The organism is Neobacillus drentensis (genome assembly GCF_036965425.1).
GTDB lineage: Bacteria > Bacillota > Bacilli > Bacillales > Cytobacillaceae > Neobacillus > Neobacillus drentensis_F.
On sequence record NZ_JBALPP010000032.1, the window covers coordinates 1 to 49,206 of the forward strand.

Annotated in this window: 52 protein-coding genes; 19 read left to right on the forward strand and 33 right to left on the reverse strand. The window is 39.1% G+C overall.

Going from position 1 to position 49,206, the window contains the following annotated elements:
- Nucleotides 1–69: 69 nt before the first annotated feature.
- From V7161_RS08055 to V7161_RS08065, 3 genes are all read right to left on the reverse strand, one after another.
- Nucleotides 70–735 carry an aquaporin gene (locus tag V7161_RS08055; RefSeq protein ID WP_335443878.1) on the reverse strand — a complete coding sequence of 222 codons (666 nt, stop codon included), beginning with the start codon at nucleotides 733–735 and terminating at the stop codon, nucleotides 70–72.
- A gap of 209 nt (nucleotides 736–944) precedes the next feature.
- Nucleotides 945–1,991 (reverse strand): ADP-ribosylglycohydrolase family protein, encoded by a 1,047-nt coding sequence (locus V7161_RS08060; RefSeq protein ID WP_335443881.1) that lies wholly within the window; start codon nucleotides 1,989–1,991, stop codon nucleotides 945–947.
- A gap of 221 nt (nucleotides 1,992–2,212) precedes the next feature.
- Complete coding sequence (locus V7161_RS08065) at nucleotides 2,213–2,653, reverse strand: cell wall hydrolase (RefSeq protein WP_335443883.1); 441 nt, start codon at nucleotides 2,651–2,653, stop codon at nucleotides 2,213–2,215.
- A 158-nt stretch (nucleotides 2,654–2,811) separates the two neighbouring features.
- Here V7161_RS08065 and V7161_RS08070 point away from each other — a divergent pair, with 158 nt between their 5' ends.
- From V7161_RS08070 to infC, 5 genes are all read left to right on the forward strand, one after another.
- A complete protein-coding gene (locus V7161_RS08070) occupies nucleotides 2,812–3,438 on the forward strand; it encodes a fumarylacetoacetate hydrolase family protein (RefSeq protein ID WP_335443886.1) in 627 nt (208 codons plus the stop codon).
- Nucleotides 3,439–3,595: 157 nt separating this feature from the next.
- Complete coding sequence (locus tag V7161_RS08075) at nucleotides 3,596–4,747, forward strand: SLC13 family permease (protein ID WP_335443887.1); 1,152 nt, start codon at nucleotides 3,596–3,598, stop codon at nucleotides 4,745–4,747.
- 163 nt (nucleotides 4,748–4,910) lie between these two features.
- A complete protein-coding gene (locus tag V7161_RS08080) occupies nucleotides 4,911–5,771 on the forward strand; it encodes an SPFH domain-containing protein (RefSeq protein ID WP_335443888.1) in 861 nt (286 codons plus the stop codon).
- Between the two features lie 13 nt (nucleotides 5,772–5,784).
- Nucleotides 5,785–5,940 carry an Arc family DNA-binding protein gene (locus tag V7161_RS08085; RefSeq protein WP_098573206.1) on the forward strand — a complete coding sequence of 52 codons (156 nt, stop codon included), beginning with the start codon at nucleotides 5,785–5,787 and terminating at the stop codon, nucleotides 5,938–5,940.
- A 152-nt stretch (nucleotides 5,941–6,092) separates the two neighbouring features.
- A complete protein-coding gene (gene infC / locus V7161_RS08090; protein WP_335443890.1) occupies nucleotides 6,093–6,569 on the forward strand; it encodes a translation initiation factor IF-3 in 477 nt (158 codons plus the stop codon).
- A gap of 75 nt (nucleotides 6,570–6,644) precedes the next feature.
- Here the strand turns inward: infC and V7161_RS08095 are convergent, their stop codons facing one another.
- From V7161_RS08095 to V7161_RS08130, 8 genes are all read right to left on the reverse strand, one after another.
- Nucleotides 6,645–7,919 carry a glycosyl hydrolase family 18 protein gene (locus tag V7161_RS08095; RefSeq protein ID WP_335443892.1) on the reverse strand — a complete coding sequence of 425 codons (1,275 nt, stop codon included), beginning with the start codon at nucleotides 7,917–7,919 and terminating at the stop codon, nucleotides 6,645–6,647.
- A gap of 332 nt (nucleotides 7,920–8,251) precedes the next feature.
- The gene (locus tag V7161_RS08100) at nucleotides 8,252–8,977 is read right to left on the reverse strand and encodes an aspartate/glutamate racemase family protein (protein WP_335443895.1); all 726 of its coding nucleotides are present in this window, start codon (nucleotides 8,975–8,977) and stop codon (nucleotides 8,252–8,254) included.
- An 86-nt stretch (nucleotides 8,978–9,063) separates the two neighbouring features.
- Complete coding sequence (locus V7161_RS08105; protein WP_335443898.1) at nucleotides 9,064–10,644, reverse strand: hydantoinase/oxoprolinase family protein; 1,581 nt, start codon at nucleotides 10,642–10,644, stop codon at nucleotides 9,064–9,066.
- Nucleotides 10,644–11,738 (reverse strand): DUF917 domain-containing protein, encoded by a 1,095-nt coding sequence (locus V7161_RS08110; RefSeq protein WP_335443900.1) that lies wholly within the window; start codon nucleotides 11,736–11,738, stop codon nucleotides 10,644–10,646. Before V7161_RS08110 ends, V7161_RS08105 begins: the two co-directional genes overlap by 1 nt.
- 32 nt (nucleotides 11,739–11,770) lie before the next feature.
- On the reverse strand, nucleotides 11,771–13,087 hold the full coding sequence (locus V7161_RS08115; protein ID WP_289983453.1) for a purine-cytosine permease family protein: 1,317 nt from the start codon (nucleotides 13,085–13,087) through the stop codon (nucleotides 11,771–11,773).
- A gap of 16 nt (nucleotides 13,088–13,103) precedes the next feature.
- Complete coding sequence (locus V7161_RS08120) at nucleotides 13,104–14,684, reverse strand: hydantoinase/oxoprolinase family protein (RefSeq protein WP_335443903.1); 1,581 nt, start codon at nucleotides 14,682–14,684, stop codon at nucleotides 13,104–13,106.
- Nucleotides 14,665–15,771, reverse strand: a complete 1,107-nt coding sequence (locus tag V7161_RS08125) for a DUF917 domain-containing protein (RefSeq protein WP_335443905.1) — start codon at nucleotides 15,769–15,771, stop codon at nucleotides 14,665–14,667. The genes V7161_RS08120 and V7161_RS08125 overlap by 20 nt, the downstream gene beginning before the upstream one ends.
- A gap of 205 nt (nucleotides 15,772–15,976) precedes the next feature.
- On the reverse strand, nucleotides 15,977–17,674 hold the full coding sequence (locus tag V7161_RS08130; protein ID WP_335443908.1) for a sigma-54 interaction domain-containing protein: 1,698 nt from the start codon (nucleotides 17,672–17,674) through the stop codon (nucleotides 15,977–15,979).
- 213 nt (nucleotides 17,675–17,887) lie between these two features.
- Between V7161_RS08130 and V7161_RS08135 the strand changes: the two genes are divergently transcribed.
- Nucleotides 17,888–19,129 carry an LOG family protein gene (locus V7161_RS08135; protein ID WP_335443910.1) on the forward strand — a complete coding sequence of 414 codons (1,242 nt, stop codon included), beginning with the start codon at nucleotides 17,888–17,890 and terminating at the stop codon, nucleotides 19,127–19,129.
- A 73-nt stretch (nucleotides 19,130–19,202) separates the two neighbouring features.
- Here V7161_RS08135 and V7161_RS08140 read toward each other — a convergent pair whose 3' ends face one another.
- Nucleotides 19,203–20,393 (reverse strand): iron-containing alcohol dehydrogenase, encoded by a 1,191-nt coding sequence (locus V7161_RS08140; protein ID WP_335443912.1) that lies wholly within the window; start codon nucleotides 20,391–20,393, stop codon nucleotides 19,203–19,205.
- 200 nt (nucleotides 20,394–20,593) lie between these two features.
- Here V7161_RS08140 and V7161_RS08145 point away from each other — a divergent pair, with 200 nt between their 5' ends.
- On the forward strand, nucleotides 20,594–20,962 hold the full coding sequence (locus V7161_RS08145; protein ID WP_335443915.1) for a hypothetical protein: 369 nt from the start codon (nucleotides 20,594–20,596) through the stop codon (nucleotides 20,960–20,962).
- A 129-nt stretch (nucleotides 20,963–21,091) separates the two neighbouring features.
- On the opposite strand, the gene V7161_RS08150 is transcribed toward V7161_RS08145, so the two are convergent.
- From V7161_RS08150 to helD, 6 genes are all read right to left on the reverse strand, one after another.
- Entirely contained in the window at nucleotides 21,092–22,108 is a 1,017-nt protein-coding gene (locus V7161_RS08150; RefSeq protein ID WP_335443917.1) for a pirin family protein, read from the reverse strand.
- Between the two features lie 29 nt (nucleotides 22,109–22,137).
- Nucleotides 22,138–22,455 (reverse strand): IDEAL domain-containing protein, encoded by a 318-nt coding sequence (locus V7161_RS08155; protein ID WP_335443920.1) that lies wholly within the window; start codon nucleotides 22,453–22,455, stop codon nucleotides 22,138–22,140.
- Between the two features lie 75 nt (nucleotides 22,456–22,530).
- Complete coding sequence (locus V7161_RS08160) at nucleotides 22,531–22,944, reverse strand: RrF2 family transcriptional regulator (protein ID WP_335443922.1); 414 nt, start codon at nucleotides 22,942–22,944, stop codon at nucleotides 22,531–22,533.
- A 109-nt stretch (nucleotides 22,945–23,053) separates the two neighbouring features.
- Nucleotides 23,054–23,188, reverse strand: a complete 135-nt coding sequence (locus V7161_RS08165) for a BA3454 family stress response protein (protein ID WP_335443924.1) — start codon at nucleotides 23,186–23,188, stop codon at nucleotides 23,054–23,056.
- Nucleotides 23,189–23,216: 28 nt separating this feature from the next.
- On the reverse strand, nucleotides 23,217–23,612 hold the full coding sequence (spxA, locus tag V7161_RS08170; protein WP_335443926.1) for a transcriptional regulator SpxA: 396 nt from the start codon (nucleotides 23,610–23,612) through the stop codon (nucleotides 23,217–23,219).
- 266 nt (nucleotides 23,613–23,878) lie between these two features.
- Complete coding sequence (gene helD / locus V7161_RS08175; protein WP_335443928.1) at nucleotides 23,879–26,185, reverse strand: RNA polymerase recycling motor HelD; 2,307 nt, start codon at nucleotides 26,183–26,185, stop codon at nucleotides 23,879–23,881.
- A gap of 190 nt (nucleotides 26,186–26,375) precedes the next feature.
- On the opposite strand from helD, the gene V7161_RS08180 reads away from it, so the two are divergent.
- From V7161_RS08180 to V7161_RS08200, 5 genes are all read left to right on the forward strand, one after another.
- Nucleotides 26,376–26,876, forward strand: coding sequence for a CotY/CotZ family spore coat protein (locus V7161_RS08180; RefSeq protein WP_335443930.1), 501 nt, complete (start codon nucleotides 26,376–26,378; stop codon nucleotides 26,874–26,876).
- 270 nt (nucleotides 26,877–27,146) lie between these two features.
- Complete coding sequence (locus V7161_RS08185) at nucleotides 27,147–27,875, forward strand: amino acid ABC transporter ATP-binding protein (protein WP_335443932.1); 729 nt, start codon at nucleotides 27,147–27,149, stop codon at nucleotides 27,873–27,875.
- 15 nt (nucleotides 27,876–27,890) lie between these two features.
- Nucleotides 27,891–28,697, forward strand: a complete 807-nt coding sequence (locus V7161_RS08190; protein ID WP_335443934.1) for a transporter substrate-binding domain-containing protein — start codon at nucleotides 27,891–27,893, stop codon at nucleotides 28,695–28,697.
- Between the two features lie 256 nt (nucleotides 28,698–28,953).
- Nucleotides 28,954–29,592, forward strand: a complete 639-nt coding sequence (locus V7161_RS08195; RefSeq protein ID WP_335443937.1) for an amino acid ABC transporter permease — start codon at nucleotides 28,954–28,956, stop codon at nucleotides 29,590–29,592.
- Nucleotides 29,593–29,604: 12 nt separating this feature from the next.
- Complete coding sequence (locus V7161_RS08200) at nucleotides 29,605–30,267, forward strand: amino acid ABC transporter permease (RefSeq protein ID WP_335443940.1); 663 nt, start codon at nucleotides 29,605–29,607, stop codon at nucleotides 30,265–30,267.
- Nucleotides 30,268–30,409: 142 nt separating this feature from the next.
- Here the strand turns inward: V7161_RS08200 and V7161_RS08205 are convergent, their stop codons facing one another.
- A complete protein-coding gene (locus V7161_RS08205; RefSeq protein WP_335443943.1) occupies nucleotides 30,410–31,684 on the reverse strand; it encodes an RNA-guided endonuclease InsQ/TnpB family protein in 1,275 nt (424 codons plus the stop codon).
- Nucleotides 31,685–31,944: 260 nt separating this feature from the next.
- On the opposite strand from V7161_RS08205, the gene V7161_RS08210 reads away from it, so the two are divergent.
- Nucleotides 31,945–32,724 carry a DUF3891 family protein gene (locus V7161_RS08210; protein WP_335443945.1) on the forward strand — a complete coding sequence of 260 codons (780 nt, stop codon included), beginning with the start codon at nucleotides 31,945–31,947 and terminating at the stop codon, nucleotides 32,722–32,724.
- Here the strand turns inward: V7161_RS08210 and V7161_RS08215 are convergent.
- Nucleotides 32,721–33,371 carry a DNA-3-methyladenine glycosylase gene (locus V7161_RS08215; protein WP_335443948.1) on the reverse strand — a complete coding sequence of 217 codons (651 nt, stop codon included), beginning with the start codon at nucleotides 33,369–33,371 and terminating at the stop codon, nucleotides 32,721–32,723. The two genes, V7161_RS08210 and V7161_RS08215, sit on opposite strands and share 4 nt — an antisense overlap.
- 177 nt (nucleotides 33,372–33,548) lie before the next feature.
- Here V7161_RS08215 and V7161_RS08220 point away from each other — a divergent pair, with 177 nt between their 5' ends.
- Entirely contained in the window at nucleotides 33,549–34,421 is an 873-nt protein-coding gene (locus tag V7161_RS08220; RefSeq protein WP_335443950.1) for a nuclease-related domain-containing protein, read from the forward strand.
- A gap of 270 nt (nucleotides 34,422–34,691) precedes the next feature.
- Here the strand turns inward: V7161_RS08220 and V7161_RS08225 are convergent, their stop codons facing one another.
- From V7161_RS08225 to V7161_RS08235, 3 genes are all read right to left on the reverse strand, one after another.
- Nucleotides 34,692–35,618, reverse strand: a complete 927-nt coding sequence (locus V7161_RS08225; protein ID WP_335443952.1) for an AEC family transporter — start codon at nucleotides 35,616–35,618, stop codon at nucleotides 34,692–34,694.
- An 18-nt stretch (nucleotides 35,619–35,636) separates the two neighbouring features.
- Complete coding sequence (locus tag V7161_RS08230; protein WP_335443955.1) at nucleotides 35,637–35,954, reverse strand: hypothetical protein; 318 nt, start codon at nucleotides 35,952–35,954, stop codon at nucleotides 35,637–35,639.
- 148 nt (nucleotides 35,955–36,102) lie between these two features.
- Complete coding sequence (locus V7161_RS08235) at nucleotides 36,103–36,975, reverse strand: LysR family transcriptional regulator (RefSeq protein WP_335443957.1); 873 nt, start codon at nucleotides 36,973–36,975, stop codon at nucleotides 36,103–36,105.
- A 160-nt stretch (nucleotides 36,976–37,135) separates the two neighbouring features.
- Between V7161_RS08235 and acpP the strand changes: the two genes are divergently transcribed.
- The 3 genes from acpP to V7161_RS08250 all read left to right on the forward strand — a co-directional run bounded on the left by acpP (nucleotide 37,136) and on the right by V7161_RS08250 (nucleotide 39,381).
- Nucleotides 37,136–37,366 carry an acyl carrier protein gene (gene acpP, locus V7161_RS08240; RefSeq protein ID WP_223587605.1) on the forward strand — a complete coding sequence of 77 codons (231 nt, stop codon included), beginning with the start codon at nucleotides 37,136–37,138 and terminating at the stop codon, nucleotides 37,364–37,366.
- A 422-nt stretch (nucleotides 37,367–37,788) separates the two neighbouring features.
- On the forward strand, nucleotides 37,789–38,457 hold the full coding sequence (gene rpiA, locus V7161_RS08245) for a ribose-5-phosphate isomerase RpiA (protein WP_335443960.1): 669 nt from the start codon (nucleotides 37,789–37,791) through the stop codon (nucleotides 38,455–38,457).
- A gap of 105 nt (nucleotides 38,458–38,562) precedes the next feature.
- Entirely contained in the window at nucleotides 38,563–39,381 is an 819-nt protein-coding gene (locus V7161_RS08250) for an EcsC family protein (RefSeq protein WP_335443962.1), read from the forward strand.
- Nucleotides 39,382–39,427: 46 nt separating this feature from the next.
- Here the strand turns inward: V7161_RS08250 and V7161_RS08255 are convergent, their stop codons facing one another.
- Both V7161_RS08255 and V7161_RS08260 read right to left on the reverse strand, forming a co-directional pair.
- Nucleotides 39,428–39,604: a hypothetical protein gene (locus tag V7161_RS08255; RefSeq protein WP_335443965.1), complete on the reverse strand. Its 177-nt coding sequence runs from the start codon at nucleotides 39,602–39,604 to the stop codon at nucleotides 39,428–39,430.
- A gap of 213 nt (nucleotides 39,605–39,817) precedes the next feature.
- Nucleotides 39,818–40,453 (reverse strand): hypothetical protein, encoded by a 636-nt coding sequence (locus V7161_RS08260; protein ID WP_335443967.1) that lies wholly within the window; start codon nucleotides 40,451–40,453, stop codon nucleotides 39,818–39,820.
- 196 nt (nucleotides 40,454–40,649) lie between these two features.
- On the opposite strand from V7161_RS08260, the gene V7161_RS08265 reads away from it, so the two are divergent.
- Nucleotides 40,650–42,023, forward strand: coding sequence for a dipeptidase (locus tag V7161_RS08265; RefSeq protein WP_335443969.1), 1,374 nt, complete (start codon nucleotides 40,650–40,652; stop codon nucleotides 42,021–42,023).
- A 284-nt stretch (nucleotides 42,024–42,307) separates the two neighbouring features.
- On the opposite strand, the gene V7161_RS08270 is transcribed toward V7161_RS08265, so the two are convergent.
- From V7161_RS08270 to V7161_RS08280, 3 genes are all read right to left on the reverse strand, one after another.
- On the reverse strand, nucleotides 42,308–42,943 hold the full coding sequence (locus V7161_RS08270) for an FMN-dependent NADH-azoreductase (protein ID WP_335443971.1): 636 nt from the start codon (nucleotides 42,941–42,943) through the stop codon (nucleotides 42,308–42,310).
- Between the two features lie 88 nt (nucleotides 42,944–43,031).
- Complete coding sequence (locus V7161_RS08275; RefSeq protein ID WP_335443973.1) at nucleotides 43,032–43,478, reverse strand: MarR family winged helix-turn-helix transcriptional regulator; 447 nt, start codon at nucleotides 43,476–43,478, stop codon at nucleotides 43,032–43,034.
- 116 nt (nucleotides 43,479–43,594) lie between these two features.
- Nucleotides 43,595–44,539, reverse strand: coding sequence for a Gfo/Idh/MocA family protein (locus V7161_RS08280; RefSeq protein WP_335443974.1), 945 nt, complete (start codon nucleotides 44,537–44,539; stop codon nucleotides 43,595–43,597).
- Between the two features lie 287 nt (nucleotides 44,540–44,826).
- Here V7161_RS08280 and V7161_RS08285 point away from each other — a divergent pair, with 287 nt between their 5' ends.
- On the forward strand, nucleotides 44,827–45,777 hold the full coding sequence (locus V7161_RS08285) for an LCP family protein (RefSeq protein ID WP_420491595.1): 951 nt from the start codon (nucleotides 44,827–44,829) through the stop codon (nucleotides 45,775–45,777).
- A 57-nt stretch (nucleotides 45,778–45,834) separates the two neighbouring features.
- Here V7161_RS08285 and V7161_RS08290 read toward each other — a convergent pair whose 3' ends face one another.
- From V7161_RS08290 to glnA, 5 genes are all read right to left on the reverse strand, one after another.
- Nucleotides 45,835–46,389: a DUF4865 family protein gene (locus V7161_RS08290; RefSeq protein ID WP_335443976.1), complete on the reverse strand. Its 555-nt coding sequence runs from the start codon at nucleotides 46,387–46,389 to the stop codon at nucleotides 45,835–45,837.
- 119 nt (nucleotides 46,390–46,508) lie between these two features.
- Nucleotides 46,509–47,000, reverse strand: coding sequence for a CDP-diacylglycerol--serine O-phosphatidyltransferase (gene pssA / locus V7161_RS08295; protein WP_223587618.1), 492 nt, complete (start codon nucleotides 46,998–47,000; stop codon nucleotides 46,509–46,511).
- Nucleotides 47,001–47,097: 97 nt separating this feature from the next.
- On the reverse strand, nucleotides 47,098–47,229 hold the full coding sequence (locus V7161_RS08300) for a hypothetical protein (protein WP_335443977.1): 132 nt from the start codon (nucleotides 47,227–47,229) through the stop codon (nucleotides 47,098–47,100).
- A 95-nt stretch (nucleotides 47,230–47,324) separates the two neighbouring features.
- The gene (locus tag V7161_RS08305) at nucleotides 47,325–47,537 is read right to left on the reverse strand and encodes a DUF1540 domain-containing protein (protein WP_335443979.1); all 213 of its coding nucleotides are present in this window, start codon (nucleotides 47,535–47,537) and stop codon (nucleotides 47,325–47,327) included.
- A 126-nt stretch (nucleotides 47,538–47,663) separates the two neighbouring features.
- Entirely contained in the window at nucleotides 47,664–49,028 is a 1,365-nt protein-coding gene (gene glnA, locus V7161_RS08310; protein WP_335443981.1) for a type I glutamate--ammonia ligase, read from the reverse strand.
- Nucleotides 49,029–49,206 lie beyond the last annotated feature (178 nt).

Here is a 49,206-nt window from a genome sequence, read left to right on the forward strand (position 1 = left end):
TTTGTCGACAGTCTGAGAGTGTACCATAAATGGTACACTCTTACGTTTAGAAATAATTAAATTTCCATATTATTTTTCCGTGTCAAATATATATTTTCCTACCCAAGCTGCGATTACACCGCCGACAATTGGGGCGATGATATATACCCATAATTGAGAAACGGCATCACCGCCAGCAAATATTGCTGGTGCAAGGCTCCGCGCAGGGTTTACGGACGATCCAGTCAATGGAATGCCTAATAGGTGAACTAATAATAACGTTAAGCCCATGACAAGCCCAGCGAAAGATGCATTTCCTTTTTTTCCAGTTACGACCATAATCACTAAAATGAAGACAAAAGTTAAAACCGCTTCCACTAAAAAGGCTCCTGATGATTCAAGATTGGCAAAGCTATTTTGACCTAGATTGGCGGTAGTCATGTTCGATAATTTTAAAAAGGTTTGTAATAGTGCTGTTCCTAATAACGCACCAATGACTTGTGCCACGATATACCCTGCAAGTTCCTTGGAATTTATTCGCTTATTGACAAACATAGCGATGGAAACAGCCGGGTTCAAGTGGCAACCAGATATGGTACCAATGCTGTACGCCATTGCAACTAAGGACAATCCGAAGGCGAGGCCAATACCAAAAATGCCGATTCCATCCACTCCGCCGCCTAAAACAGCTGTTCCAGTTCCGAACAAAACCAGTACATATGTGCCAATCAATTCAGCAATCCCCTTTTTCAACATAAAAATTTCCCTCCTTACAATTGGTAAAAACGCAATTTTGCAAAGAATTGGGTTATTTTTGCAGGGTTTAGACATGGCTTATCGGTTCCTATGCAGTTTGACACATTAAGCTGCCAGCTATTGTTTTTTCCTTAGAGCTCTAAGTTACTATGAATATATGAAAAATATGGTTCGATTAAGACTTTCTCATCAAGATTTAATCATGATTTTTAATAGCCAGGGTAGCGCTTCCACCATTCCTCTGTTCTTTGATGCCCTGTAAGTAAATCATCGGCAACTTGGATGATGATATCATTCAATTCAACCTTCTCTACCCAGTCTGCTGGGATTTTATTAAGTCCCAAATATGCTCCAAGAATATTCCCTGTGATGGCACCGGTACTATCACTGTCCCCATTGTGGTTAACCGCAGCTACAATTGCTTTCTTAAAATCATTCTCGTATTTCAAAGCACAATATACAGAAACCGCTAAGGCTTCTTCCCCCACCCAGCCTTCTCCAAGTTGAGTAATGGCCTCATAATCAGTAAGGTCACTTTTTACTAAGTCCAGTGCTTTCTCTAGAATCCTTGTGCATTCCTCATGGTGTTCTTTGGTTTTCAGTTCCATAATGGTTTGTTTGACGGCAGTATGGAGATCTGCTCCTTCTATAATGGAAGCGATTATGAAGGCAAGTGCGCCTGCTGATAAATAACCTGATGGGTGTCCATGAGTTAAAGCGGCACAATCAGCTGCCATATCGAAAGCACTTTCTTTCAGACAAAACAATCCAATTGGAGCAACTCGCATGACACCTCCACAGCCTTTACTATTATTAATGGGTTCTTCAATCGACCCATGCTTTCTGCTGGATAGAGCTGATAAACATGAATTACCTGGTGCTCTCCTTGCATGAAGTTCTTTAACATCAAGCAGCCAGCCATCATAAATCCATTCGTATTCATCAACTCTTGGGTATCCTTGTGTCAACAGCCACCTTTGATATGCAAAGAAAACAACAGATGGCGGATGACTGATTCCTCTTCGATTGCCTCTGGTTTCTGCTCTTAAGATTCCTTCAGCAGTGAAAAGTGTCATTTGCGTGTCATCCGTGATTTCGGCTTGCCCAGACGATAATAGTTGCAAATCTTGAATCCCATTTGGTCCATATCTATGAACAATTTGGTCATGTTTATAAAATTCAACGCGCCAGCCCAAAGCGTCACCGATCGCTCCGCCGATCAGACAGCCTCTAAAAAATTCTTGCGTTCTTTTCATGAAAGTTCCTCGCTTTCAAACATTCATTTTGCACCGAGTAAAATTTTGGAGTTGAATTTTGTAAACTTGGGTAAAACTTATAACCTATTATAAACAAATAGGGTGTACTAAAAATAGCACACCCCCTCAAATATAAGCATTATTACATTAAATTTTTGACCGTTCTAGTAAAAAGCAGGAAGGATTTTTTCCTACCTGCTTTTTATATATTAGGGTTAGCTTTAACCACTATAAACACTATCACATGTTGCAGGTTTTGGTTCATAAAAACAATGTTCTTTAAATTGTCCAGATTTTGGTTGTCCATACCATGTTGCAGGACATGGAGCATGTGGATTGAAATACCATAATGCAAATTTCGCTGGGTGATCTCTCCAGTAGTCCAAATTCTGTTGTGCTAATCTTTTTTCAGCAGTTCTGGCTCTTTGATAGAAAACATTCCCTTTTTGAACCGCTTCAAAGGAAAAGTTTCCTCCTTGTACTTGAAAAATAACTTGGTTAACTGTTCTTAACCCTTTAAAGTCTAAACAATTTGCAACAAGACGATTAACAATGACATTACCAACATATAACATTCCTTGTTTTCCTTCACCTTCGGCCTCTGCTCTCATCATCCTTGCCATTAAGGCAACGTCCGAAGTCCGGTAATTAGCTCTTGGCATTTTATCACCCCAAAAATATTGTATGAAAAATAGCCTACAATGTTGTCATTGTTTAAAAAATATGAAATGCACAAAGACTTGCGCATTTTTTCAAGTAAAGATACACTTTCATTGTTTATGCAGTAATATCCATATAAATTTTGAAAGAGGGTTTGATCATGAGGCAGATTAGAAACATTTATTGTGTTGGCCGAAATTATGTGGCCCATGCAAAAGAATTAAACAATGAAGTTCCCACTTCCCCTTTTCTATTTTCAAAGCCCACTCATGCCTTTGTAGAAGCCATTGGCCAGGAGATTTATTTGCCTGGAAATCGCGGATCTATCCATTTTGAAACAGAACTTGTAATCTATATTGGAAGAAAACACGAGAAAGGCATAAAGGCAGATGAAGTGATCGACTTAATGGGGATTGGCATCGATTTTACCTTACGGGAGGTTCAATCTGAATTAAAGAAAAAAGGCTATCCTTGGCTGCTTGCAAAGGGATTCCCTCATTCAGCAGTTATGAGTAAATTCATTGAATTTCCTGGAATTAACGAATTAAAGGACAAGGACTTCACGCTGATTAAAAATGGAGAAATGGTTCAAGAAGGAAATATAAAAAATATGATTTTTGATATGCAAACGATAGTGGATTTCACCTCTGAACATTTTGGCTTAGACGAAGGTGACATCATCTTTACCGGAACACCAGAAGGAGTCGGACAAGTTTTCGACGGAGACCATTTGTCATTAAAATGGGATAACCAAATTCTTGGGGATTGTGTGATTAAATTAACGTAAAAGGGATGGGGGCGGTTCTCTTGGTCTTAAATCTAATAAAGACATGGGTACAGTCCCCGTTCCCCCTATTCATCCCACTACATTCATGGTAGAATCATAAAGTTGTGAAATAAGAGAATTCGTTCTCCCAATAAAGCTTTCCCGGCGGTGATTTACCATGAAAGAATCTGTTGTTATTAAACAAAAATATAAATTATCTCTATCATTTCGCTTTTTAAAAAAAGATCTGGTCTTTTCCATTTCTATTATCCTTGCAGCTGCAAGCTGTTTCATTCAGGCTCCAAAATTGGAGTATATTAATTTTCATGTTTTGGTTTGTCTATTCAACTTAATGCTGGTGATTAAGGCGTTGGAAGAGCTTAAGATATTAGACAAATTGGCGATTAGTCTTTTAAATAAATGTAAGAATAGTAAATCCGTTTCAGCGATCCTGATTTTGCTGTGTTTTTTTAGTTCGATGATTGTGACAAATGATGTAGCGTTACTGACTTTTGTGCCATTGACTCTTGTTATCAGCAAAAAGACAAATTTGCCTATGATGGAGACGGTAGTCCTCCAGACAGTCGCTGCCAATATCGGCAGCAGCCTGACTCCAATGGGAAACCCGCAAAATTTGTTTATCTATTCCTATTTTGGCATTACGCCAATGCCCTTTTTCTCAACCGTCCTATTCATGGCTATTCTAGGGGTCAGTTCTCTCTATTTTTTCATCCACAGGCTTCGGGGGAATGAACTAAAAGTAGTCCTTACTCCCCTTACGATAGAGGATTGGAAAAAAGCATTGGTTTGGGGAATGGTACTTGGCGTCATTATTGCCTCTATTTTTGGAATCATCCCTTATCAAATCGCATTCATAATCACATTGATGATTTCATTATTATTAAATGCAAAAGTATTACTTAAAATTGATTATTTGCTGCTAGTAACCTTTATTTGTTTTTTTATATTTATAGGAAATATTTCTCATTCAGAAGCCGTACAAAACTTTGCTGGCACAAGCTTAAAGAACCCTTCTTCTGTTTATTTCAGTTCAATATTTTTCAGCCAAATGATCAGTAATGTACCTGCCTCCATCCTGCTTGCAAACTTCACAACAGATTGGAAACCTTTGTTACTCGGAGTCAATATTGGCGGGCTGGGAACAATCATTGCTTCTCTCGCCAGTGTCATCTCTTACAAACTGTTTATTCAGTCAAATCCAAGTGAGGCCAAGCAATATTTAATCAAATTTAGTATTTATAACTTTTCCTTTCTGGCGTTTTTCGTCCTTATTCAGTATGTAATCTTGAGATTACTTAACATTATTTAAAAAACGGACCCGCGTAAAAATAAAGGGCCGCTATTCCTGATTTAGGATAGCGGCCCTTCTTCATTATTGAATATCAGATAAATAAATTTACTTTTTTTAGCAATTGGAATATGATATAAATGTGATATCACTTTCATATCACTTTACTTTGGGAGGGAATCGTATGAGAGAAAAATCCGTTTTTAAAATGAATGGTTTTGCCGCACTAATCCTGGCGCTATTGTGTATTATTTTCGGAGTTTATCTACTGGTAACTGGAACAGATATTCCTGGAAAAGTTGGTGGAGTATTTGTCGTTCTTTTAGGTCTCATTATTGCGACAAGTTTAACAGTTGTTCAGCCAAACGAAGCCAAGGTATTAACGTTCTTTGGAACCTATCTGGGTGTCATCAGAGACCAAGGGTTATGGGCAACCATTCCATTCACCTTTAAACGAAGTGTTTCTTTACGTGTTACCAATTTTAACAGTGAGAAGCTAAAGGTAAATGATTTAGAAGGAAATCCAATTGAAATTGCTGCTGTTGTGGTTTATAAAGTGAGAGATGCCGCAAAAGCCCTGTTTGATGTGGAAAACTATAAAAATTTCATTCAAATCCAAAGCGAAACCGGTATTCGTCATATTGCCAGCACCTATGCCTATGATTCGTTCGGAACTACAGAGAACACGCTGACCCTTCGACAAAATAGTGATGAAGTCGCAGATGTTCTCGTATCGGATTTACAAAAAAGACTAGAGGTTGCGGGTGTCGATGTGATCGAGGCACGGATCATGCATCTTGCGTATTCTTCGGAAATCGCCTCTGCCATGCTTCAAAGACAGCAGGCACAAGCTGTTTTATCAGCACGAAAAGTCATTGTGGACGGTGCCGTCGGTCTTGTCAAGGCTGCTATTGACCAGCTCGCGGAACAGGAAATTGTGGAGTTGGATGAGGAGAAAAAAGCCCAGATGGTGAATAACCTAATGGTCGCCATCGTTTCTGAGAAAGGAACACAGCCCATCATTAATACAGGAAGCATTTATTAAGGTTGTGTAATAAATGAGTAAAAGAAAATCATTTCCGCTCCGGATTGATCCAAAATTATATGAAGTGCTTGAGAAATGGGCGGAAGATGAAATCAGGAGTGTTAACGCCCAAATCGAAGTCATTTTAAAAGAGGCAGCCAAAAAAGCAGGAAGATTAAAAAAAGAATAAAGTCGAAAGCCTGGGGGGCGGTTCTTGTGGTCTACATTAGTTTAATTTAACCACGAGAACCGTCCCCTTGGCACTTCCCCGTGATTTTTACATAATATGTAATAATCGTATTTTTTCCTAAATGGAGGGATTGTTTTATTAAAAAAATTATTATGAACGAAGCGATTCAATCAAAAGAAGTGAGACTCGTATCAGAAAGCGGTCAACAAGTTTTACCTACCGTTCAAGCGCTTAACATGGCGAGTGAATTGGGATTGGACCTTATCCAAATCAGTGCGTCCGACCCGCCAGTTTGTAAGATTTTAGATAGCGGTAAATACAAATTTGAGTTACAGAAAAAAGAAAAGCAGAGCAAACAGAATCAGCAAACAATTGAAACTAAAGAAATTCGGATGTCCATCACGATTGGTGAAAATGACTTTCAAACAAAGGTAAAAAGCGCGATTTCCTTCTTAACAAAAGGGTATCATGTAAAGGTAAGTGTCCGTTTTCGCGGAAGGGAAATCACACATATAGAAATTGGCGAAGAACTTCTCGCTAATTTTTGCCAACAGGTCAATCACTTAGTAAATTCTAAAACAAATGCTTCCTTACAAGGCCGAATATTATCGATATTGTTAAAACCATAAAACAAGTATAAAAAAAAATGCGAGAGTCGATTGACCCCTCGCATTTTCTTTTGCGTTATTTTTGTTTTCCAATCACTAGTTATTTCTATTCTTTACCACTCTTATATTATTCCTTACATACTCCCAATTCTGAGGTGCCGGCAGACTGATTTGCCAGTAAGTTGTGCCCGCTAAATGATAAATATCCATAAGTTTATACTTCTCAATATAGCTGCGAATGTCTTCAAACCAAACTATATGCTCGTTTGTTCCACTCCAATAACGATACCATGGTGATTTAGCCGAAGCATCAAATTGAATAGATGTTCCATTTACGATTGCCTGATTTTGTGCTGCAAGCACAGATAATCCCTTCGTTTCCTTTGAAGTGACCACTTTATCATACCCATATAACGCCATGGCGATTAGCATTTTCCCTGGACCTATTTTGGTAAGTGCGTAGTTAATCACTTGTTCAACCCATCCAATTGGAGAGATCGGGTCTGGCGGGCCGCCCGGATAGCCATAATCGAGCGTCATAACCGCCATAAGATCAACCGCATTTCCAATGGCTGCATAATCATAAGCTCCAACAATCCGATTGGTCGGCAAATCCGCTGTTTTTGCGTGAACGTTGACTTGTAACATTAGTCTGCCCAATTGTTTCTTTAATTCTATTAAGAACAAATTAAAATCTTTCCGATTGGCCGGAGGAATAAATTCAAGGTCAAGACTTACACCGCCAAACCCTCTGTTGGTTGTTAGATTGACGATGCTTGTCACTAAGTTCTGTCGATAAGTTGAATTTCCCAGTACCTTCCCTGCCAGCTCCGCACTAAACCCCGTGGCCGTAAAGTTTCGAATCATCAATAATGGTGTAATGTTTACTTGGTTACATTTAGTAATAATGGCAGAATCATCAGTTTCCATAAAAGCAAAACCCTTATCTGTAAAGGAATAATTAACTACCGCTAAAAAGGTCAACTGACTAGATAATGAATCCAATATAGAAAGTGTTGCCTGCTCTGCTGAAGGTACCAAAAACCCTAGTGTAGTAATTTCCAAAAATATATTTGCGGGTATATTGATGATCTGGCCAACTCGAAGGTGATTGAGATCTATTCCCGGATTAGCAGCACTCATCAACGTAAGATTAGAGTTAAATGCCTGGGCTAATTTCCAAGGGTAATCACCAGCCTTTATACGATAAGCACGGAGTGGCAGAATATTGTCTGGAATATAAAGAGCAAGACCAGGAACAAGAGCTGTCGATGTTAACCCATTAACACTAATAATTGATTGAATGGAAACATTATACTGCTTGGAAATTGCCCACAGATTTTCTCTGGTACCAACAACATGAACGGACATCTTTTCACCCCTTCCATATTGGCTATTACATGGATTATTTGCCACGCACCATTATGATCGTTACTGCTATATTAAAGAATTTATGCCATTTAATCGTAATTCAGAATTTAGTATTCTAATATTTCTAAGGATGATAGTTCTCTCAACTAACCACAATGCCCGTTATCCTCTTTTTGGAACCTTCATGGGCACCCTGAACCCGCCACAGTGAACGGCACACTCTTTTTGAAACCTTCATGGGCACTCTGAACCCGCCACAGTGACCGGCACACTCATTTCAAAAACATAACGGGCACTGTGAACCTAGCACAGTGCCCGTAAAAAAGATCTTTTTAAACACTTTTTACTCTCTTTTTTGAAGGTGGAGTCATATAGGTCAAACGACTTTGTTTTACTCCCATCGTAATTAAGCTTTCTATCATTCTTGTTGCGGCAAATGCAGGATCGATCACGGGAACATCATAGCCGTTTTCCTTTAAGCGGTACTGAAGCTCCTCTGCTACCCCCATGAAGCCGGTGCAGCCTAACACCAGCACATGAGCGTTATCAAGTTCAATTGCCTTAATCATTTCTTCATACAATGCTTTTTTCAACTTTTCCTTTTCATGAACCTCTAAAACGGGAATGTTTACGTATCTGACAGAAGCGAGATTTCCATTTACCCCTACAGTTTTACTAATGTTTTCAATCATCGGGACAACGTTTGGTAATACGGTTACAACCGAAAAAGATTTTCCCAAAGCACTGGCAAATAACATGGAGGATTCACATGGGCCAACAACTGGAATATTCAAAACTTCTCTCGCAGGCTTCACACCGGGATCTCCAAAACAATCACTAATGACCCCGTCGTACCCCTCGTTTGCTGCCTCAATTGCTTTTTCTAAGAAATTAGGAATACAAAGTGCTTCATCATATTCACTTTCTACAGATTCAGGGCCATAATCTAGGTTGACAACGCCGATTTCCGTAGATTCAGAAGCATAATATGTAAATTCCTTTTTAATTTCCTCATTAAAAATATCTGAAGTAATTGGCATAATAACTTTGATTTTCATCCATCTGCACTCCTTTATATTAATTTACGGCCAGCAGGAAGTTTCCCACTAGCCTTTAATTACGAATTCAGTTGTGATATAACAGCCTACACTAATTGCTGTGCTTGGAATTGCGCTAATTCACCTGCTGCTTTTACACGGATACGTGTGGCATTTCCTGGCATGTAGGCAAGCGGAACATCTTCAATATCTACTATGACTAGCGATTCAGGATCGGCTCCCGCATTGATGGCCTCGCTTCTTGCGATGGACTTGGCATCTTCCAGCGCATTTTCCCTGCCGATGGTATCGAGGGTGTAGAGCTTTTCGACTTGGCCGCTTACTTGGGAAATCGCGGACCCAATGGCATTGGCAACCCCGGAATGCTGCGGCCTGATTACCTCAGATGCTCCCTTTAAAGTTTCCGGAAGTAATATGCTGCCTCCGCCAACGAGAATCACCGGTACTGGAGCCGCACTTGTTTTCATCTTATCAATCGCTTCCTCGACCAACTCTACCATTTTTTGATAGACTTTCTCTAATAGTGATTTATCCAAATGAGCAACCTTTGCTGGATCTCCCAATTCTACCTTGCCGAGTGCAACCGCTACGTCCGTTGTGGTTAACGTATCTCCTCCAAAAATTAACCCCTTCTCAGGCAAACGGTAGCCTACGCTATCTGGTCCAACGGTGAATTCACCGTTTTCTTGGATGCGAACAATGGTACCGCCGCCTAGGCCGATGGAAACAAGGTCCGGCATCCGGAAATTGGTCCGGGCTCCGCCGATTTCAACCGCTAGTGACGATTCCCTTGGGAACGATTGAACTAACACACCAACATCTGATGTCGTACCACCAACATCCACCACAATCGCATCACTAAGATCGCTTAAATAAGAGGCGCCGCGCAAGGAGTTTGTCGGACCGCAGGCTACGGTGAAAATCGGATATTTAACCGCGTACTCGACTGACATCAATGTACCGTCGTTTTGTCCGAAGAATACTCTCGCATCAATACCTTCCGCTTTTAACGCATTGATGAAGCCATCTGCTGCGGTTTTCGCCACATTGACAACCGCCGCATTCAAAATCGTCGCATTTTCTCGTTCCAACAATCCAACTGACCCAATTTCAGATGATAACGAAATCGCCACATCTTCTCCGAGAACTTCTTTCAAAATCTCACCAGCCCTTTGTTCGTGGGATTGCGTCACTGGGGAGAACACAGATGTAATCGCAACAGAATCTACTTTCCCTTTGATTTCATAAGCAATTTCATATAAACGTTCCTCGTCTAAGTCCACAATCTCCCGGCCGTCAAATTCATGTCCGCCACGGATCAGATAAACATGCTTGCCAAGTGCTGCACGGAGATCGTCCGGCACGCCAATCAGCGGCTTTACGGCTAATGTCGCAGGTGCCCCAATCCGGATCGAAGCAATGTTATTCAAGCGTTTCCGTTCCACGATAGCATTGGTACAATGAGTCGTCCCAAGCATGGCATATTTGATCTGATCACGTGGAACATTGGCATCGTCAATGATCTTTTTCATGGCATTGTAAATACCAGTCGCGACATCTTCTGTCGTTGCTGCCTTCGTTTCAGAAACTACCTGATTATTTTGATCTAAAAGTACGGCGTCCGTATGGGTTCCGCCTACATCGATTCCAATTCGATAGATACTCATTATAAAGCCACTCCTTTTTTCACAAGCTCTTCTACAGGTACATAATCCACATTGTAGCCAAAATATTTTGGACCTACCGTGTCAATCCCCTTGGTCGTTCTCCATTTCGGGTGACATGGAATACCTATAACAACACATCTGGCTCCATAACGAATACCTTCTGTTGTAATCGGAAGTCCGGTTTCTGCATCGAGAACAGCAATAAGGTCAGGTGTGACGCATAGTAAACGCTGTTCGGTCTGTGCGATTAAATGTTCATTTTGGAAGCTTAAGGTGCACGTTTCACCTTTATACTCATTTAATCCCTCAATTTTCGCCTCGCCTCTGGCAAACCCTGTTTCGGTTTTCCGGTTAATATCACTCACTTTACCACTGAACAGTTCAAAGCCACCGACTGTTTTCAAGACTTGTTCAATAGGATTTACATTGTTGACTTTAGCAAGGCGGATTGCTTTTCCAATCTCCTCTTCGAGCTTTAGGATTCCATGAATCCCGCTTTGTTTCAATTCCTTCGCTGTCATCGGATAAATCGCACACATAACAGAACCGCCCATTTGAATGGTTGCAGCACGGGCAATCCGCTCCGTCCAAACATTATTGATCGTTGATAGAAGCAGAGTGTTTCCTTTTTCATCCGCCAACATCCCAGGAGTGGCAGATATGCCATCCAAATAAAAGGTCACCATTTGCAGTTCAGGAAAGGCACGTCCCATTCCATCTGCATCGATAACAGGAAGACCTAATCTTGCCGCGGTAGCAAAAGGAAGCATGGAGTTCACACCGCCCGCTTCGATTGGGAAGGTTGCATATATCTTTTTCCCTAAATATTCTTCAAGATTTTTAAAGGCCTCGATGGCTTCCTCTCCGCTAGGTGCTTTTTCGAGCATAACGGTTGGTGCACCCATCATTGAGGATGGAACAACTAATGCGTCCTCAGGTACTTCATCTGGATCCAAAAGAGTTACTTCTCCATATTCTTCTATCGCCTGCAGGGCCATCAGTTTTCCAATGTACGGGTCACCACCGCCGCCTGTTCCGAGCAGTGCAGCTCCCACCGCTATATCTTCAATTTGTTGTTTTCCGATTTTTCTCATATTCTAAAAACCTCCAATATTCAGATAATTTATTATGCAGCTTGCCCTTTTGAAGCATTTTTGTTAAAAACTGACTTTACGATTAGCATTCCAACGTAATATACGACTGCACTTACTACAAGAGAATTGATCGATGGAATACCTGCTTTGACAAAATAACCAGCGGCAAAACCTGAACCCCAGGCAATCAAGGTAATTGGGCTCATTTTTTCCACCTTTTCTGGCAATGTTCCAGTGAGCCTGCTCTCATCCAATTCTTTGCGGTGCGTTTTTAAAACAAAATAATCAATGACCATAATCCCGGCAACTGGCGGAATAAATACCCCTAATAGAATCAAGAAGTCAACGAATTTATCGAGGATACCCATGACGGAAAGAATGGTTCCGATTACCCCAATGACAAGGGTGACCAGCCCGCGATTTAATTTCAGATTAAAGACGGAATCAAAAATGTTCGTAAAACCTAAGGATGAAGAATATAAGTTCAAATTATTAATTTTAATGGTAGAAAATACAACCACGATAGCTCCAAGCCAGCCGGATGTTTGCATCATAATGCTGACAACGTCATTTGTCTTTGCTGCAAGTGCCATTAGCACCGCAATTATGTTAATCCCAAGTTCACCGACAAAGGTTCCAATCATCGTCATCCAAAATACATCCTTACCATTTTTCGCAAAACGGCTAAAGTCAGGCGTAATGACTGCACCGATGATAAAGCCTCCAGCTACCATTGTCGCTGCCATACCAAGTGATAAAGGCTCCCCTGCAGGCTGGCTATGTGTTAAATCGAAAACCGAATGTTTACTAAGAACTTCATAGATTCCAACACCGACTGCTAATAAAAAGGCAGGTACGGCAATGGTTGCCGTTGCACTCAACAATTTAAATCCAAAAATAACAAGGATTGTTACACCTAATCCGGTAAGTGTTGCGGCAACAGGAAGCGTTAATTTCCCATTTGAAGATTGAACCAATCCATTGGCAAACACGGAGTTTTGTACACCAAACCAGCCGATACAGGCAATCGCAATAATCGCCCCGATAATACTTGATCCATAGCGGCCAAATCCGGTCCAGCGTGACAATAGACTCGTTGAAAGACCCTCTCGTGCACCTGCATACCCTAATAGAAAACTAATGACCTGTAATATGACGCTGCCGAACATCGTAGCCCAAAACGCCTGCCAAAAAGTCATTCCATAACCTAATGCCGCACCCAAAATAAACTGGGAAATGGTGGCGAGAGCCCCGACCCTTACAATCGTAATGCTCCACAACGAATGACGTGCTGTTTGTGGTACCCTGGATAAAGAGTAGTCATCACCTAAGCTAATTTTCTTTTCCATTTGGATCAACCCCAATTTAAATTTTTATAGACGAACCATCGCCTGCAGGTATAAGTTGCAAATCTCCAATCGCCTTCATTCGAATTCTCAATACTTCCCCCTTAAAATAATCAAAAGGAAATTCTTCAATCGAATCCACCTTTATGCTCTCTTCTTTTGCTCCTTTACGAAGAAGCTGTTGAAAAAGCTTGCCTTTTTCTTGCTCAATAATCTCTTCTTTCGTCTGATTCATTAACCAAAACACCTTATCGTACTGGGCACTTAGCGGTGCATAACAGGCACCGATGGCATTACTAATATGGTTGCAAAGAGGATGGTATACTCTTTTGTATTTACCGAATAAACGGTTAACTAGTAATTTGCTTCCTCCGCCAACTAGAACAACGGGTAGTCCATCGCTGTTCACCTCTAGACGAGCAATCTTTTCCTTAATTTCCTGCGTAACTTTTTTAATGACCATTTGACAATCTTTATAGGATAACTTTTCCAACCCATCTAGTGTCATCTTTTCGTCTGCAAACATCTCTGGATTCACTTTTAAGAATGAGTCCGTTATAGTCCACGAATCTCCTCCCCAAGAAATACCTTGATGCTCGAGGTCATTGGCAATGGTTTCTTTTATTTGGACAACTCCGTTGTCTATCGAAATCAGGCTTCCGCCTCCAATAGGCAATGAATACATCTTGGGTACTCGCAAATTGACATCAATGTTTAAAAAAGAGGATGAGCTCTCAGTCGATTCCGGCTGACCATTGCGAATTTTCCCGATTTCAATCGTACTCCCGCCAAAATCTACGACAATACATTCTCGTAAACCACTTAAAATGCTTGCCCCTCTGAAACTATTCGTTGCCCCGGAACCAATCGTGAAAATAGGGTAATCAATGGCTTCATGCAGCTCAATTAATGAACCATCATTTTGTGTAAGCCAGCATGGGCAGTTAAGGTTCAGCTTTCGAAATAAATCGGTTAATTCCATCATGGCTTGACGAATAACCTTTGATAATATGGCATTTAAAAGGGCAGCATTTTCTCTTTCAATGAAGCCAAAGCTGCCTAATTCGTGGGACATCGTTATTGGCATCTCTGGGAAAACATTTTTTAGTTGATCCCTTAAGTAAAACTCTTCTATCGGATTTAATGGTGAATTTACTGCTGCAATACAAATTGCTTCAATGTTTTCCTTTATTAAATCCCGATAAAGGTTATCCAATTCCTGCGGGACAAGAGTTTGTTTTGAATCGTCATAAAAATGCTTAAGATGATAAACCTTCCCAATATAACGTTTCAGATGTTCGGGCCAAAATAAAGCTGGTTTCACGTGTGAAGGGCTTTTCATGATGCGAATGACCGCTGTTTTCGATAGTTGTACAGGATGATAAAGGGCATTTTGTACATGGGTCGTCCCGATAAAGATGCCTTCGATTTGATCTGGAACGATCCGTGCGTCCTTGATTACGGCCTTCGTTGCTGCTTCTATTCCTGAAATAATATCTTTTGAGGTAAGTTGCTTTTTCCAGGAAAGCAGTTTCCCTTCGTTGCCGACGATGACGACATCAGTATTCGTTCCACCTACGTCAATTCCAAGCTTCATCATGGTGTTCTCCCTGCAATGGTTGATAAGAAACAGCTAAATTAAAATTTTGGGGCCCTACATATTCTAGCATTTCCTTAGTCCGAAGAATGTTGGGGGCAGGAACAGCTAGTATGATGACGGACAGACCACGTTGGATTTCGGAAACATTATAGGGAGTTAGATTTTCAGCATCTAAGACAAGTACTAAATCAGGCGTGGTGCAGATATAATTTTTTTCCTTAATGGAAATGAATTCATTTCTAAATTCGATCTCCACTCTTTTATTGGAAAAAGAAGATTGGCCATCCACGGCGAATTTCCCAATTAAGCTCTCAGATTCGAACCACCTGCTTACTTCCGATACAACACCTGAGATAATGGGAATGGGTTTTCCATAAAGGGAGTTTTCGAAAACAGCCATCATTTCTTCCATTTTTTCACTTACCCTTGATTCTTTTGTTAACGCTTTTCCTAGGCGAAAAATCAAATGAAGGGAACCAGGAATCATGGAAGCTTTTACTTTACTCGCTTTTGCCCCAAAACCTGCAAAATGAACATTTCCTCCGTTTTTCATCATAAAATCCTTTGCCATTTCTGAAACAAGTTGAATATCTTCAACCCTTTGAATGATTGTTCTTGTCTCTTCGGCTAGAAGGACAAGTGGTGAAATAGAATTTTGATTGAGATGAAAGGTTGTCATCGATATTTCAGGAAAGGCCCTGCCCATGTAATCCCCATCGACTACCGGTAAATGGTTTAGAAAGGCTGTCAGGATGGGGGCTAATCCATTCACTCCACCTATTTCAACGGAAATGACGGCTTCCGCCTTGTGCTGGACACTATCCTCATACAGCTGTAAAGCCTGACTCTCCTCTTCCCCGGAAGGGATGCGTTCATTGTAAAAAACCGTTGATCCCATCATACCCGTTCCTACCACCCATTCATCTTCGAGATCTACTAGGGTCTTAACTGTTATCGTGTCTTCCTCTTTCATCATCGATAAAAGTAAGTTCTGAATGGTAAGGAGATTACCACCACCTCCACAGCCAATTAATTTTGCACCTATTGCTAATAGTGGAATATCCTGCTTCTTAATTTGCCATGTCATAGAATGCTCCCCTTTCCTATTTGTAATGCAAGGATCGTGCCAAAATAATAAAACCTCTGAAGCCAGAGGATAAAAGGATGTTACTGATTTAATTTTGAGAATTATGAGAAAAATTTGATAATGATAATTTGAATTCACCTTTAAAAAAACCCTTTTTCTCATGTTTTTTCATCTTTTCTCAATTTTTCTCACTTTTTACTTAACTTTATTTGATTTTGTATTTATTAATCTTACGATATAACGTTGGCAAACTTATATTCAAATGGATTGCTACCTTCTTTTTAGCAGCGGTGCCTCGGCCATACTGATCTAATAATTCAATAATCCTTTCTTTCTCGTCCAAATTCCGATCCGTCCTGCGTAGCAGAGGATTTTCATCATCATTCACCGCACCTATTTTAGCCTTCGTCCGCAAATATTCAGGCAGGCTTTCAACTGTCACCAATTCCCCGATTTCCAATTGAACGAAATGATAAACCACGTTCTGCAATTCTCGAATATTGCCTGGCCAGGAGTAGGCCAGCAATCGTTCGAACACTTCGGGAGATATTCTTTTTGGCGATCGGAATTGCTCTTTAGAAAATTTATTTAAATAAAAATCGATGAGAATGGGAATATCTTCTCTCCGTTCTCTAATAGGCGGAATCAGGATGGGAATAACATTTAACCGGTAATACAAATCCTCGCGGAAATCCCCCCTTGCCACAAGGTCCTCAAGATTTCGATGTGTGGCTGTAATGATTCGGACATTCACAGGTGTACTCTTTGTATCACCCACTCTTTCGATTTTTCGTTCTTGGACCACACGAAGTAATTTTGCCTGTAAGGGAAATGGAAGATCGCCAATTTCGTCTAAGAAAATCGTACCACCATCTGCTAGTTCAAATCTTCCTGCTTTATCGGAGGTTGCCCCGGTAAAAGCTCCTTTGACATGCCCAAATAGCTCGCTTTCTAGTAAGGATTCAGGAATAGCTGCACAATTTAAAGGGATAAACGGACCATCCTTTCTGTAGCTTGCTTGGTGTATAGCCTGGGCAAACACTTCTTTTCCTGTCCCGCTCTCTCCCCTTACGATAACCGTTGTATCACTTGGAGCAATCCTTTTGGCAATGTCGACGACATTTTGAATAGGATCACTGGTACCTTTGATATCATGAAAGCTATAAAGGACACGTTGTTCTGAAATCTTCTTTTTCAAATCTTTTATCGGAGTTAATCGGATAAGGTAAGAAACAAAGATTCCATCAGCAAGCAAAGGTTTCACCATTGCAGTAAATGCTTTTAACTTACCGCTTGGCAGCAAGCACGAAATTTTCCATTCCTGCTGCTTCTTACTTGTTTTCATTTTTTTCCAATCGTCTTGTGAGAGGATATCTGAAATATTCTCACCGATTAAGACCGATCTTACTTTATTAAATTCTAAACAGACACGATTACTTACATTATGTATCGTTCCATCAAGGCCAACGATTAACACTGGTTCTTCGATAAACGAAAAAATCCCATTTACTTCTTCCAATATAGAGTGGTTCGTATGCCGCAATTGGTTATTCTCTAATGTGTTACAAATCCATTCCCTGCAAAAATCCAGCCGGACCTCTAGTTCGTTTTCGTTTTCAATCAGCCAAGATTCATACCCCTCTAAAGCTGCAGCCACCAGAACCCCTACTACCTTTCTCTCCTGAAAAATTGCCTTTATCATAAAGGTATCGGTTTGGAAAAATTCTTTAATGGAACAACTCTCGCATGTATGCTCCAATTTGTTTTTCACGAACATATCCATACCTGTTTGAATCACCTTATTGAGAATTGGACAATTTCTCTGATTCATGTTATCAGGAAGAAGTTCAACTTTTACAGGATAAGCGTCAAATATTTTTTTATAATCAATTTCTGTTTCCATATGTATCACCTATGCCATTAAAGCAATTCTTTCTATATATAAAATCATTAAGAAAATTTTATCAAAACTGAAGCAAAAACAATAATGGAAATCACTAATTAGTTTGCACAAAAACGTATGATTGGTTGAATCAATGACTTTTTGTTAAAAATAAGGCCAGAAGTTCATGGGGACGGTTCGCTGGACCCATGAATCGAAAGGTAGGTTATGCCGATGATGCAAATTGAATTGTATGGTACGGTCTTTTATGATCCTGCAACAAATGAATGGACGGGATCTGGTACGGGTTGGTGGATTGAAAAAACGGAAAAAAACATTGCCAAGATCACGTTTGAGGAAGCGATTACGTTTGATCCTAGAAAACCGTCAAAAACGAATAATTACAGTTTGTCCATCAGTAATATCAATGATAATGGAAATGTAGATTCCTATAACGTCGATGAGGATGGGTTTATTCTTTGCTGGGAGGATTACTCCAACGACACCTGCATCGCTTCTTTTCAAGTCATAGGAACAAAAGTCAGTTTCGTCCCTAATGACAGAGCTCTTGGAACGGACGAAAGCGTTGCGGATATCTACGCTGCTGAGCTTCTTTTTAGTTATGAAGCGAAATATGGTGTCATTTCACTGATGGGTTCAGGATCCATTTCCTCCAAGGAAATTGCAGAGAAGAAGTTACATATCTTGAACAGCCATGCAGAAAAATTGCAGACCGCCATTGAAAAGGACCAAGACCCCTTCAATATGATACTGCTTCAGGGTAAATTGGAAAGAACAAAGATTAAAATGGAACGGCAACATCGAATCGTTGAGAAAAGTGCAAAATATTGGGATTCAGCACTAAAATTCGGAGAATTGTGGGGACATTATTCTGCTAATGAACAAGAAAAAGCACTTGGAGGCTGTTATGTTCCTCTTTGTACTGGGGGAGGTCCAGGTATCATGCGGGCAGGCGCACAAGGGGCACGAAGCCAGCATGCCCATGTGATCGGGATTGACTGTCAGTTTGGTGTCGACAATTTTTTCAATTTAAAGGATACCTATTCTGTCCATTCCAATCAACGTCTAAGGATGAATAATTTTTCGATTAGAGAAGGAGTTTTGATCAATTACTCTCATGTCATTCTGTTTTGGCCTGGAGGTTTTGGGACTGCCTGGGAAGTATATGAAACTCTATCAAAAATACAAACCAATCACCTTCGAAGACACCGAACCAAGGCTATTTTTGTCCATCCCGAGTATTGGGAGCCTTTCTTTAAATGTATCGACCATATGCGTGAGTATGGTGCCATTAATAGCTATGGGGATCGGATAAAGATCCCTGGTGTAGATGACCACCTGCCCGATGAAGCCTATTTGGCCGAAGTGGCATCCGGCCCGGAGGAAGCATTTGAAAAAACAAGAGCTTATGTCGAGCAACTATACCAGAAAAATCAATTAACATTAAAAGCCTGAATATCGAAGATTTCTAAAGGGAATCAGACACGGCTTCTATTCTGATTCCCTTTGGGGGACCTTCTGATATTGCTCATTTGGCAGACACATATCCAAAGTCATAATCAAAACAAACCTGATAAAGCTCCTCTATTTCTTCCCTGCTAGGGACTTTAGGATTGTTCCCAGGGCTGCCGCTGGCAATAGCATCAGATGCCATTTTACTGATGAAGCTATCAAATTTCTGTTTATCGATTCCCCATTCTTTTAGGTTAGGAATGTTCAATAGCTTGCAAAGATGCTTAACAGCGGCGACGGCCACCTCAGCAGCAGCTTCATCCGTCAGGCTCTTATCAGGCTTAAAAATCCTGCCTAAATCTGCTAATCTTTCAATACATGTGTCCTTGGAAAATTCTAATACTGCAGGCAGGAGCATGGCATTTGAAAAGCCATGAGGAACATGAAATAGTGCACCAATCGGCCTGGACATACCATGGACCAAACATACCGAAGCATTGGAAAAAGCTATACCTGCTTGAAGCGCCCCTAATGACATGGCTTCCCTTGCATCAATATTTTCTCCATCCTCATAGGCAGCTACGAGATTATTGACGATTAATTTCATTGCGGATAAAGCCAATACATCGGTCATTGGATGGGAATTCCTTGAAATATATGCCTCAATGGCATGACTAAGAGAATCTACACCCGTTGCAGCCGTTACATGCTGCGGCGAAGGCATTGTTAAAATCGGATCTACTATGGCAACTGACGGCGTAAACGCTGGCTGTTTTATCATCATTTTGACATCGCTTGAAGTGTTTGTGATAACCGTTACATCTGTCGCCTCCGAACCCGTCCCTGCTGTCGTGGGAATAGTAATATGGGGAACTGGGTTAACGTCCGCAGCCTTTCCTCCGTTCATATAATCACCAATGTAACCATAATTAGTGGCCAGGACCGCAACGGCTTTTGCTGTATCAATGCAGCTTCCCCCACCAAGGGAAATAACCAAATCACAATTTTCCACTCGAAAAAGTTCCAATGATTCTTCTACAAATTTGTCCGTCGGTTCCGACTTCACACCGAGATAAACTACACTCTCAACTTCATTCTCCGAAAGCATTTCCTGGCAAGTACGCACAAATCCAAACTGATCGATAATCTCATCGCTGACAATCAGAGCCTTTTTTCCAAATTGTGATGCCTGTTTACCAACCTCTTCAAACGCGTTTCTACCATAAATAATTGCTTGTGGCGCTCTAAAAAATTTAAAAGTTTCCAATCAAAGTCACCTCCCAAAGTCAGCCTATTCTATGTAGGCCGGGTTTATGTATGCTACATAGGAGAATCATAGAAAAAGAAGTTTGAATATTGACCAATATTTATCGATATAGAATGTGCTATGAAAGGTTTATCAGTAATATGATATTAATATTCTTGATTGACTAGCTTTATATTTTAAAAGACTTGGAGATGATCCATATGAGTCACTTTTCACCCGTTAACGGATGGCTGCATTATACGAATCGTACGAAACAATCTCCAGAAATAATGTCAAAAAGACGTGCCGATTTGAGTTATCAAAATGCTTCTGCAGAGGATCTTGGTCAAGGTTTCAAACGTTATACGTGGAGATCTGGAGTTCTGATAAATAGTCGTGATTATCTAGAATTTCGATTAGAAGCACAAGAAAATGAAAACGTTATCAGCACGGGATACTTATCTGATCCAATGGAAAATATCTATTCTTTACAAAATGGCCCTATCCAACCAAATGTCATGGTTTTAGTCCTCCACAATGCCTCAAATGCCGAATCAAAAATTTTCCCTTGGCTCGTTGTGAAGAGCTAGCCAATAATAAAACCTCGTTGAAATAAGTTACACGTATTCCAACGAGGTCTCTTTTTAATAGTATTGGTTCCTAAAATAAAGGAACATCGATTTGCCACTTATATTACTTCCAACTTATCCTTATGGAGTTTATCTCTTTTCCATTTTCCCATCTTTATTCCGTGAAAATCTTCCGGAGTCAAGCTCATTGACAGGATCAAGACGGCCCCATGGCCAGCCCCCGAACTCTGTTCTGCGAAATTCGCTAAATGCATTCAGAATTTCCTGTTCGGTTGTCATGACAAAGGGTCCATATTGCACGACCGGTTCTTTTATTGGCTCACCTTCAAGAACCAGCAAATACCCTTCTTTGGCTCCATTGGTAATCTCGGTTTCCTGGTCACCTGCCAGTTTAACACGGTGAGAAGCTGGGATAACATTCCCATCTATATTAATTTCATCACCTTGATAAAAATACAAATTTCTATTTAATGTATCTGAAACAGATGGCAGAGTGAAAGAAGCGTTTGGTTCCATATGAATAAGATAAATGCCAACATGGTGGTTTGAGTCCTTGGCCCATGAGGCATTGGTTGGCTCTAAACTAGTCTTCGCCTGCAATTTACCTGCGATCAATTTCACCGTTGTTTTCTTTCCATTTGGACTAATTGACTGAATTTCAGGTATTTCTTCAGCCCACAGCATCTTATATTCTGGATCTGCCGATTTATTTTTTGCTGGAAGGTTCAGCCAAATTTGAAAGAGCTCAAGCGGGTTCCCTTTATCCTGGTGAACGAGCGGGAACATTTCCGTATGCTGACAGCCACGTCCGGTTGTCAGCCATTGCACATCGCCATTCCCATAGCGCCCCGAGGCTCCCATGGAATCAAAATGATCAACGAACCCTTCTAAAACCACTGTTACCGTTTCAAACCCACAATGTGGATGCGCAGGGAATCCTGGTACTGTTTTTCCATGATACATGCGAAAGCCGTCACGCAACGTAAAATCTTCACCTAGGTTCCTGCCTTCTAAGGAGGTACTTGGTCCCTGCTTTTCATTTCCCGGTGGATAAGCATCTTTATGATACATCGTTGCGAGGAACGGATCCTCTGTTTGCCAGGGAAAGCCCAGCCTTTGTATGGTTAAAACTTTTTTGGCTGACATAATTCTCCGCCATTAATTTCGTAAAAGTATTACTCCATAACATGCTGTTTCATGGAGTTTAATTCAGAAGAAAGCTCCATAAACCATTCCTTATCCCCTGTTGCTAATGCCAGGTCAATTAAGAATTGAATTTGCGTCTTATTGCTCACATTAGAAACAGGAAGTGCTTTAACCTGTTTACTTAAAAAGGGAATTGTTTTGCCTATCTTTTTATTATTATCACTTGTTACGACAGTCACCTTTACTGCCCCGTCCGGAATATCTGGTAACAGTGAATCAACGTACCCAATGATTAATTCACCATCCAGTGATTCTCCCTTGATCCAGTCACCCGGTTTTAAAAACATACCATATCACCTTCATCTATCTGTAATTTTTTTTATTACATTTTCAATAAAAAAGTTTGCAGCCATACTATTCGGTTATAGCCGCTCTCTAACAAGTTCAACAACCTCTTTAATTGTATAATCCCTTAAATATTCACCCATATGCACTTCAGCGCCTAGGAAAATGCTGCAGAGTACTCTTTGCATGTTCGCGCCTACAATGCATTGTTCATTTGATTCAGGACATTTAGGCTTTAGTGCACCTTCTGAGGTAATTTTATATATATCCCAAAGATTTACTTCACTAAGATCTAGCGCAAAAAGAAATCCGCCGCCAGTTCCCTCTTTCGATTTAATGAATCCATGTTTTTTTAACAAACTTAACACTTTTCGAATACGAACCGGATGTACTCCGGCACTTTCGGAAATAGCATCACTCGTTGACATTCGGTCCGGCTGAAGCGCAAGATAAGTTAAACTATGAATGGCAAGGGTATAATCACTATTCATGGCTTCCTCCTTAAAACACTTTCATGTATTGTCTGCATCTTTATGAAATATTAATCAACGCACTGTAATACTAAACATTACAGATTAACTAGTCAAGCATTTAGCTCGCTCATACATTCCATTGTTTTTTGACTTGTTCTTCTGCTAAGCGTTTAATTTTTTTCCAATTTGTATCTTTTTCCACAATTACATTGGTATGATAATTTCGATCTTTATAATGAACTGTTACAAATACTTCAATCATTTCTTACTTCCTCCTTTTAAAAAACATATTAATTAGCGAGTCTTTGTAATTCTGTATTCAAAAATGTTCGAAGCTTACGGGGCAGAAAGCTGCGAATTTCGTCCTCGTTATACCCTACTTGTAATCGTTTTTCATCTAGGATAATAGGCCGGCGCAACATTTTTGGGTTCTCAATGATTAATTGATAAAATTCATTAAGCGGCAAAGATTCAAGATTTACATTTAATTCCTGGAAAGCCTTTGAGTTTGTCGAAATAATTTCGCTCGTCCCCTCTTCTGTTAAACGGAGAATCGATTTAATCTCATCGACAGTAAGCGAATTAGATAAAATGTTTCGTTCAATATAATCAACCTGATGCTCTTCAAGCCAAGCTTTTGCTTTTCGGCAAGATCCACAGCTTGGTGTCGTATATAGAGTTACCATATTTTAACCACTCCTTAAAATATTTTGGCAAACATGCGTCACAAAATCTATTTCCGTATTGAATATATACCCGAAAATTAAGTGATAAAACCTGTTGTTTCAATTGTAATAAAAAAGCTTACAGTTTCTATACTGTAAATTTAAACGTTACAGTTGATAATGTCAACTGTAAAATTATATTTTACAGTAAAAAATTTCTACAAAGTATAAAAAAGCAGGTATCTGAACTCTTACCAGCCCAGTCCCTGCTTTTCTTTCATCACACTTTAAGAATCAAAATTTAAAGCTTCCGCCCTATTTAATAAAAAGTCTGCCGGGTCTTTCCCATACAAATACAACCGATGCATCGGTCTTGTCATCGACACATATAACAATTTGATATCCAGGTCTACCTGTGAATATGGTTCTTCCAGGCATACAATTAATACGGAATCAAACTCCAATCCTTTAGATAAATAAGAAGGTAAAATCACAATATGTCCCTTCTTCATTTCTTCTCTTTCCTCTAATAACTGAATCGGAAGCTGACTATTTTTAAAGAGCTGTTGGATTCTTTGACACTCTCGATCGGTACGTCCAATAATCGCAATAGAGTGAAGCTCTTCCTCTTTTAGTGAGGCAATATCTTGTTCGAGCTGCAGCCTTATCTCGACTGGATTCGTTAGGTCAATCGTTTTATACAATGGTTTTTGGCCATGCCGTATGACAGGTTCGACCTTCGGCAAATCTTGGTCGATCAATTTTAGTATATCATTGGCCAAATTCATAATTTCAACGGTTGTTCGGTAGCTTTTTTGTAAAGCTTGATAGTTCGCATTCGGGAAGATATTCTTCAAAACAGGTGTCCAGCTATTCATTCCCCGATAGGAATGGATTCCTTGAGCCAGGTCCCCAACAATGGTAAACAGGTCTGTTTCAAAGCCTTCTTTTAATGCAGCAAATTGAAAATAGCTGTAATCCTGCGCTTCATCAATGAAAATACTGCGCATCTTATATTTTTCATCGATTCCTTCCAATTTTGCCTTTATATAAAAGATCGGAGCTAAATCTTCAAGTTCGTAGGCTCCTCGATCAAAGATCCTCTGACAATATTTACTTAGCAGCTGGCATTCTTGTTCTGTAAGCGTAGTGGAATACTTGTTGATGAGTTCCGGAGAAGACATTAGTTCCTTATACAAAGTAAAAATATCTTTCGTGGCAAACGCTTCCATATATTTTTTGACCGCAACCTTCGACTCTTGCTCCACCCTTTTTATCCTCTGTTCTTTCTTATCCATCAAGTTAATCACTTTTTGTTGTCTTATTTCCGGTTCCAGTTTCCGGCTATAAACAAACTTCTCAAGTGTTTCTTCATATTTCTTGTTAAGGTTTGAAAGCATGATGGATTTCTTCTTTTTTAAATCACTTTCTAATAATGTTTTTATTTTTCCAATCCGTTTATAGATTGGTAAATACGTATATTCTTTTAAAAATAGTGTTTTGAGCTTTTTGCCCTTCATCAGAACGGATTTTTCAACGATAAAATCCTCGCTTGGGGCAAGATTTATTTCCAATTCATTCACATAATTTTGGATTAATTCCTTAAATTCGAGCGAACCCTTTAAGCTTGAAACCCATTTGATTGACTTATTTTTTCCGGTATCTTCAAGGAGCTTCATCAGCTTGGAATTAGGAGAAAATAGTTTTATTTTCTGGCCCAAACAGCTTCTCATAAAATCAATATAGGTAGTTTGATTAATCTTATTTACCCCTAGTTCCGGCAGGACAGCCGATATATAATCAATAAACAGTCGGTTTGGTGCGAGAATCATTAATTTTTCTGGAGGAAATTGATAACCTAAGGAATAGAGAAAGTAGGATATTCTATGGAGTGCGATTGTTGTTTTCCCGCTTCCGGCGGCCCCTTGCACGATAATCGGGTGTTTCAATGAAGCCCTGATCACTTCATTTTGCTCATTTTGAATGGTCGCCACGATTTCGGTTAATCGATTGTCTGCTTTGCCTGTCAAGGATTTCTGTAATAGTTCATCATGTGTCGTTAAATCGATGTCTCTGATGTCTTTTAATAATCCATTGATGATTTCATACTGTCTTTTTAATGCCAGATAACCCGTTTGTGTCTCCCCATAAGCTTCATAAGACACTTCACCCAGCCGTCCGTCGTAGTAGACATTGGCAATCGGCGATCTCCAATCGACGATTATTGGCTGCTGTGTCACTCGGTCAAACAAGGAAACCTTGCCTATGTACAACGATTCTTCCTTTTTCGTACTATCGCTTGTAAAATCAATCCTTGAAAAATAAGGTTTGCCAATCACGCTTTCTAACCTTTTGAGTTCACTTTCCGCTAATTCAAGAAAACTCGCATTTGCGAGGAGATCCGTATAGCTCGTACTGCTATCCTTAGAATTAAGCTCGGCAAATGATTGTTTCATATTTTCAACGAAAAATTCCTTATTCCCCTTCGAAATGTCTAAAACAGTTCGGATATATTCCTTCGTAAACTCTAAACGCTCTACTTCTGCTTGATAGTCTTTATGGTCACGGACAGACACTTGATCCTTAGCACTCATCCTATTCACTCCTCACCTCTCAATTCAATTTTCGAAGCATGGGATAATTAAGATTAAACAAAACTTTTATCCTAGTCAAGTTTAAAGGCCTTGGCCAAGCCTCTCTTGTTGAACCACGAGAACCGTCCCATTGGAGTTAGCGTATGTTATTAATGTAAGCTAATTCAAAAAAATGAAGGAGGAAACATATATGGGGAAAAGAAATGGCCATGATTTTGATGGTCACTGTGTGTGTGAGGTAGTTCGGACAATAAAGGACATACAGGATAATGCTGTTAGTCCTATAGAATGTGAGGAGTGTACCAGTTGTTTTAATGAGCCGCTTGGTTCATTAGTTTCACCAACAGAAGAGGAACCGGTCGACACTCGTGTTTTCGTTTTATCAAATGCGGATGGTTCGCCGTTTCACGCATTCTTTAGTGGTCAAAACGAAGCATGTGTATCCATCTTCTTCCGTGTTGAGGAAGTATTTGATAACTGCTGTGCTACCCTTCGAGTATTGATCCCTGGCAATTGCCAAAACGGCGGGTTTTGTCCTGTCCAGCTTGTGTCCAAAGGATGCTGTATTGATCTTAGAAGAGTCTGCCAAGTAGATCGATTCATGGCAAGCAACGACTGTATTACAGTCGATTTAAAATGCTTCTGCGCTGTTCAATGTATTGCCGATGTATTTTTAGGAATTTGTGACTAACATTAAACTATTAGAAATTTGCCTCTGCATTTAGTCTGCACTTCTATACCCTCTCATTAAAAGGTGCGCCATTTTTGGCACACCTTTACTCAAGACCTACATCATTCACATCCTCACTTACATAAATTTCATTTTAGTAAAAAACTCCTAGTAAAACGAGTATTTGGTCGCGTTTTGATTCGGACAAGGCCTGAATATACTCTAATTGATTCTAAAAATTTCCAAAGTGGAATTTCTACCACTTATTGGTTTTAGAACAGGAGGTAATAAATGATTGTATTTGAACGGGTAAATAAGTTTTATGGGGATTTTCACGTCTTAAAAGATATTAATCTCACCATCCATCAAGGTGAAGTTGTTGTCGTCATTGGTCCTTCCGGTTCCGGCAAAAGTACCTTGCTGCGTTGTATCAATCATTTGGAATCCATCTCGGACGGGACACTCACCGTAAATGGGATATCTGTTGGAGATAAAAAAACAGATATCAATCAGCTGAGGCGTAATATCGGCATGGTTTTTCAGCATTTTTATTTATATCCCCACAAAACGGTACTTGAAAATATTACTCTAGCTCCTAAAAAAGTATTGGGCCAAACGGAAATGGAAGCTAAGGACACAGCCAAACATTATCTTGATAAGGTCGGGATTTTAGATAAGGCTGAAGCCTATCCTTCCCAGCTTTCCGGCGGCCAGCAGCAGCGTGTAGCCATAGCCCGCGGCCTCGCCATGAAACCGCAAATCATGCTTTTCGATGAACCTACCTCTGCACTGGACCCGGAAATGATCGGTGAAGTTCTGGATGTGATGAAAACCCTCGCAAAGGAAGGCATGACGATGGTCGTCGTCACCCATGAAATGGGCTTTGCCCGCGAAGTTGCCGACCGAATCGTCTTTATGGATGAGGGGCGAATATTGGAAGAAGCAATTCCGGCTGAATTTTATAAGAATCCCCGTGAAGAACGGGCTCGCCTATTTCTCAGCCGTATTTTAAATCATTAATGGGAGGGAAATGAATTGTTCAAAACAAAACATATCGTAAAATTGGTGCTGGTAACCATCGTGGCTGCCCTTTTTCTTGCAGGCTGCGGGAAGGAAAAGGCCACTACTGGTTCCAGCAAGGATGTGCTTGCAAAGATCAAGGAAGATAAAAAAATTGTGTTTGGCGTTAAATATGACACGCGTTTGTTTGGATTGAAAAATCCTAAGACTGGTGAGGTCGAAGGATTTGACATTGATCTGTCTAAAGCACTTGCAGAAGAAATGTTTGGCAAGGATGTAAAGCCGGAGTACGTTGAAGTTACTTCGAAAACGAGGGTAGGCCTCCTGAATAACGGCAAGGTCGATGCGGTCGTTGCAACTATGACCATTACGGATGAACGTAAAAAAGAAGTAGACTTCACAGATGTCTATTTTGACGCCGGACAGTCCTTGCTTGTAAAAAAAGGAAGCAAGATTCAAGGATTGCAAGACTTGAAAAAAGGCACGACGGTGCTGGCGGTAAAAGGCTCAACCTCTGCGATCAATATTCGTGAGAAAGCGCCTGAAACCACTGTCCTCGAATACGAAAACTATGCTGAAGCTTTCACCGCCTTAAAGGCAGGTAAAGGTGATGCCCTGACTACAGATGATTCCATCCTTTATGGTATGGCCGAAGAAGATCCGTCCTTTGAACTAGTTGGAGGTACTTTCACCAAGGAGCCTTACGGGATCGCCGTTAAAAAAGGCAACCAAGAGCTTGTCGATGCATTGAATAAAGCATTAAAAAGCCTGAAGGACTCTGGAAAGTACGATGAAATTAAGAATAAATGGATTAAAAATTAAGGCATTTAGATAACATTTTTTGATTCGCCGATATAAATTAAAATTCGCCGATAAACCTTCAAAATTCGCCGTTAAATTAATTTGGCGCATCAATAAAGGCTAATTTTAAAGTGAAAATGCTAATTAAAGAGATTCCACGCTGTAAAAAAACTATCTTCTTTACGAAAACAGCCAAAATTACCCGGTTTCTCGTCTGGATAGGGAGTCGTCTGTCTAAAACAGACCTTCCCTTCCCGATTTATGAGGAGGAGATCGATTGCTGGATTTCACGATACTAACGAATCATCTGGATTCCTTTTTGGAAGGCTTAAAAATTACGCTTATTTCTAGTTTAATAGCTTTATTGTGCAGCTTTATTTTAGGTACCCTTCTGGCCATCATGAGAATTGCCCCCATTAAACCTCTTAACTGGCTGGGGACGGCTTATATTGAATTTATCCGTAATATTCCTGTACTGGTTATCGTGTTTTTCACCTATTTAGCAGGAAACTTTGGCGGAATGATAGCAGGAACCATCGGCTTAACCATCTACACTGCCGCTTTCATCGCCGAAGCCATCCGGGCAGGAATTCTGTCCGTACCAAAGGGACAAATGGAAGCTGCCCGCTCGACAGGCTTAAGTTACGGACAGGCCATGAGATGGATTATACTCCCCCAGGCTATCAAAATCGTAATCCCTCCCCTTGGCAACCAATTTATAAATTTAGTAAAAAATTCATCGTTGTTAGCTGTTGTCGCAGGCGGCGATTTAATGTACCAGGGGGATCTAATATCAGCAAAAACATACGTCACTTTTGATACTTATATTTTTGTAGCCATATTTTATTTAGTTTTAACCATCCCTTTAAGTCTTGGCGTCAGAGTTTTAGAAAAACGCCTGGCTAGAAGTAATTAAGGAGGTTAAGTGATGGATTTTCTAGCACCTTTCATGGAAGTCTACACATTCGACAATTTTAAATTTTTGCTAGAGGGTTTTGGAGTCACCTTGAAGGTCGCTGCCATCTCCATTGTGCTCAGCTTCCTTATAGGCGGTCTTATTGGCACGCTTAGGTATATGCAGATTCCCGTCATTACTCCTTTACTTGCTGTGATAGTCGAGACGATTCGCAACCTTCCTTTGCTGCTCATCATCTTCTTCACCTATTTTGCCTTGCCTGAAATCGGAATTGAAATGGAAATTACCACAGCGGCGATTGCCGCCTTGACAGTCTTTGAATCAGCCATGCTGTCAGAAATCATCCGAAGCGGATTGAATTCCATCGAAAGAGGCCAAATTGAAGCAGGACGTGCTTCAGGGCTAAGCTACCTCCAGACATTACGTTACATCATTTTGCCACAAGCTCTGAAAAGAATGGTCCCTCCGATTGTCAGCCAATTTATTTCACTGCTTAAAGATACATCGTTAGCCGTCGTCATAGCCTTGCCGGATTTATTGCATAACGGACAAATCATTTACGCCCAAAAGGGATCCTATGTTATACCTGTATTTCTTCTGGTGGCATTCATGTACTTTATCGTAAATTATGCCTTGTCTCTTGTTGCGAGAAGGTTAGAATTAAGACAAACTTGACTTCTCCCCATGGATAAATTCAGGGGATTCTTTTTAAACCTTCATCAAAGCTGCCTATCTGCCGGAGCTTCCAGGTCTTACGGCTTTTCCAGTTCATTACGACATGTAGCGAATACCACATACCGCAGCCCAATCATAGGCACTACGCCACTGTCCTTTTTGCCCCATTGTGCGGGACAATGGGAGCTAAAAGAACTCGGCGATACTTTGTATCTTCCAATTTAGGCAGTTCACGATTTTTCGTGAACTGAATATTAACAGACTTGTCCAAAATATTAATGGCACCTACTACATCCCGATGTCCTTTCGCACCACACTTACAGTGGAAGTTTCGATTCCATTGTTTACGGAATTCTCCACATGAAGGGCATGTGCCGGAAGTATATGATTCTTCCACAAGTTCTACGCTGACTCCTCGAAGTTTTAATTTGTATTTTATTTTTTCAATTAATTGCCCAAAACTCCAATTTGACAATTGTTGACGAATTTCTTTACGGGTTTTCTTTTTCTTCTTCATATTCTTTTGAACACCGTCTGGTGTTCCGATATAGAGTATTTTAATGTGATGATCCACACACCAATTGGTGACCATTTTCGAAATCGTATGCAATAGGTACTCGATTCTCCGTTCCATTTTTTCTAAAAAACGGCGTTTACGAAAAATGAGTTTTTGCCTCTTATTCGAACCTGTTTTTTTCCGGCTAATGAGCTTCTGAAGCTCTTTCAATTTTTTGTTTCTGTAGCACTGTAATGAGCGAAGTTCTCTTCCCGTGACAATGAAGTGGCTTTTTCCGTCACTTAAAACAGCCGCATGGATGAGCCCTAAATCGCAGCCGGCTTCCTTTGTACCCTGAACTTGCTTTTGTTTTGGTACTTCCACAGCTACATGCATCCAGTATTGATCTTTGTGCCAAACAATTTCAGCACTTTTTATGGTATGGAAATCAATGTGCTTCGGTTGAGGGATAACTAGGGGGAGTTGTTGTTTTCCATTGCTAATATGCAGCTTTTTATCCTTGCATGTAATAGCTGCTTTTTTATATTTGACGGAAAAGAATTTTTTGTGTTTCCAGGGGTAACGCCATTGTTTGACACCTTTAGCGCGCAGTTTTCTCGTTCTTTTACACGTTTCTTCATGTAACTCAATGATAGCTTGAATCGTTTGCGCGTGTAATTTATGGGAGGTGGCATTGTACCATTTCTTTTTTTCTGATGCACTTGTCCAAATCTTATAAACATCATATAGCCACCAATGGAGATCTAAGCAATCATTCCATAGATTCGCAGCTTCCATACGCAGAGTATCGACTAATCTTCTCTCCTCACCGGTTAAACGAAGTGGAAATTTCCGTACGATGATATCGCCTTTAGACGCTTTTTTCTTTTGTTCTTTCATATTATTTTTACAGGGTTCCATTTCTCATTTCACTTCCCTTTTAGAACATATGTTCTATTTTTATTATACCATTAATGAATGATAGTTGGAAGCGAAAATAGAAAAGTATGGCTTATATCGCCATTTTATGAAGAAAAGGGTTTTACACCACTTTTTGATAACAAGTCCGGCTCCTACAAAGGGCTGGACTTTTTCGTTTAATACTCCGCAAAAAATAAATAATGCTTTGCAATTTATACTAATATAAATCTAATAACATAACCGCAGAAAGGATGAGAAAAATGATTATTCGCGAACGGGAACATAGCTTTATCATGATCACCCAGCATGACCATGCCAAAATATCAGGGGTAATTGCGCAAAATTGGAAGGATTCTTATTTTAATGGCGTGGAAAGAAAAGATGAAGTGGTTCTCGGGATTTATGAACATGATCGAGGCTGGATCGAACCAGATACCGCTCCTTTATGGAATATCAACAAGCAAAAACCGCACTCCTTTACAGATTTCCCCCTTGATTTAAAGGTTGCCTATTATAAAAAAGGGATTGATGAAGTTGAAAAAATGAGCAAGTATGCCAGTCTTCTTTGCAGTTTACATTATGTCTCTTTTCTTCAATATGAAGAGGATCCCATCGGAGCAAAATTTGTAGAGGACGAAATCACCAGGCAGCTGCACCAATTAAAAGCGTGTGGGATATTAGGAAAAATGAGTAAGGAAAAACAGTTACAGTATCATCTCAACATCTTAAAATTCTGCGATAACCTCTCACTATATATTTGCCTAAACGAACCAGGAGCTATAAAAGAAGGAGAACATCCTTTTTATAAAAACGGCATCTCCCCTTCTTTCTCTTTTGCCAAAAATAAGCCAATCCAGGTCAAATGGTCTGATCAAGAAACGGTCTCGCTCTCAGTGTCACCTTTAGAAAAAGAAATACAGGTGCAATTACTGTATAAGGAAGTTAAAAAAGAAGATATCATCGCGAACGGGCTGCTATCAGCTTATTCAAAATCCCCCTTTTTCCATCAAAATGTGGCGTTGGCAGCTGGTGTCAATTAAGAAATGCCCCATTGGTTTTGTTGAGTTATCGCATACTCCGCCTTTTGATGTCTCGAAACATATTTATTATCGGTAACCCAGAAACGCCAAGGATAGTCCCTTGCTTCGCCAGAGTTATCAATTCCAATCCGTTTCCCCACGGATATGCTTTCCGGACGGAATCCTGCTGCTACAAATAATGGAGGTCGAGTCAGTTGGTGTCCATAGTCCACCATGGTAATTCCCAATGATTTGGTCAGTTTTCCGGGACCGTCCGTCAGTTTTGTCACATTTTCTATCCCTCTCCTGGTTTTCATCAGCCCGATGCCGTATACAGGTTCCAGGGCGCGTATCAAAACCGCTTCAGGATTTTCTTCCCCTCCGCTGACTACATTGAAAAGGCAATGTGTATGCATTAAATAAGTATAAGCATGGCCGGAACGATGAAACATGACCTCCGTTCTTGCCGTCCGTCTGTTATTAAAGCTGTGTGCAGCTCTGTCACCAGGACCAATGTAGGCTTCTGATTCTACAATATATCCTGCGGCTATCCCCTCATCCGTTTCTTTCACAAGGAGGCTTCCGAGCAATGCCTTTGCCAATTCAAGTGTAGGCTGTTCAAAAAACGACTGTGGTAATGGAACAAGTTCTTTAACCAAATCTCCCAAATGGATACCTCCAATAAAATGATTGAACAAAGAGAAAAAAATCGTATGGTATGAATTTACCATTTTATTATTAAATTTCAATTTCTTAGTCGATTGTCAAAAAAATTGTTATAATATAGCAGATATAGAAGATGTTCGATGAACCTTATCGATTCCTGCAGAAAAAGGAGAAAAGCAATGATCTGGTTAATTATTTCGACACTATTACTTGCTGCATCAGCCGCCTGGTTAGGTTATACCGTAAAAAAAGAAAAGGCTAAACAAAAAGAATTGCGAAGCAGCCATTTCGAAGAGCTTGCTGCTATGAAGGAAATACAGAAAGCTTCTATGGAAACAGCAGCAGCCACCTATGATGAGAAAGTATTCCTTTTGTCTGAGTCCTATCAACGTGAACTAGAAAAGCTGATGATTGAAAATGAAGAAATCCGAAAAAATTATCGAAACCCTGGGGAAATCAAAACCCATCAAATACTAGAAAATTTTAAAAATGATTTAATTCGAAAAAGAATTATTCCGCCAGATGAAATGATTATCATGCCGAATATTTTTATCCCGGAAGGAAACGGAAGTACTAGCCAGATTGATCATCTTGTCCTTTTATCAACAGGTATCTATTTAATAGAGACCAAACACTGGAAAGGCCATATTGTCATGGGATTAGATAGAATGGGCAGCCACAAGTTTTCTTTCTTAACCGATTTAGTAGACCGTGATAAAGAGGAAACACTTATCTTTACTAAAGGTGATTCGGGAGAATTAACCGTAAAAACATTAGATAACCCCATTTGCCAGATTCAACAAAAAGCGGTTCTCCTATCCAATTATTTACAAAGTCAAGATATTAAAACATGGATCAACACTTTGGTGTTTTTTAATCACGATGAAAAAGAAGTTCACGATTGGTCAGATAACAGCATCGTTAAACGGATTTCGAATCAAGACCAATTACAACAGTATTTTATTCATGAACTCACATCCCGAGATAGAATTTACGGAGCTTTTCAGCTAAAAAATATCAAGCAAATTATTGATAACGCCAATTATCTTTAACTTTTACCAACTAATGTCTGGTCATAAAACTTGTTTTAAAGAATATCTATGTTAATAGGAAACGTAAGTCTTAACTTTTACATGGAGAAGCCAGAGGAATGAAACTCACTTAGGTCAGGAGGGGAGCTAGGATAAGCCTTGAGGTTATGATCCAGTTGCTTACACTTATAGTGATGATCATTGGGCTGGCTGTAAAAGACAACAATTAAGACTAGACACCGCAAAAAACGAACCCACCAAATGGTGAGTTCGTTTTTTGTTTTTAATCACTTAAGAAAATAACATATGAGATGAAAAAATGACTGTTGTTACTGTCACCATACTAAATACTGTAGATAATAAAACCGTTTGTGCTGCATATTCAGGATGATTTCCATATTCCAGTGCAAACAGCGAACTATTTCTTGATGTTGGAAAAGAGCTCGCAATCAATAAGGACTGTGCGGTAGTCCCCTCCAGTTTTAACGTTAAAATAATGATGAATGCAATACAAGGTGACAGGATAAGCCGTCCAATTAGGCTAAGAACCAAAGGCATCGAAAAACTTTTTATTTTTAGGAAAGCACTTTGTGCCCCAAGTGTAATGAGTGCGATTGCTAAAAAAGCGTTTGAAGTATTTTTAATAGGAGTCCAAATGTATTCTGGAATTCTTATTGAAACAGTCTTGAGAAAAACTCCGAACAAAAAAGCGTAGAAGACAGGATTTTTAAAAAATGCCTTTATCGCATGAAAATTTGCCTTATCAACCGAAACAGAATTAAATAATCCATATGTATACGTTAGTAGATTTTGAAAAATCAAGACCACAACTTGTATCGATAATCCAAGAGGATTTTGATGAAAAACAACTTGACTGACAGGTAATCCAAAGTTTCCCGAATTGCTAAGGACTACACTGTTTTTAAAGGTAGCTGAAAGGCTGCTCTCTAATTTCACTATTTTTGATATACCGGTGCTGGCGATCATTAAACAAAGACTTTGAATGATAAGAAAACTAAGAATATCCAGGAGTGTATCTCCTTTAATTTTACTCTGATATACATTGGAAAAACTCACAGCAGGCATAAGTAAATAGGAATTTAATTTAGATAAGGTATTCATGTCAAATTTAAATTTTCTATGAAGGAAAGCTCCTGTTCCAATAAGAGCAAATATAGGTAAAATAACATTCAATGTAATATGAAATAAAATGCCCATAAAATCATCCTCTCCACTTTAAGAATAACAAGGTTCAAATATTTGGATAAAGATGCCATAGTCATTGTTATATTTTATTGTTATTGCTATGTCATACTGTCCACAGGTTTCTCCGCAAATCTGTTTGATGCCGCAAAGCGGCAGGCTAAAGTATTTTCCTGTTTGCGGTTCGCTGACTGTTATTCTCCCAGCCTGGATATGAATTTTTGCCTTATGGATGAAGCTCGTAAAACTAAAACCTGCAGTCCCTTCGATTTCATCTTCTAGAATGGCATCGAAATCTTTCCCTTCATGCTTCATTAAAAAAGAAATCAGTTTCTTTGAGTTGCTTTCCAAATACTCTCCCCCCTCTTCCATTTCATTTTAAAATTAATACCCGAACAGTTGAAATACCAATAAATTATCGATATCTATTCCAAAAAGGAATGACAGCATTTCCAGATTTACTCAAAGAAAAAAAGCCTGAGCATTTGCCCACACTTTCTTAAAAAGTAGATTTAAAATCCAATTTTTTTATGAACTCAACAAACTCTTTCACTATTTTGTTCTCAAGAGATTTCTTATGATAGAACATCCATGTTCTTCTTACAATAGGATTTCCTTTTTTATCCATTAGAATGATCAGATGAAGGTTTTGATGATCCTGGACAAGAACACTGGGAAGTATCCCATATCCCAAACCGTTCACTACCATTTCTTTGCAGGTATCGGCTTTATCCACTTCCATTCCTATAAAAGGTGTCTGTGAAAATTGTCCGCTCCACCAATTATCAATCGTTGTTTTTAGTAAAGCATCTGTTTCATATTCAATCCTCGGTAGTGAAGGCAGGTCACGAAGTTCAATTTTTTCTAAAGATGCGATACAGAGATTTTCTTCAAAGAGTAGAATTTTTGAATCTGACCATTGATAGTCACCACGGACCATCCCAATATGAACATCCCCATTATAAACAAGATTAAACACTTCCCTGCTCCATCCCGTTGAAACTTTGTAATTTACTTTTGGAAACTGTTCACAAAAAAGCCTTAAAAGGTGTGGAAGCTTATGTCTTGTTATGTAATTAGAAACTCCTAATCGTAAGGTTCCGCTTACCTCTTCTCCCATATTAGATACTGTGTCTTTTATCTGATGAAGACGATTCAGCATTTCATCCGCACATTTAGCTAAATATTCTCCATGGGGTGTAAAATGAACACCTTTTGTTCCCCTTTTGACAATTTCTGTTTGATATTCCTTCTCTATTTGTTGAATTTTTTTCGTTAAAGATGGTTGGGATATATATAAACTCTCAGCCGTTTTCGTGATATTCTTTTTTTCGTATAGCACCTTTAAGATTATCCAGTCCTGCTCATCCATTTGTTTTGTCCCCTAATCAGTAAATTACTATTAGATTATCATATAATTAATATGAATAAGGATTAAAAGCCCAAATTGTTAATTGGAAATAGATTTATGTTTTACGTACCAAAATAGCTTGTTATAATGGTGTCTATGATATACATAGGAGGATGCCGCAATGACGACATTTGAAAAGTTAAAGCCCATTATCTCAGATCAACTGGGAGTCAATATGGAGGAAATCAAACTGGAATCATCATTCAAAGATGATTTCGTAGCTGATTCGCTTGATATGGTGGATCTGACAATGGAAATTGAAGATGAATTCGCGATCGAAATTAGTGACAAAGTTGCGAAGACGCTTCAAACGGTTGGAGATGTCGTAAACTTTATTAACAACCGCAAATAAACAGAGACCAAAATAAATAAAAAAAAGTTATGAAAGGCGTAATACCTTTCTCTTTTTTTTGCATAAAATAATATAAAATATAAAAACTATTAAATTATTTAATTAAAAATTTTGGACAACCTCTTTTTCAACTTCTACTATAAATTTACCATTTTGGAGGTGTTAGATTGGACCAGGAATGCAATCTCCCTTATGAAGACACCATTTTCTGTATACACTGTGGACTTCCCATTGACTTTGGTGAACCTTATTTCATCTATGTAGAAAAGGATATAAAAGGTCATAAGGTTTATTGCTGCGATGAATGCGCTTAATGCAAATTCTTTACCTTAATAAAGTGACGTTTTGTCACTTTTTTTATTTGAGGCTAGAAATGGACAAAATATATTGAAGGGTATTTTTTTGAAAATGAGGGAATGAATTTGAAAGAAAAACAATTAGCTGGCGAAGAGGCTGTTCACTACATCAAAGATGGAATGACCGTAGGATTGGGTACCGGGTCCACTGTTTATTACAGTTTGAAGAAGTTGGGAGAATTAGTAAAGAATGGGTTAAAAATCAAGGGTGTCTCTACCTCCAAATCAACAACAGCATTGTGTGAACAGCTAGGAATTCCCTTGATATCGATTAATGAGGTCAACAGAATTGATGTAACTATCGATGGAGTAGATGAAGTAGACCACAAATTTAATGGAATTAAGGGCGGCGGTGGAGCACTGCTGTTTGAAAAAGTGGTAGCTTCTATTTCCGATCAAGTTATTTGGGTTGCTGATTCAAGTAAGGTATCACGCAGTATCGGACATTTTCCTTTGCCTGTAGAAATCGTTCCCTTTGGCTATGTTCATGTACTAAGAACGTTGGAAAGTCATCAACTTCAACCCCAACTAAGGATGAAACAAAATGAAATCTACAAAACGGATAGCGGGAATTACATTGTCGATCTGCACTTGAAGGAAATCGAAAATGTGGACCAATTAAGTTCATTTTTAAAAAATATGACTGGTGTTGTGGAACACGGTTTGTTTTTAAATGTTGTTGATACATTAATTGTCGGTGATCATGATCGTGTGAACATAACTAGTGTCAAATAGAAGTTTCCTTATCCAACTTCAAAGAGTTTTGAAATATTTGAAACTCCTTTGTATTTTAAACGTATACTAATAAAATCTATTTTTTAAAAACATTTGGAGTTGGTTATGTTGGAAACAACTGATTTTCTAAAGTCTGAATTAAAAAAGATTGAGGTTTGGGAGAACGAGCAAAAGGATTTATGGTTTTGGGAGAAAATTGGCCGTCTGCCCTTTAAACTGCTGGATAAAATTACGCCAAAATTCATCCAAGAAAAGATTGGATTGGCGATTGATGAATTAGGAAATTACATACAAACGGGAGGACAATATTTACTTAAGGAAGAAAGCATACTTAAGAAGTTTTCCCCGAAGGAACCCCTACCTGGGCATGAACTGCTGCGAATAGAGGACCTGAATCAAGTTCCGCTCGGTAAGATGGATGAGGTTGCAGATCAAATCAAAAATTCACGAACAAAATTTGCAACCATTCAGGGAGCAACAACAGGGATTGGCGGGCTGTTTACATTGGCGATTGATGTCCCTGTCCTTCTAGGATTATCCCTTAAAGTATTGCAAGAAATGGCCATTTGTTACGGATTTGATCCTAAGGAAAAGTCGGAAAGGATATTTATAGTAAAATGTTTGCAATTTTCGTCCTCTGATATTGTCGGGAAAAAGGCTATTTTAGAGGAGCTTTCTTCGTTTCAGCAAGAGAACCGGAACAATCAAATGATTTCACAATTACAGGGATGGCGTGAAGTTGTAACTACGTATCGAGATAATTTTGGCTGGAAGAAGCTCTTTCAAATGATTCCGATTGCCGGGATGATATTTGGGGCATTTATTAATCGCTCGTCCATTGGAGATGTCGCCGAGGCTGGTCAGATGTTATTCCGAAAGAGAAGAATATTGGAACGAATTAACCAATTAGAAAAAGCCAGATGATAAAAAAGGGTTCAAATCTATTCAAATAGATTTGAACCCTTTTGCTTCATTCGGAGTTTTCGTTTGAATCCTCCTGATAATGCTCGTTTAAATAGGAGTTCTCTCCAGTAGCAAAATTCACCGATAGTAAACTCATTTCCGGATCAAGTCCATATAGTCCTTTAAACTCTTTATCGACCATGTCCCCACTTTGAAATTGGGGTTCTTTCTCATTTTCCTTCATTTTGTTCACCTCATTTGTTTATTTTTTTTACTATTGTCTGCGTTTGTTTGAATAAAATTCTTCTAAAGCGAAAATTGGGGTTTTTTATAGCCATTTACAAAATCTTCTACGGTTTCGATCTCGTCCCAACTGATTTCTATACTCTTCTGTTATTCTCTGTTTAACTCCTTCAAAATCCTCCGTGTACCATGCTATTGTGATAATGTCCCTCCCTTATTTTTTCGTTCTCCGTAAGTAAGAAAATATGATTACAATTGCTGCAAAAGGGAGGAATAGCCAGAGCCAATTAAAGGCCGGGTTATTCTCTTCTTCATATGTGTCGTCATCAATACTGGTAAAATCCTCATTAGACGAGGCAGTTTCGACTACATCAGGCGCATCGGTATTCGGTTCCTCTTCATTAAAAGAGATGGTTTCAGAATATGAATCCTCTTGACCTGCCTCATCATCTGGTATTTGTACATCCATATCTTCTAAATCCGCAAGTGTATAAACGTTCCCTTCTTCATCTTGATATGTAGGTTCATCATCGTAGGTCTCGTTTAACAGTAATACAGTCGATCCGAAAAGAAGCGTTTTGGATAGCATATCTCCGGAAAAATACCGTGCAGCTTTAGGATATTTTGTCGTGAGCGAAGAATAGGATGGCGGATTTATTGTTGTATTCTTTGTACTGCTGCTTGGGCTCCGATTTGTCGGTGAAGAGACCGGAGCAGACATTTTCGGTTTGGAAACACTTGAACCGGAACTACTTGTACCGCCTGAACGTGTTTTTGCTTCTGTGAAGGTATTGCCAAGGATAAAACTCAAGGCAAAGACTGTAAGACCAGTAATTATTATTTTTTTCATTCATCTTCCCCCAGTTACCAATATTTACAACTTAATTAATACCTTATTTTAACATTTCATTAAATTAGTGGATATCTTTTATCATTTATTTTGGAAACAATTTTCATAAATGGATGAATGCTCTTGTTTTAAGAAGGAAAATTTCTATTTAGAAAGAAATAGATATTAAGACATATTAAAAAGGAGTGATTTTTCATTGGATCAAGCAATTCTTACATATCTTGCGGAAAACAGAGATAAGCATTTAGCGGAATTGAAGGAGTTTTTGGCGTTTCCTAGTATTAGCTCGCTTCCTGAACATAAGGATGATGTTCAAAAAGCAGCCAATTGGGTTGCGAAGTCACTTCAAGAAATCGGGATGGAAAAGGTGGAAGTCCACCATACGAAGGGTCACCCTGTTGTTTATGGTGAATGGTTAAAAGCTGAAGGAAAATCGACCGTTCTGATTTATGGCCACTACGATGTTCAGCCTGTAGACCCGCTCCATTTGTGGGACAGCCCGCCATTTGAGGCGGAAATTCGCGATGAGAAGCTATATGCGCGCGGGGCTAGCGATGACAAAGGCCAGGTGTTCATGCATCTCAAAGTATTGCAAGCTATATTGAAAACAACAGGAACCCTGCCAATCAATGTTAAATTCTTGATTGAGGGTGAAGAAGAAATCGGAAGCCCTAACCTTCCTCTATTTGTTGAGGAAAACAAGGAATTATTATCATCCGATGTGATTGTAATTTCTGATACAAGCATGATGGAACGCGGTAAACCAGCGATTTGCTATGGATTAAGAGGCCTTTGTGGGATACAAATTGATGTGAAAGGTCCAAAAAGCGACCTCCATTCCGGATTATACGGGGGCATGATTCAAAATCCTATTCATGCTTTAGTGGCGATAGTGAATTCATTCCACAACGAAAAAGGACAAATCACAGTGGAAGGCTTTTACGATAAAGTGGCCGATTTAACCGCTGCTGAAAAAGCCGCATATGAATCACTGGGGATTACCGACCAGTCCTTTATTGTTCAGACAGGTGTTCCTGAACTGTTCGGTGAAGAAGGCTATACCACCTTGGAAAGAAATTGGGTCCGGCCGACACTAGAAGTGAACGGCATTTATGGAGGCTTTCAAGGTGAAGGCATAAAAACCGTTCTCCCAGCGGAAGCACATGCCAAAATCACCTGCCGACTTGTACCAGATCAAGATCCGGATGAGATTGCCGAACTCCTGCAAAAGCATGTACAATCCCATACCCCACCGGGAGTAACAGTCAATGTTTCACTCTTTGATAAAGGCGCCGCATATGTTACACCTTTTGACCATCCGGCTATCCAAGCTGCCGGAAGAGCATATGAAAAAGTGTATAAAGTTCCAACCTCCTTTACACGTGGAGGCGGCTCGATTCCAATTGTGGCCGCATTCGATCAAATTTTAGAAAATCCAGTAGTTTTGATGGGATTTGGGCTGCCAGACGAAAACTTCCATGCACCAAATGAGCATTTCAATCTGGAAAATTTCGATAAAGGGATGGAAACACTATCTTTTTATTGGTATGAGCTTGAACAATCACTTTAAAAGACAAAAGGGCTGCTCCATAGGAGATAGCCCTTTTTGACTTTAGTTTGGCGAAGCTGCCTTCACGTTCTTGGGTTATTTTTCTGTTTTGTATGATTCGCTGATAAAGCGGTAGAATTCGCCGATAAACCTGTGAAATTCGCCTATATATCCAATAACTCCGCAAATTGATTGTAATAATACACTAAAATGATGATTTTTAAGAGACCTCAGCACGTCAAAAGCAACAATTTGCCCGAAATCAAACAAAAAGAGCCACCCCTAAGGCTGACCCTTCTGAAAAATTAAAAAGTTTGCGCTAAATCCTTTGCCCGAGCAATCGCATTTTCTTTAATTTCTAGTGCTTTATCAGGCTTTGCATTATGTCCTTCTACAAAAATTCCTTCAAGCGATGGAACGCCAAAGAATTGCATCATCACATTTAGATAACGGTGGCCCATTTCCATTTCAGCAGCTGGACCTTCAGAATAAAAACCGCCGCGAGCTTGGATATGCATCGCCTTTTTATCAGTCAATAAACCAACTGGACCTTGTTCTGTGTATTTAAAGGTTTTACCAGCAACAGCAACGGCATCAAGATACGCTTTCATAACTGGCGGGAATGAAAAATTCCAAAGCGGAGTTACAAATACATATTTATCGGCTGCAATAAATTGCTCCGATAATTCAGAGAGTCGGCCCACTTTTGCTTTCTCCTCTGAAGAGAGCTCCTCAAAGCCTTGCCCAGATCGTAGTTTCCCCCATCCGCTAAATACGTCAGCATCAATATGTGGAATATTTTCTTTAAAGAGGTCAATTTGCATAATTTCGTCAGTTGGATTTACTTCTTTATATGTCTCGATAAATGCGTTGCCCACTGCCATACTATAAGATTGTGTATGATCATGCGGATGAGCCGTAATGTATAATACTTTTGTCATTTCTGTCCAATCCCTTCATAATAAATATTGGTTGCTATAGCAACTATAAGACCTGCTCATTTTAACAAAAAAATAGTTGCATGCGCAACTATTTTGGCTCAATACATTTCTTTTCCACATTTTGTCTCATTTTTAACAATACTTGTTTCACAATTTGTTGTTCTTCCTTTGAAATTCCAGCACACACCGTACGGTTGAATTCTTCCGCCAACGGTTTGATGATTTCACCAATTTTTTTGCCTTTTTCAGTGAGAAATACATTAAACGAACGATTGTCATTTTCACTTATATGTCTGGTGATAAATCCTTTTTTTTCAAGATTGCATATCATACGGGTAATATTGGTTTTATCTTTTTCGAGCTTTTTAGCAATTTCAATTTGTGTCAGCCCGTCCTTTTCCCAGAGGAGCAGCAAAATTAAATTTTGTTCCGGCGCAATATTTAACGGCGCTAGCTTGGCTTTGATATAACTGGTTAGGGTCAGGTCTGTTTGATGAATCATAATACTTAAAAAATCATTAATTACAACTTTCATTTAAAAGCCCCTATCATCTTCCATATGACCGAATTATATTGAAATTAAACTAACCTGTCAATAATTGGAACACCATAAAAAACGCTCCTTACATCAAGTAAGAAACGTTTTAAAACTTACATTTTCCTCAGTTCTTCAAGAATCTCCTGGGCTTTGTACCCTACTTCAAAATCATATAGCTCTGCTTCCTGGCCATTTGCTGCTTTTACTAATTCGTCTATTAAGTGATTGGTTTTTGTTTCACCAAACGAAATGGCTTTAAGTTCTTCACCATTTTTTCCACCTTTTAATTCGCCCCAGTTTTCTAGTGAAAGAATCCCTTCTGAACCATACGCAGTAAAACCGATATGTTCTTTACCAGCTATTTGGCTTAAGCCTTCGATTAAAACTGGTGTCCCATCTTCAAGTTCTCCTGTTGCGATCACACCAGTCTCACATTTTTGGGGATCATCAGGCAATTCTAAGCGGGTTTGGATATTTTTGATACCGCCAAATAGCTTTAAAGTTTGCTGGATAAAATGGACACCGACCTCTAAAACAAATCCCCCTTGCTCTCTTTCCCCTACCCAGTCATTTTTTTGCCAGAAACGCGGCCATTCTGGAAAATGCATGGTGAGTTGTAAACGACGGAGCTTGCCAACGTAATTTTGGCCGATCAATTCTGCAAATTTAGTGGCTCCTTGTTCATAATTAAGCGGGAAGTTCATCGCATGGATGACACCGGCTTCTTTTGCAGCTTGAGCCATCTCTTTTGCTTCATCCAATGAGTTCGCTAAAGGCTTCTCACATAGGACGTGCTTTTTAGCTTTTAGGACATCCATCACAATGGGATGATGAAATTTCGGAGGTACCGCAACATAAATAAGGTCCACTCTTTGATTAGCAATTAAGCCTTGGTAGTCAGTATAAGTTTGAACTCCACCAAGCGCATTAGATGTTTCTCTAACTAGGGACTCTAACCGATCACAAACAGCTGTGATTTCAACGTCGGAATGTTCCTTGAATTTTTTTATTAAGCGTTGACCAATGGCTCCTAAACCAATAATTCCGATATGTAACATGAAAATTCCTCCCTTTTTATCCTACATTATACATTATTATCAAATAGAAAATGGACTCTCGTCAGTAATTGCTCTTTTTTAAATAGCAATTATTTGAATTCTATCGTACAAACATTTCTATCATTCTCAAATATCATAAATTAATAACCTCGGCACGATCAAAGGATGGCGAGGTTTTTAAATTAAAAAAATTGTAATCAGAATTTCAAGGAAATGTAACCTAAATATGGGATAATCACTATTTCAAGGGGGTTTTTATCTTTAATTCAACCTAGGTGGTGCAAAGTTTGGAACGGACGAGAAAGAAAAGAAAAAGAGTTAAATGGGGTAGAGTGTTTGGTGCCCTGCTTTTATTAGGGATCCTTGCAGCCGGTATTTTTCAAGTATTTCAATACATTGAGGGAACCATGCAGGTGATGAACCAACCACTTCAAAAAAAGGAGGGAAAACCTTCCATTCAAGCAGAGAAAAAGATGTTAAGTTCAATAAATGTTCTATTATTAGGAAGTGACTCACGGGGTGAAGATCATGCCCGAACGGATACCATTATGGTTGCCCATTATGATCCACAAACTCATAAAATGAAACTTATTTCTCTTATGCGTGATATGTTAGTCACTATTCCTGAACATGGACAGCAAAAATTAAATGCAGCTTATGCTTTTGGCGGTCCTGAGTTATTAAGCGAAACCATTAAAGAAAATTTAGGGTTAGAAATTCAATATTATGCGATGGTCGACTTTAAAGGATTTGAAAAAGCGGTAGATCTCCTTGTTCCCGATGGAATTGAAGTAGACGTACCGCATGAGATGTCTGATGGTATAGGAATGACGTTAAAAGAAGGTAAACAAACACTACATGGTAAAGAATTGCTTGGATATGTCCGTTTCCGGCATGACAGTTTAAGTGATTTCGGACGGATTCAAAGACAGCAGGAAGTGGTCTCAAAATTGACAGAACAAGCTGTCGGTCTCCATAGTATTCTAAAACTACCTGAACTCATAGGACTTTTGAATAAATACATAGATACAAATATTGATAGCTCCACTCTCTTGTCAATGGGGAAAGACTTGTTCACGAAGAAAGGTAGAAATATAGAAACTTTGCGAATTCCTGAAGAGGGCAGTTTTCAAAATGAAACTATTGATGAACTTGGTGAAGTATTAGACGTGGACTTCCAGCAAAATAAAGAAACTCTTTCCAAATTTTTAGGAGATAATAGTGTTACTTCACAATAATTAAGACGGCACCTGAATCACGGGGTGCCGTCTTAAGATTTGATTAGAGATGAATTCCTAATAAAAGTGTTCACCTTTGGATAAATGAAGAATGTTATATATTACACCTTCCATTTTTGTTAACCCGCTTAAATCGCTCAAAAAGTAAAAGACATCATACTCCCATTTATCCGGATTATAGATAACTAAATATTCTGCATGATCAATTATTGGGATACTTTCTCGGATCGTTTTTATTAATTTATTTAAACTTTCTTGTGGTTGGATTTTTCTTGCGATTTGAAATAGATACTTATTATCTATGATGTTAGACGTAGTCGTATCAATTAGTGGAATTCCCACATTTACGCGCTGCCAGCCAAAAGATCTTAAAATATTATCGTAATAGCCATTAAACAAAAACTTGTTTAGCCCGTTGCTGTCTTTCCATAGATATAAAGGACAATAACTATTTTGAATATTATTATTGGTCCCCTTTTCCGTTACCAAATACAGTTTAAATTTGAGGTCTTCAAATCCGTCTGTTTTATGACCATTATCTCTTACTCTGTTTCTGATAATATTCATATCATAATCACTTGGAAATGTAATCTTGTATTGTGTTGCTATCATATAATGTTAGCCTCCTTTTTTTCATTTTCATTCTAATGCAATTTTACCAAATCTTCTCAGACAAAAACCAAAAAAAGCTAGTCCCTTTTCAAAAAGGCGACTAGCTTTTTTAACAAAGATTATATTTTTTTTACTTTAATGGGACTAACCATTAAAAGGGCCAGGATCATGGTTATCCATGCATTGCTGTATAGAAATAATCCCATTCCGGCTAAGGGCAGTCCCGCAGCGGGAATAGGCAGCCCTTTAAAATACCCTATCGTTGGTTTGATGCTAAACCTAGCTAACCTTAATGCACCCATCGTTGGAAAAAGAATAAAGGCTAATGAGGTAAAAAATGATGGCGCCGCCAGTGAATGGAAAAGAAGGGCTGGAGCAACACCAAAGCTAACAATGTCTGCTAACGAATCCAATTCGACCCCAAATTCACTATTCACCTTTAATTTTCTCGCGATTCGCCCATCCAGGAGGTCTAAGACTGCTGATAAGAAAATAAAAATGCAGGCCATTTTCAAATAACCGCTCATATTGAAGGTAATTGAAAATACCCCGCATAATAAATTTCCGATTGTAAACAAATTGGGAACAGATTTTACTAGAGGCTGCAACAAGGTAGAATCCCCCTGACTTTTAACAATCCTTCTACCTCTATAGCTTTTTCTTTCTCGTTTTCCATTATTCATCATTCAAAAGTAGGTGTTCCTTTTCTTATTGTTTTTTAATTGGAGTCACGACGGCAAATAAGTTTTCGGATGGATCCGATACATTAATTTCAATGATCTTATATCCATTCTCACCATCTTTTAACTCGTTTTTCAAAATGAAATCATTGTTATTCATATCTCTTTCTTCCTCTCAAACAAAATACTCACAGAAGCTACTATATGTGAGAGGCTAAAATATGTGCATAAAATTTTTGAAAAATAATTCTAATATCAGCTTCGTTTTGCTTTAAACGTTTTACAACAGGTTTCTGCTGAGTTGACAGCTGAATCTTGATGATTCTTTTCTCCTAATTCGGAAGACATTTCTGTATCATATCTTGCATGGCTATCTAGTTCCACCATGATTTTTTCAGCTGTACAAACATTTCCTTCCCCATAATATGTACAGTTTGCAATTGCACAAGAAACTTCAACTTTTGGCATTTTATTACCTCCAAATTTAATGTCCATTTCTCTTTCTATTTTTCGCAATAACGATGATTTCATTCAAGGGTGAAATTGTCTCCAAACAACGAAAAGGAGCCCCTTTAGGCTCCTTTACTGTATTTATTAAAATTTGGAATGATAGTTGTCAATTTCCCATGTATGAACAGCAGTACGGTAGCTATCCCATTCGGCTTTCTTCAGGGAAACATATTCGTTGTAAACGTGCTCACCTAGTGTATTAGCGGCAATTTCTCCTGATTCTAATTCCTTAATGGCTGCTGCCAGGCTGCCAGGCAGGTTATCGATTCCACGGAATGCTCTCTCTTCTTCATTCATGTGGAAGATATCTTCATTAATTGGCGCTGGTGCTTCAAGTCCCTTTTCAATTCCCTCTAAGCCTGCAGAGGCAATAACTGCAAAGGTTAAGTATGGGTTTGAAGATGGATCTGGACAACGTAATTCCACACGTGTCGCCAACCCTTTTTTTGCTGGAATTCGAATAAGAGCTGAACGGTTGGAAGCAGACCACGCAATATAACAAGGCGCTTCATAACCTGGTACTAGACGCTTATAAGAATTGACTAGCGGGTTTGTTACGGCAGTAAAGCTCTTTACGTTTTCAAGAACACCTGCTATAAATTGGTAAGCTTTTTCTGATAATTGTAATTCATCAGAAGGATCAAAGAAGGCATTTTCACTTCCTTCAAAGAAGGACATATTAACATGCATACCAGAACCATTGATTCCGAATACTGGTTTTGGCATAAATGTAGCATGTAATCCGAATTTCTTCGCAACTGTCTTCACGACCCATTTATATGTAGTAGCAAGGTCTGCAGCGGTTAGGACATCAGCATATTTAAAGTTAATCTCGTGCTGCCCTTCTGCTACTTCGTGGTGTGACGCTTCAATCGTGAAGCCCATTGCCTTTAACGCACGGTAGATTTCTAAACGAACGCGCTCGCCAAGATCATGTGGAGATGGTTCGAAATAGCCTGCTTTATCACCGAGCTCTTGAGTAGCATAGCCATTTTCATCCGTTTTAAAAAGGAAAAATTCTAATTCAGGACCAACTGAAATGGTGTAACCTTGATCAGCAGCACGATCTACAGTTTTCTTGAGAACGTTTCTAGTATCCCCTTCAAAAAGAGATCCATCAGGATTCTTTACAGAGCATAAGAAGCGCGCTTCTGAATAATTATCCTCAACTGTCCAAGGAAGAACAGCAAATGTATTAAGGTCTGGCTGAAGATAAAGGTCAGATTTATTAATTGGGGAAAAGCCTTTAATTGAAGAGCCATCAAACATCATTTTACCTTCGACTATGTCTTCTAATTGTTCACTTGTTACCGTAACGTGCTTAAGAATCCCTTCAATATCGACAAATTGTAAGTGTAATAATTCAACACTTTTTTCTTTAATTGTTTCTTTGATTTGTTCAAGAATTGCAGTATCTACAGGTACATTTGAAATAAGTGTTTCAGTCATGTTACATTACCTCTCTATCTCATGTTATGTTTTCTCACATCAAATTTATAAGTTGATTATAGTAAAAAAAAGTTCTTTTGACAATCATTTTTTGCATACTTTTTTGAATATTTATTCTAAATTTTTCGTAAGCGTTTTCATTTATTTGAATAGGACGCTGATTTTTTTTACCATCGAT

Coding starts and splice junctions, on each gene's coding strand:
- V7161_RS08135 (WP_335443910.1), top strand. CDS start 17,888: ATGATGCAAATTGAATTGTATGGTACGGTCTTTTATGATCCTGCAACA.
- V7161_RS08225 (WP_335443952.1), bottom strand. CDS start 35,618: ATGGGCATTTTATTTCATATTACATTGAATGTTATTTTACCTATATTT.
- V7161_RS08205 (WP_335443943.1), bottom strand. CDS start 31,684: ATGGAACCCTGTAAAAATAATATGAAAGAACAAAAGAAAAAAGCGTCT.
- V7161_RS08115 (WP_289983453.1), bottom strand. CDS start 13,087: ATGGAAAAGAAAATTAGCTTAGGTGATGACTACTCTTTATCCAGGGTA.
- V7161_RS08120 (WP_335443903.1), bottom strand. CDS start 14,684: ATGATGAAGCTTGGAATTGACGTAGGTGGAACGAATACTGATGTCGTC.
- V7161_RS08200 (WP_335443940.1), top strand. CDS start 29,605: ATGGATTTTCTAGCACCTTTCATGGAAGTCTACACATTCGACAATTTT.
- V7161_RS08105 (WP_335443898.1), bottom strand. CDS start 10,644: ATGAGTATCTATCGAATTGGAATCGATGTAGGCGGAACCCATACGGAC.
- V7161_RS08070 (WP_335443886.1), top strand. CDS start 2,812: ATGAGGCAGATTAGAAACATTTATTGTGTTGGCCGAAATTATGTGGCC.
- V7161_RS08075 (WP_335443887.1), top strand. CDS start 3,596: ATGAAAGAATCTGTTGTTATTAAACAAAAATATAAATTATCTCTATCA.
- V7161_RS08150 (WP_335443917.1), bottom strand. CDS start 22,108: ATGTCAGCCAAAAAAGTTTTAACCATACAAAGGCTGGGCTTTCCCTGG.
- V7161_RS08095 (WP_335443892.1), bottom strand. CDS start 7,919: ATGTCCGTTCATGTTGTTGGTACCAGAGAAAATCTGTGGGCAATTTCC.
- infC (WP_335443890.1), top strand. CDS start 6,093: ATGAACGAAGCGATTCAATCAAAAGAAGTGAGACTCGTATCAGAAAGC.
- V7161_RS08165 (WP_335443924.1), bottom strand. CDS start 23,188: ATGATTGAAGTATTTGTAACAGTTCATTATAAAGATCGAAATTATCAT.
- V7161_RS08185 (WP_335443932.1), top strand. CDS start 27,147: ATGATTGTATTTGAACGGGTAAATAAGTTTTATGGGGATTTTCACGTC.
- V7161_RS08270 (WP_335443971.1), bottom strand. CDS start 42,943: ATGACAAAAGTATTATACATTACGGCTCATCCGCATGATCATACACAA.
- V7161_RS08180 (WP_335443930.1), top strand. CDS start 26,376: ATGGGGAAAAGAAATGGCCATGATTTTGATGGTCACTGTGTGTGTGAG.
- V7161_RS08065 (WP_335443883.1), bottom strand. CDS start 2,653: ATGCCAAGAGCTAATTACCGGACTTCGGACGTTGCCTTAATGGCAAGG.
- V7161_RS08080 (WP_335443888.1), top strand. CDS start 4,911: ATGAGAGAAAAATCCGTTTTTAAAATGAATGGTTTTGCCGCACTAATC.
- V7161_RS08130 (WP_335443908.1), bottom strand. CDS start 17,674: ATGGAAACAGAAATTGATTATAAAAAAATATTTGACGCTTATCCTGTA.
- V7161_RS08280 (WP_335443974.1), bottom strand. CDS start 44,539: ATGTTACATATCGGAATTATTGGTTTAGGAGCCATTGGTCAACGCTTA.
- V7161_RS08085 (WP_098573206.1), top strand. CDS start 5,785: ATGAGTAAAAGAAAATCATTTCCGCTCCGGATTGATCCAAAATTATAT.
- V7161_RS08125 (WP_335443905.1), bottom strand. CDS start 15,771: ATGACATGGCAAATTAAGAAGCAGGATATTCCACTATTAGCAATAGGT.
- V7161_RS08160 (WP_335443922.1), bottom strand. CDS start 22,944: ATGAATAGTGATTATACCCTTGCCATTCATAGTTTAACTTATCTTGCG.
- V7161_RS08275 (WP_335443973.1), bottom strand. CDS start 43,478: ATGAAAGTTGTAATTAATGATTTTTTAAGTATTATGATTCATCAAACA.
- V7161_RS08210 (WP_335443945.1), top strand. CDS start 31,945: ATGATTATTCGCGAACGGGAACATAGCTTTATCATGATCACCCAGCAT.
- V7161_RS08300 (WP_335443977.1), bottom strand. CDS start 47,229: ATGAATAACAATGATTTCATTTTGAAAAACGAGTTAAAAGATGGTGAG.
- V7161_RS08145 (WP_335443915.1), top strand. CDS start 20,594: ATGAGTCACTTTTCACCCGTTAACGGATGGCTGCATTATACGAATCGT.
- acpP (WP_223587605.1), top strand. CDS start 37,136: ATGACGACATTTGAAAAGTTAAAGCCCATTATCTCAGATCAACTGGGA.
- V7161_RS08250 (WP_335443962.1), top strand. CDS start 38,563: ATGTTGGAAACAACTGATTTTCTAAAGTCTGAATTAAAAAAGATTGAG.
- V7161_RS08220 (WP_335443950.1), top strand. CDS start 33,549: ATGATCTGGTTAATTATTTCGACACTATTACTTGCTGCATCAGCCGCC.
- V7161_RS08055 (WP_335443878.1), bottom strand. CDS start 735: ATGTTGAAAAAGGGGATTGCTGAATTGATTGGCACATATGTACTGGTT.
- V7161_RS08290 (WP_335443976.1), bottom strand. CDS start 46,389: ATGATAGCAACACAATACAAGATTACATTTCCAAGTGATTATGATATG.
- V7161_RS08155 (WP_335443920.1), bottom strand. CDS start 22,455: ATGTTTTTAAAACCGGGTGACTGGATCAAGGGAGAATCACTGGATGGT.
- V7161_RS08255 (WP_335443965.1), bottom strand. CDS start 39,604: ATGAAGGAAAATGAGAAAGAACCCCAATTTCAAAGTGGGGACATGGTC.
- V7161_RS08235 (WP_335443957.1), bottom strand. CDS start 36,975: ATGGATGAGCAGGACTGGATAATCTTAAAGGTGCTATACGAAAAAAAG.
- V7161_RS08110 (WP_335443900.1), bottom strand. CDS start 11,738: ATGAGAAAAATCGGAAAACAACAAATTGAAGATATAGCGGTGGGAGCT.
- V7161_RS08305 (WP_335443979.1), bottom strand. CDS start 47,537: ATGCCAAAAGTTGAAGTTTCTTGTGCAATTGCAAACTGTACATATTAT.
- V7161_RS08100 (WP_335443895.1), bottom strand. CDS start 8,977: ATGAAAATCAAAGTTATTATGCCAATTACTTCAGATATTTTTAATGAG.
- V7161_RS08060 (WP_335443881.1), bottom strand. CDS start 1,991: ATGAAAAGAACGCAAGAATTTTTTAGAGGCTGTCTGATCGGCGGAGCG.
- glnA (WP_335443981.1), bottom strand. CDS start 49,028: ATGACTGAAACACTTATTTCAAATGTACCTGTAGATACTGCAATTCTT.
- helD (WP_335443928.1), bottom strand. CDS start 26,185: ATGAGTGCTAAGGATCAAGTGTCTGTCCGTGACCATAAAGACTATCAA.
- V7161_RS08260 (WP_335443967.1), bottom strand. CDS start 40,453: ATGAAAAAAATAATAATTACTGGTCTTACAGTCTTTGCCTTGAGTTTT.
- spxA (WP_335443926.1), bottom strand. CDS start 23,612: ATGGTAACTCTATATACGACACCAAGCTGTGGATCTTGCCGAAAAGCA.